Source organism: Synechococcus sp. BIOS-E4-1 (assembly GCF_014279995.1).
GTDB lineage: Bacteria > Cyanobacteriota > Cyanobacteriia > PCC-6307 > Cyanobiaceae > Synechococcus_C.
Genome location: NZ_CP047935.1, coordinates 1814288 through 1867785, shown reverse-complemented (window position 1 = coordinate 1867785; position 53498 = coordinate 1814288). Strand labels below are relative to the sequence as shown.

At 55.4% G+C, this 53498-nt stretch carries 68 protein-coding genes (2 of these 68 running past the window's edge); 21 read left to right on the top strand and 47 right to left on the bottom strand.

Annotated features, from left to right (window positions below):
* From SynBIOSE41_RS10095 to SynBIOSE41_RS10075, 5 genes are all read left to right on the top strand, one after another.
* Positions 1 to 929, top strand: the 3' portion of a protein-coding gene (locus tag SynBIOSE41_RS10095; protein ID WP_186537726.1) for a glutamyl-tRNA reductase. It extends 385 nt beyond the left edge of the window; 929 of the gene's 1314 nt are visible here — the last part of the coding sequence; the start codon falls outside the window, past its left edge; it ends in the stop codon at positions 927 to 929.
* 131 nt (positions 930 to 1060) lie between these two features.
* Complete coding sequence (locus SynBIOSE41_RS10090) at positions 1061 to 2356, top strand: glucose-1-phosphate adenylyltransferase (RefSeq protein WP_066905437.1); 1296 nt, start codon at positions 1061 to 1063, stop codon at positions 2354 to 2356.
* A gap of 87 nt (positions 2357 to 2443) precedes the next feature.
* Positions 2444 to 3862 carry an NADP-dependent phosphogluconate dehydrogenase gene (gene gndA, locus SynBIOSE41_RS10085; RefSeq protein ID WP_066905622.1) on the top strand — a complete coding sequence of 473 codons (1419 nt, stop codon included), beginning with the start codon at positions 2444 to 2446 and terminating at the stop codon, positions 3860 to 3862.
* A gap of 10 nt (positions 3863 to 3872) precedes the next feature.
* The gene (pgl, locus tag SynBIOSE41_RS10080) at positions 3873 to 4589 is read left to right on the top strand and encodes a 6-phosphogluconolactonase (protein ID WP_186537725.1); all 717 of its coding nucleotides are present in this window, start codon (positions 3873 to 3875) and stop codon (positions 4587 to 4589) included.
* A complete protein-coding gene (locus SynBIOSE41_RS10075) occupies positions 4586 to 5158 on the top strand; it encodes a CIA30 family protein (RefSeq protein ID WP_186537724.1) in 573 nt (190 codons plus the stop codon). Before pgl ends, SynBIOSE41_RS10075 begins: the two co-directional genes overlap by 4 nt.
* A 301-nt stretch (positions 5159 to 5459) precedes the next feature.
* On the opposite strand, the gene SynBIOSE41_RS18090 is transcribed toward SynBIOSE41_RS10075, so the two are convergent.
* Positions 5460 to 5606: a hypothetical protein gene (locus tag SynBIOSE41_RS18090; RefSeq protein WP_255476084.1), complete on the bottom strand. Its 147-nt coding sequence runs from the start codon at positions 5604 to 5606 to the stop codon at positions 5460 to 5462.
* On the opposite strand from SynBIOSE41_RS18090, the gene SynBIOSE41_RS10070 reads away from it, so the two are divergent.
* Complete coding sequence (locus tag SynBIOSE41_RS10070; RefSeq protein ID WP_255476046.1) at positions 5561 to 6439, top strand: dienelactone hydrolase family protein; 879 nt, start codon at positions 5561 to 5563, stop codon at positions 6437 to 6439. The two genes, SynBIOSE41_RS18090 and SynBIOSE41_RS10070, sit on opposite strands and share 46 nt — an antisense overlap.
* On the opposite strand, the gene SynBIOSE41_RS18085 is transcribed toward SynBIOSE41_RS10070, so the two are convergent.
* Complete coding sequence (locus tag SynBIOSE41_RS18085; protein ID WP_255476083.1) at positions 6436 to 6786, bottom strand: hypothetical protein; 351 nt, start codon at positions 6784 to 6786, stop codon at positions 6436 to 6438. The genes SynBIOSE41_RS10070 and SynBIOSE41_RS18085 overlap by 4 nt on opposite strands.
* Positions 6787 to 6885: 99 nt before the next feature.
* Between SynBIOSE41_RS18085 and SynBIOSE41_RS18375 the strand changes: the two genes are divergently transcribed.
* Entirely contained in the window at positions 6886 to 7029 is a 144-nt protein-coding gene (locus SynBIOSE41_RS18375) for a hypothetical protein (protein WP_369818613.1), read from the top strand.
* On the opposite strand, the gene ilvD is transcribed toward SynBIOSE41_RS18375, so the two are convergent.
* The 3 genes from ilvD to SynBIOSE41_RS10050 are packed head-to-tail and all read right to left on the bottom strand — an operon-like array spanning position 7030 to position 9691.
* Positions 7030 to 8700, bottom strand: a complete 1671-nt coding sequence (gene ilvD / locus SynBIOSE41_RS10060) for a dihydroxy-acid dehydratase (protein ID WP_066905445.1) — start codon at positions 8698 to 8700, stop codon at positions 7030 to 7032. It abuts the gene before it with no gap.
* Between the two features lie 52 nt (positions 8701 to 8752).
* A complete protein-coding gene (locus tag SynBIOSE41_RS10055) occupies positions 8753 to 9049 on the bottom strand; it encodes a hypothetical protein (RefSeq protein WP_066905447.1) in 297 nt (98 codons plus the stop codon).
* Between the two features lie 24 nt (positions 9050 to 9073).
* The gene (locus SynBIOSE41_RS10050) at positions 9074 to 9691 is read right to left on the bottom strand and encodes a uracil phosphoribosyltransferase (protein ID WP_186537722.1); all 618 of its coding nucleotides are present in this window, start codon (positions 9689 to 9691) and stop codon (positions 9074 to 9076) included.
* Positions 9692 to 9859: 168 nt separating this feature from the next.
* On the opposite strand from SynBIOSE41_RS10050, the gene SynBIOSE41_RS10045 reads away from it, so the two are divergent.
* The 3 genes from SynBIOSE41_RS10045 to SynBIOSE41_RS10035 are packed head-to-tail and all read left to right on the top strand — an operon-like array spanning position 9860 to position 11762.
* Positions 9860 to 10309, top strand: a complete 450-nt coding sequence (locus tag SynBIOSE41_RS10045) for a pentapeptide repeat-containing protein (RefSeq protein WP_255476044.1) — start codon at positions 9860 to 9862, stop codon at positions 10307 to 10309.
* Entirely contained in the window at positions 10309 to 11400 is a 1092-nt protein-coding gene (gene cobW, locus SynBIOSE41_RS10040) for a cobalamin biosynthesis protein CobW (RefSeq protein WP_186537720.1), read from the top strand. Before SynBIOSE41_RS10045 ends, cobW begins: the two co-directional genes overlap by 1 nt.
* Positions 11367 to 11762 carry an MliC family protein gene (locus SynBIOSE41_RS10035; protein WP_255475701.1) on the top strand — a complete coding sequence of 132 codons (396 nt, stop codon included), beginning with the start codon at positions 11367 to 11369 and terminating at the stop codon, positions 11760 to 11762. The genes cobW and SynBIOSE41_RS10035 overlap by 34 nt, the downstream gene beginning before the upstream one ends.
* Positions 11763 to 11804: 42 nt before the next feature.
* Here SynBIOSE41_RS10035 and SynBIOSE41_RS10030 read toward each other — a convergent pair whose 3' ends face one another.
* Positions 11805 to 12413: a hypothetical protein gene (locus SynBIOSE41_RS10030; protein WP_370594119.1), complete on the bottom strand. Its 609-nt coding sequence runs from the start codon at positions 12411 to 12413 to the stop codon at positions 11805 to 11807.
* A 69-nt stretch (positions 12414 to 12482) separates the two neighbouring features.
* Positions 12483 to 13031 carry an isoprenylcysteine carboxylmethyltransferase family protein gene (locus SynBIOSE41_RS10025; protein WP_186537719.1) on the bottom strand — a complete coding sequence of 183 codons (549 nt, stop codon included), beginning with the start codon at positions 13029 to 13031 and terminating at the stop codon, positions 12483 to 12485.
* A 74-nt stretch (positions 13032 to 13105) separates the two neighbouring features.
* Here SynBIOSE41_RS10025 and SynBIOSE41_RS10020 point away from each other — a divergent pair, with 74 nt between their 5' ends.
* Positions 13106 to 13810, top strand: coding sequence for an SDR family NAD(P)-dependent oxidoreductase (locus tag SynBIOSE41_RS10020; RefSeq protein WP_186537718.1), 705 nt, complete (start codon positions 13106 to 13108; stop codon positions 13808 to 13810).
* On the opposite strand, the gene SynBIOSE41_RS10015 is transcribed toward SynBIOSE41_RS10020, so the two are convergent.
* Positions 13811 to 14194: a hypothetical protein gene (locus tag SynBIOSE41_RS10015; protein WP_186537717.1), complete on the bottom strand. Its 384-nt coding sequence runs from the start codon at positions 14192 to 14194 to the stop codon at positions 13811 to 13813. It abuts the gene before it with no gap.
* 67 nt (positions 14195 to 14261) lie between these two features.
* On the opposite strand from SynBIOSE41_RS10015, the gene purS reads away from it, so the two are divergent.
* From purS to SynBIOSE41_RS10000, 3 genes are read left to right on the top strand one after another with little or no spacing between them, the layout of a single operon-like run.
* Positions 14262 to 14516, top strand: a complete 255-nt coding sequence (gene purS, locus SynBIOSE41_RS10010; RefSeq protein WP_066905461.1) for a phosphoribosylformylglycinamidine synthase subunit PurS — start codon at positions 14262 to 14264, stop codon at positions 14514 to 14516.
* Positions 14513 to 15166 carry a phosphoribosylformylglycinamidine synthase subunit PurQ gene (purQ, locus tag SynBIOSE41_RS10005; protein WP_186537716.1) on the top strand — a complete coding sequence of 218 codons (654 nt, stop codon included), beginning with the start codon at positions 14513 to 14515 and terminating at the stop codon, positions 15164 to 15166. The genes purS and purQ overlap by 4 nt, the downstream gene beginning before the upstream one ends.
* Before the next feature lie 3 nt (positions 15167 to 15169).
* Entirely contained in the window at positions 15170 to 16144 is a 975-nt protein-coding gene (locus SynBIOSE41_RS10000; RefSeq protein WP_186537715.1) for an LD-carboxypeptidase, read from the top strand.
* 10 nt (positions 16145 to 16154) lie between these two features.
* Here the strand turns inward: SynBIOSE41_RS10000 and SynBIOSE41_RS09995 are convergent, their stop codons facing one another.
* The 7 genes from SynBIOSE41_RS09995 to accD all read right to left on the bottom strand — a co-directional run bounded on the left by SynBIOSE41_RS09995 (position 16155) and on the right by accD (position 22992).
* Entirely contained in the window at positions 16155 to 16835 is a 681-nt protein-coding gene (locus SynBIOSE41_RS09995) for a TMEM175 family protein (RefSeq protein ID WP_186537714.1), read from the bottom strand.
* A 323-nt stretch (positions 16836 to 17158) separates the two neighbouring features.
* Complete coding sequence (fba, locus tag SynBIOSE41_RS09990) at positions 17159 to 18232, bottom strand: class II fructose-bisphosphate aldolase (RefSeq protein ID WP_186537713.1); 1074 nt, start codon at positions 18230 to 18232, stop codon at positions 17159 to 17161.
* Positions 18233 to 18359: 127 nt separating this feature from the next.
* Positions 18360 to 19427: a class I fructose-bisphosphate aldolase gene (locus tag SynBIOSE41_RS09985; RefSeq protein WP_186537712.1), complete on the bottom strand. Its 1068-nt coding sequence runs from the start codon at positions 19425 to 19427 to the stop codon at positions 18360 to 18362.
* 310 nt (positions 19428 to 19737) lie between these two features.
* Complete coding sequence (locus SynBIOSE41_RS09980) at positions 19738 to 20454, bottom strand: histidine phosphatase family protein (protein ID WP_186541072.1); 717 nt, start codon at positions 20452 to 20454, stop codon at positions 19738 to 19740.
* 153 nt (positions 20455 to 20607) lie between these two features.
* A complete protein-coding gene (locus tag SynBIOSE41_RS09975; protein ID WP_186537711.1) occupies positions 20608 to 21687 on the bottom strand; it encodes a Gfo/Idh/MocA family protein in 1080 nt (359 codons plus the stop codon).
* A gap of 31 nt (positions 21688 to 21718) precedes the next feature.
* Positions 21719 to 22114 carry a hypothetical protein gene (locus SynBIOSE41_RS09970; RefSeq protein ID WP_255475700.1) on the bottom strand — a complete coding sequence of 132 codons (396 nt, stop codon included), beginning with the start codon at positions 22112 to 22114 and terminating at the stop codon, positions 21719 to 21721.
* A complete protein-coding gene (accD, locus tag SynBIOSE41_RS09965; protein WP_186537710.1) occupies positions 22111 to 22992 on the bottom strand; it encodes an acetyl-CoA carboxylase, carboxyltransferase subunit beta in 882 nt (293 codons plus the stop codon). Before accD ends, SynBIOSE41_RS09970 begins: the two co-directional genes overlap by 4 nt.
* 275 nt (positions 22993 to 23267) lie before the next feature.
* Here accD and SynBIOSE41_RS09960 point away from each other — a divergent pair, with 275 nt between their 5' ends.
* A complete protein-coding gene (locus SynBIOSE41_RS09960) occupies positions 23268 to 23816 on the top strand; it encodes a ferritin (protein ID WP_186537709.1) in 549 nt (182 codons plus the stop codon).
* Between the two features lie 83 nt (positions 23817 to 23899).
* Here the strand turns inward: SynBIOSE41_RS09960 and SynBIOSE41_RS09955 are convergent, their stop codons facing one another.
* The 15 genes from SynBIOSE41_RS09955 to hisA form a co-directional block, all read right to left on the bottom strand.
* Positions 23900 to 24733: an A24 family peptidase gene (locus SynBIOSE41_RS09955; protein WP_186537708.1), complete on the bottom strand. Its 834-nt coding sequence runs from the start codon at positions 24731 to 24733 to the stop codon at positions 23900 to 23902.
* Entirely contained in the window at positions 24730 to 25074 is a 345-nt protein-coding gene (locus tag SynBIOSE41_RS09950; protein WP_186537707.1) for a hypothetical protein, read from the bottom strand. Before SynBIOSE41_RS09950 ends, SynBIOSE41_RS09955 begins: the two co-directional genes overlap by 4 nt.
* A 34-nt stretch (positions 25075 to 25108) precedes the next feature.
* Positions 25109 to 26011 (bottom strand): phosphoribulokinase, encoded by a 903-nt coding sequence (locus SynBIOSE41_RS09945; protein WP_186537706.1) that lies wholly within the window; start codon positions 26009 to 26011, stop codon positions 25109 to 25111.
* Positions 26012 to 26086: 75 nt separating this feature from the next.
* Positions 26087 to 27160 carry a 3-isopropylmalate dehydrogenase gene (gene leuB, locus SynBIOSE41_RS09940; RefSeq protein ID WP_186537705.1) on the bottom strand — a complete coding sequence of 358 codons (1074 nt, stop codon included), beginning with the start codon at positions 27158 to 27160 and terminating at the stop codon, positions 26087 to 26089.
* 31 nt (positions 27161 to 27191) lie between these two features.
* Positions 27192 to 28271 (bottom strand): UDP-3-O-(3-hydroxymyristoyl)glucosamine N-acyltransferase, encoded by a 1080-nt coding sequence (lpxD, locus tag SynBIOSE41_RS09935; RefSeq protein ID WP_186537704.1) that lies wholly within the window; start codon positions 28269 to 28271, stop codon positions 27192 to 27194.
* A 1095-nt stretch (positions 28272 to 29366) separates the two neighbouring features.
* Positions 29367 to 30485: a glutamate 5-kinase gene (gene proB, locus SynBIOSE41_RS09930; RefSeq protein WP_186537703.1), complete on the bottom strand. Its 1119-nt coding sequence runs from the start codon at positions 30483 to 30485 to the stop codon at positions 29367 to 29369.
* The gene (locus tag SynBIOSE41_RS09925; RefSeq protein ID WP_186537702.1) at positions 30482 to 30991 is read right to left on the bottom strand and encodes a YqeG family HAD IIIA-type phosphatase; all 510 of its coding nucleotides are present in this window, start codon (positions 30989 to 30991) and stop codon (positions 30482 to 30484) included. The genes proB and SynBIOSE41_RS09925 overlap by 4 nt, the downstream gene beginning before the upstream one ends.
* Positions 30991 to 31533, bottom strand: coding sequence for a DUF3727 domain-containing protein (locus SynBIOSE41_RS09920; RefSeq protein ID WP_186537701.1), 543 nt, complete (start codon positions 31531 to 31533; stop codon positions 30991 to 30993). Before SynBIOSE41_RS09920 ends, SynBIOSE41_RS09925 begins: the two co-directional genes overlap by 1 nt.
* Positions 31530 to 32036, bottom strand: coding sequence for a Holliday junction resolvase RuvX (ruvX, locus tag SynBIOSE41_RS09915; protein ID WP_186537700.1), 507 nt, complete (start codon positions 32034 to 32036; stop codon positions 31530 to 31532). Before ruvX ends, SynBIOSE41_RS09920 begins: the two co-directional genes overlap by 4 nt.
* 1 nt (position 32037) lies before the next feature.
* Complete coding sequence (locus SynBIOSE41_RS09910) at positions 32038 to 33111, bottom strand: hypothetical protein (RefSeq protein WP_186537699.1); 1074 nt, start codon at positions 33109 to 33111, stop codon at positions 32038 to 32040.
* A 51-nt stretch (positions 33112 to 33162) separates the two neighbouring features.
* A complete protein-coding gene (locus SynBIOSE41_RS09905) occupies positions 33163 to 34329 on the bottom strand; it encodes a F420-0:Gamma-glutamyl ligase (RefSeq protein ID WP_186537698.1) in 1167 nt (388 codons plus the stop codon).
* Between the two features lie 60 nt (positions 34330 to 34389).
* The gene (locus tag SynBIOSE41_RS09900; RefSeq protein ID WP_186537697.1) at positions 34390 to 34926 is read right to left on the bottom strand and encodes a thylakoid membrane photosystem I accumulation factor; all 537 of its coding nucleotides are present in this window, start codon (positions 34924 to 34926) and stop codon (positions 34390 to 34392) included.
* A gap of 55 nt (positions 34927 to 34981) precedes the next feature.
* On the bottom strand, positions 34982 to 36598 hold the full coding sequence (locus SynBIOSE41_RS09895) for a DUF3685 domain-containing protein (RefSeq protein WP_186537696.1): 1617 nt from the start codon (positions 36596 to 36598) through the stop codon (positions 34982 to 34984).
* A gap of 27 nt (positions 36599 to 36625) precedes the next feature.
* Positions 36626 to 37021 carry a Fur family transcriptional regulator gene (locus tag SynBIOSE41_RS09890; protein ID WP_082823282.1) on the bottom strand — a complete coding sequence of 132 codons (396 nt, stop codon included), beginning with the start codon at positions 37019 to 37021 and terminating at the stop codon, positions 36626 to 36628.
* 150 nt (positions 37022 to 37171) lie between these two features.
* Complete coding sequence (gene hisA, locus SynBIOSE41_RS09885) at positions 37172 to 37942, bottom strand: 1-(5-phosphoribosyl)-5-[(5-phosphoribosylamino)methylideneamino]imidazole-4-carboxamide isomerase (protein ID WP_186537695.1); 771 nt, start codon at positions 37940 to 37942, stop codon at positions 37172 to 37174.
* An 80-nt stretch (positions 37943 to 38022) separates the two neighbouring features.
* On the opposite strand from hisA, the gene SynBIOSE41_RS09880 reads away from it, so the two are divergent.
* Positions 38023 to 38943, top strand: coding sequence for an NAD-dependent epimerase/dehydratase family protein (locus SynBIOSE41_RS09880; protein ID WP_255476043.1), 921 nt, complete (start codon positions 38023 to 38025; stop codon positions 38941 to 38943).
* On the opposite strand, the gene pgsA is transcribed toward SynBIOSE41_RS09880, so the two are convergent.
* Complete coding sequence (pgsA, locus tag SynBIOSE41_RS09875; protein ID WP_186537694.1) at positions 38912 to 39457, bottom strand: CDP-diacylglycerol--glycerol-3-phosphate 3-phosphatidyltransferase; 546 nt, start codon at positions 39455 to 39457, stop codon at positions 38912 to 38914. The two genes, SynBIOSE41_RS09880 and pgsA, sit on opposite strands and share 32 nt — an antisense overlap.
* Positions 39458 to 39488: 31 nt before the next feature.
* On the opposite strand from pgsA, the gene SynBIOSE41_RS09870 reads away from it, so the two are divergent.
* On the top strand, positions 39489 to 39959 hold the full coding sequence (locus SynBIOSE41_RS09870) for a CBS domain-containing protein (protein ID WP_186537693.1): 471 nt from the start codon (positions 39489 to 39491) through the stop codon (positions 39957 to 39959).
* On the opposite strand, the gene SynBIOSE41_RS09865 is transcribed toward SynBIOSE41_RS09870, so the two are convergent.
* The gene (locus SynBIOSE41_RS09865; RefSeq protein WP_186537692.1) at positions 39950 to 41158 is read right to left on the bottom strand and encodes a hypothetical protein; all 1209 of its coding nucleotides are present in this window, start codon (positions 41156 to 41158) and stop codon (positions 39950 to 39952) included. The two genes, SynBIOSE41_RS09870 and SynBIOSE41_RS09865, sit on opposite strands and share 10 nt — an antisense overlap.
* A gap of 77 nt (positions 41159 to 41235) precedes the next feature.
* On the opposite strand from SynBIOSE41_RS09865, the gene SynBIOSE41_RS09860 reads away from it, so the two are divergent.
* Together SynBIOSE41_RS09860 and SynBIOSE41_RS09855 are read left to right on the top strand one after the other, a co-directional pair.
* Positions 41236 to 41709: a L,D-transpeptidase gene (locus SynBIOSE41_RS09860; protein WP_186537691.1), complete on the top strand. Its 474-nt coding sequence runs from the start codon at positions 41236 to 41238 to the stop codon at positions 41707 to 41709.
* A gap of 36 nt (positions 41710 to 41745) precedes the next feature.
* The gene (locus SynBIOSE41_RS09855; RefSeq protein WP_186537690.1) at positions 41746 to 42027 is read left to right on the top strand and encodes a hypothetical protein; all 282 of its coding nucleotides are present in this window, start codon (positions 41746 to 41748) and stop codon (positions 42025 to 42027) included.
* Positions 42028 to 42631: 604 nt separating this feature from the next.
* Here the strand turns inward: SynBIOSE41_RS09855 and SynBIOSE41_RS09850 are convergent.
* Positions 42632 to 44134, bottom strand: coding sequence for a hypothetical protein (locus SynBIOSE41_RS09850; RefSeq protein ID WP_255475698.1), 1503 nt, complete (start codon positions 44132 to 44134; stop codon positions 42632 to 42634).
* Positions 44128 to 44847, bottom strand: a complete 720-nt coding sequence (gene pdeM, locus SynBIOSE41_RS09845) for a ligase-associated DNA damage response endonuclease PdeM (RefSeq protein WP_255476042.1) — start codon at positions 44845 to 44847, stop codon at positions 44128 to 44130. Before pdeM ends, SynBIOSE41_RS09850 begins: the two co-directional genes overlap by 7 nt.
* Positions 44848 to 45119: 272 nt before the next feature.
* Between pdeM and SynBIOSE41_RS09840 the strand changes: the two genes are divergently transcribed.
* Positions 45120 to 46196 carry a transporter substrate-binding domain-containing protein gene (locus SynBIOSE41_RS09840; protein WP_186541066.1) on the top strand — a complete coding sequence of 359 codons (1077 nt, stop codon included), beginning with the start codon at positions 45120 to 45122 and terminating at the stop codon, positions 46194 to 46196.
* Between the two features lie 26 nt (positions 46197 to 46222).
* Here SynBIOSE41_RS09840 and SynBIOSE41_RS09835 read toward each other — a convergent pair whose 3' ends face one another.
* Positions 46223 to 46459 (bottom strand): CopG family transcriptional regulator, encoded by a 237-nt coding sequence (locus SynBIOSE41_RS09835; protein ID WP_066905514.1) that lies wholly within the window; start codon positions 46457 to 46459, stop codon positions 46223 to 46225.
* Positions 46460 to 46546: 87 nt separating this feature from the next.
* On the opposite strand from SynBIOSE41_RS09835, the gene SynBIOSE41_RS09830 reads away from it, so the two are divergent.
* A complete protein-coding gene (locus SynBIOSE41_RS09830) occupies positions 46547 to 47185 on the top strand; it encodes a PCC domain-containing protein (RefSeq protein WP_186537688.1) in 639 nt (212 codons plus the stop codon).
* Between the two features lie 752 nt (positions 47186 to 47937).
* On the opposite strand, the gene SynBIOSE41_RS18370 is transcribed toward SynBIOSE41_RS09830, so the two are convergent.
* From SynBIOSE41_RS18370 to SynBIOSE41_RS09770, 12 genes are all read right to left on the bottom strand, one after another.
* Entirely contained in the window at positions 47938 to 48009 is a 72-nt protein-coding gene (locus SynBIOSE41_RS18370) for a hypothetical protein (RefSeq protein WP_370594235.1), read from the bottom strand.
* 198 nt (positions 48010 to 48207) lie between these two features.
* Positions 48208 to 48453 (bottom strand): Nif11-like leader peptide family natural product precursor, encoded by a 246-nt coding sequence (locus SynBIOSE41_RS09820; protein WP_186537687.1) that lies wholly within the window; start codon positions 48451 to 48453, stop codon positions 48208 to 48210.
* A gap of 175 nt (positions 48454 to 48628) precedes the next feature.
* Positions 48629 to 48901: a Nif11-like leader peptide family natural product precursor gene (locus tag SynBIOSE41_RS09815; protein ID WP_186537686.1), complete on the bottom strand. Its 273-nt coding sequence runs from the start codon at positions 48899 to 48901 to the stop codon at positions 48629 to 48631.
* Between the two features lie 174 nt (positions 48902 to 49075).
* Positions 49076 to 49342 carry a Nif11-like leader peptide family natural product precursor gene (locus tag SynBIOSE41_RS09810; RefSeq protein WP_186537685.1) on the bottom strand — a complete coding sequence of 89 codons (267 nt, stop codon included), beginning with the start codon at positions 49340 to 49342 and terminating at the stop codon, positions 49076 to 49078.
* 248 nt (positions 49343 to 49590) lie between these two features.
* A complete protein-coding gene (locus SynBIOSE41_RS09805; RefSeq protein WP_186537684.1) occupies positions 49591 to 49854 on the bottom strand; it encodes a Nif11-like leader peptide family natural product precursor in 264 nt (87 codons plus the stop codon).
* A 190-nt stretch (positions 49855 to 50044) separates the two neighbouring features.
* Positions 50045 to 50308, bottom strand: a complete 264-nt coding sequence (locus SynBIOSE41_RS09800; protein WP_186537683.1) for a Nif11-like leader peptide family natural product precursor — start codon at positions 50306 to 50308, stop codon at positions 50045 to 50047.
* A gap of 240 nt (positions 50309 to 50548) precedes the next feature.
* Positions 50549 to 50848: a Nif11-like leader peptide family RiPP precursor gene (locus SynBIOSE41_RS09795; protein WP_186537682.1), complete on the bottom strand. Its 300-nt coding sequence runs from the start codon at positions 50846 to 50848 to the stop codon at positions 50549 to 50551.
* A 197-nt stretch (positions 50849 to 51045) separates the two neighbouring features.
* A complete protein-coding gene (locus tag SynBIOSE41_RS09790; protein WP_186537681.1) occupies positions 51046 to 51330 on the bottom strand; it encodes a Nif11-like leader peptide family natural product precursor in 285 nt (94 codons plus the stop codon).
* Positions 51331 to 52074: 744 nt separating this feature from the next.
* On the bottom strand, positions 52075 to 52305 hold the full coding sequence (locus SynBIOSE41_RS09785) for a Nif11-like leader peptide family natural product precursor (RefSeq protein ID WP_186537680.1): 231 nt from the start codon (positions 52303 to 52305) through the stop codon (positions 52075 to 52077).
* Between the two features lie 201 nt (positions 52306 to 52506).
* A complete protein-coding gene (locus tag SynBIOSE41_RS09780) occupies positions 52507 to 52746 on the bottom strand; it encodes a Nif11-like leader peptide family natural product precursor (RefSeq protein WP_186537679.1) in 240 nt (79 codons plus the stop codon).
* A gap of 183 nt (positions 52747 to 52929) precedes the next feature.
* Positions 52930 to 53175 carry a Nif11-like leader peptide family natural product precursor gene (locus SynBIOSE41_RS09775; protein ID WP_186537678.1) on the bottom strand — a complete coding sequence of 82 codons (246 nt, stop codon included), beginning with the start codon at positions 53173 to 53175 and terminating at the stop codon, positions 52930 to 52932.
* 239 nt (positions 53176 to 53414) lie between these two features.
* Positions 53415 to 53498: the final stretch of a hypothetical protein gene (locus SynBIOSE41_RS09770; protein ID WP_186537677.1), read on the bottom strand. Its footprint extends 321 nt past the window's final position; only the last 84 of its 405 coding nucleotides appear in the window; its start codon lies off the right edge, out of view; its stop codon occupies positions 53415 to 53417.

The window sequence follows — 53498 nt, the reverse complement described above, 5'->3', positions numbered from 1 at the left end:
AGGAGCACAAATCGCTCGGCCCGATCCTTAATCGCCTGCTCACGCAAGCTGTGAGCACGGGGAAAAGGGTTCGCAGCGAAACCAATCTGGGTACCGGTGCCGTCTCCATCAGCTCTGCAGCTGTTGAACTCGCCCAGTTGAAGCTGGGGCAGAGCCGTGCTGTGGACGATCTGGTCACCCTTGAGGATGAACAGGTGGCCGTTGTCGGTGCCGGACGGATGAGCCGTCTTTTGCTTCAGCATCTGAAAGCGAAGGGTGCTTCAGGTGTGGTTGTTTTGAACCGCACCGTGAGCCGGGCACAGGCCCTCGCTGCCGACTTCCCTGATCTTCCAGTGCAGTGTCGTTCATTGGACGATCTTGATCACTGCCTGAGTACCTGTTCGCTGGTCTTCACCAGCACGGCTGCAGATGATCCAATCATTGATGCCAATCGATTGCAGCAGTTGAATCGTCGCAGCTCACTGCGGCTGGTGGATATCGGTGTCCCTCGCAACATTGATGCTGATGTGGAAGGGATCACCGGGGTTGAGGCTTTCGACGTCGATGATCTCAAGGAAGTTGTCGAACGCAATCAGGAAGCCCGTCAGCAGGTGGCTCGAGAAGCACAGGGACTCCTCGATGAAGAAGCGCGGCTTTTTCTGGAATGGTGGGACAGCCTGGAGGCAGTCCCAACCATCAATCGACTGCGTTCTTCTCTGGAGTCGATCCGGTCAGAGGAGCTGCAAAAGGCGCTCAGTCGCATGGGACCGGATTTTTCTGCTCGTGAGCGCAAGGTTGTGGAAGCTCTCAGCAAGGGCATCATCAACAAAATCCTGCACACCCCTGTGACTTCACTGCGTGCACCTCAGCAGCGCAGCGAAAGACAAAATGCGCTGATTGTGGTCGAGCGCTTGTTCGATCTGGTTCAGGATGATGAGCAGGAGCGCTGAGTCATTTCCGGCACTGAATTTCCCTGTCTAAATCTGATTCCCAGCATTCTTGTCGGATCTGGCCCATGCATCGGTTGGGAGCCCCAAAAGTCCGGTAGGTTTGCCCGGCAAAGCCGATCTGCGGGGGCGGCATGAAGCGTGTTCTGGCCATCATTCTGGGGGGAGGAGCGGGAACGCGTCTATACCCCCTTACCAAGATGCGGGCCAAGCCCGCTGTTCCTCTGGCCGGCAAGTACCGACTGATCGATATTCCGATCAGCAACTGCATCAACTCCGACATCAACAAGATGTACGTGATGACGCAGTTCAACAGTGCTTCCCTGAATCGTCACCTAAGCCAGACGTTTAATCTCAGTAATTCCTTCGGTGGCGGATTCGTCGAGGTCCTTGCCGCTCAGCAGACTCCCGACAGTCCTTCCTGGTTCGAAGGTACCGCTGATGCAGTGCGCAAATATCAGTGGCTGTTTCAGGAATGGGATGTTGACGAATATCTGATCCTGTCCGGGGATCAGCTGTACCGCATGGACTACAGCCGTTTCATTGAGCATCACCGACGCACTGGAGCCGATCTGACTGTTGCGGCACTGCCAGTTGATGCCAAACAGGCTGAATCCTTCGGTCTGATGAGAACGGATAACGACGGCAATATTCAGGAATTCCGCGAAAAGCCGAAGGGTGACTCCCTGCTTGAGATGGCCGTGGACACAGCCCGCTTCGGGCTCAGTCCCGAATCCGCTAAGGAACGTCCCTATCTGGCTTCGATGGGGATCTACGTGTTCAGTCGTCAGACACTCTTCGATCTTCTCGATGGCAACACCAACCACAAGGATTTCGGCAAGGAAGTGATTCCTGAATCGCTTGCTCAAGGTGACAAGCTCCAGAGCTATGTCTTCGATGACTACTGGGAAGACATCGGCACGATTGGTGCGTTCTATGAGGCCAACCTTGCTCTGACGCAACAACCAAAACCCCCATTCAGCTTCTACGACGAGAAATTCCCGATCTACACACGGCCGCGTTATCTGCCTCCGAGCAAACTTGTTGATGCTCAGATCACCAATTCAATTATCGGCGAGGGGTCGATTCTGAAGTCGTGCAGTGTTCATCACTGCGTTCTTGGTGTCCGCAGCAGGCTTGAGTCTGATGTGGTGCTTCAAGACACCCTCGTCATGGGTGCTGATTTCTTTGAGTCCAGCGAAGAGCGTGCAGTGCTCAGAGAGCGTGGTGGTATCCCCCTCGGGGTGGGCCAGGGCACCACGGTCAAGCGTGCCATTCTCGACAAAAACGCGCGCATTGGTTCCAATGTCACGATCGTGAACAAGGACAATGTTGAAGAAGCCGATCGCGCCGAGCTGGGCTTCTACATCCGTAATGGGATCGTGGTCGTTGTAAAAAATGCATCGATTCCTGATGGAAGTGTGATCTGATCGTTCATTCCTGACAGAGGTTGACCATCTTGCAGCCGACTTCGGTTGCTGTGGTCACACTGTCATTAGTGAATGGTCCAGCTGAGCATGTCCAAGGCCCACTTCGGTCTGATTGGTCTAGGCGTGATGGGGGAAAACCTTGTCCTCAACGCTGAGCGCAATGGTTTCTCGAGCGTCGTCTACAACCGCACTTATTCCAAGACGGAAGAATTCATGTCCGGCCGTGGGGCGGGCAAAAACATTCAGGGAGCCACTGACCTCCAGGATTTCGTCAACAAACTGGAACGTCCACGACGCATCTTGATGATGGTCAAGGCTGGAGGACCTGTAGACGCAGTCATCGAGCAGATTTCCCCCTATTTGGATGAGGGAGATCTATTGATTGATGGTGGTAATTCGGAATATCACGACACCGAACGACGCGTTGCTGAACTGGAAAGTAAAAGGTTTGGATTCATCGGGATGGGCGTCTCGGGTGGAGCCAAAGGTGCTCTGGAGGGGCCGAGCATGATGCCAGGAGGGACCAAGTCCTCCTATGACGCCATCGAAAGTCTGGTCTGCAAGATGGCGGCCCAGGTTGAGGATGGTCCTTGTGTCACCTACATCGGCCCGGGAGGCTCAGGTCACTTCGTCAAGACCGTGCACAACGGAATTGAATACGGCATTGAGCAAATTCTGGCCGAGGGGTACGACCTGATGAAGCGGGTCGGTGGCATGAGCAGCCTCGAGATGGCGGATGTGTTTGCGCACTGGAACAGCACCGAGGAGCTGTCGTCCTATCTCGTTGAAATCACCGAGGTGTGTCTGCGCACCATGGATCCGGATGATGGCACTCCGCTCGTGGACAAGATTCAGGACAAGGCTGGGCAGAAGGGAACGGGGCTCTGGACTGTTGTCAGTGCTCTGCAGATGGGCGCCTCGGTGCCCACGATCTACGCCGCCCTCAATGGACGGGTGATGAGCTCCATGAAGGAGCAGCGCATCAAGGCTGAGCCGATTCTGAAGGGGCCGGCCATTCAGGCGTTCGACATGGGCACAACGGCTGATGGCATGTCTCCGTTGATGGATGCCATGGTTCTGGCCTGCATGGCCAGCTACGCCCAGGGAATGGAGCTGCTGCGGATTGCATCCGCTGAGCACAACTACAACCTGAACATGCCGTCGATTGCCCAGATCTGGAAAGGTGGCTGCATCATCCGTGCCCGCTTGCTGAAGCGGATTCAGGATGCGTTCAACGCCAACCCCCAACTGGAGAACCTGTTGATCGATCCGTGGTTCGCCGATCAGGTGAACCGTCGTCTGCCCGGACTGGCGAAAGTGGTCGCCGGTGCAGCCGCTGCCGGCGTTCCAGTGCCCTGCCTAAGCAGCACTCTCGATTACATCAACAGCTACCGCACGGCACGCCTCCCCCAGAACCTTGTGCAGGCCATGCGTGACTGCTTCGGTTCCCATACGTACGAGCGCGTGGACAAAGACGGCATCTTCCACACCGAGTGGCTCAAGTGAGGGCCGCGCGATGAGCTCTTATCGCATCGAGCAGGTTCAATCAGCCCAGGATCTTGCTCGGCGAGCCGCCGAGCACATTGGATCCGCGATCGACCTGGCGCTTGACCAAAGGGACCGGGCGCAGATCGCCTTGTCCGGTGGCAACACCCCTGCTCTGGCCTATGCATTGCTGGGGCAGGAACACCTGCCCTGGGACAGAGTCGATGTCTTCCTGGGCGATGAGCGCTGGGTGGCTGCTGATGATGAATCAAGCAACGCACGCATGTTGCGCAACACCCTGCTCAAGCAGGATCAGCCAGGAGCCCGCGCCTGTTTCCATCCCGTTCCAACTGTTGAACTGCCCTCTCCAGAAGCCAGTGCCGAGGCCTTTGCTGAGCTGGTGGTCAAGGTCTGCCTGGGCGAACCACCCGTGTTCGATCTGATGTTGCTCGGCCTTGGGGATGACGGTCATACGGCGTCTCTGTTTCCTGGAACGGAGGCCCCCGGAGTTTGTGATCGCTGGACCACCATTGGCCGGGGCAAAGGGCTTGAGCGGATTACTCTCACGGCTCCCGTTCTCAGTGCTGCACGCCAGGTGGTGTTTCTGGTGAGCGGAGAGGCCAAGCGCCAGGCTCTGTCACGGCTGATGGATGCTGAGGAGTCCCCGGAGCGCACACCTGCCAAGCTGGTGCAGCCAGCCTCTGAGATTCTCGTGCTCGCTGATCAGGCTGCTGCTGAAGGTCTTTGACAACACCTCCCTACCAACAGCCACCGCAAATTCGAGTGATCGCTGCCGGTGACTCCTTTCGCGACTGGGCCAGTCTCAATGACACGATCATGGGTGGGTCCAGCCGTGCGGGCTGCCGATTCAGTGATCAGGGTCTAGTTCTTGAAGGCGAGGTGGTGAGTGAAGGCGGTGGTTTCGTGAGCTGCCGTTCTCCGGTGTTTCGACCGCCCCTGGATCTCAGTTCCTACAGAGGCCTGCGGCTGAGATTGGATGGGCAAGGACGCAGTTTCAAGTTCGCAGTTGCGTGCCGTGATGGCGTGTTCGGACTCACCGAGTTAATTCCTGGTGGATTGCGTTGGGTCACAACGGTTGCCACCGAGTTAACGGATACCACGATCGTAGATCTTCCCTTTGACCTTCTCCGGCCTGTTGTGCGAGCGAAACCTGTCAGTATTCCAGTTCGCTTTGACCCATCGTGTATTACGCGTCTTCAGTTGTTGCACTCACGATTCGGTGACGATGGTGAGCCCAATCCCGGCTATCGAGCGGGTGAGATCAAGCTCTTGATTCGCTCGATCGAAGCATTCTGACGGCAATATTCCCGCGTCCAAGAAGTTCTGTTGCTTGCCTTTATGCCATGATTAAAGTAACAACCTCTTCGAATTATTCAGTGCTGACTAGTGCATTGGTGGTTTGTTGAGTCGGGGGGCAACCCGTGTTCATCTGGAACTTGCGCCTTGATTTGTCCGAGTCTATTGTTTTGATAGTAATCGATTGAAGTGACAATGAGATCACCCCTTTTAAGTAAAATTCTTCTGCGTTTTTGCGCATTGCCTTTGGCTCTTCTGTCCACGCAATTGTGTTCTTCGGCTCTAGCAAAGCAGGATGGTTTCAAAGGTCCTGGGCCGTACGCCGTTTCAGTGTCATCAGTTGAAGGCCAGGGGTTGTTGTTTGCTCCCACAGGTTCTGCTCCTGAAGGTTCGTGGCCTGCTGTGGTCTTTGCTCACGGATTGTGTGGTCCTGCAGAAAAGTATTCATCCACTCTGTCTCGTCTCGCTTCCTGGGGTTTCATGGTGATTGCAAGCCAGCAGCAAGGTGATTGTGGAGTGATGAATGTTGATCATCCGTTCGCTACTCTGGGCAACCTCTTTCAGCTTCCGATCAAATTCAGTAATGCTGTCGATTTTTTTGGTATGGCAGATGACATTCGCTCGAATTTGAGATATTTAAAGAGTCGCTCAGATGTTGATTCCAATCGACTTGCCCTCATGGGTCACAGCATGGGAGGCGGGATGGTTGTCGATGTGGCATCTGGTCTCGGTGCGGATGGATCTGATTTGGTTAAAGCCGTTGTTGCGATCGCTCCATGGAACGGAGTTCAGCCGACCCCTAGTTCCGTTGTTAGAAGCGTTTCGGCGCCTATTCTGATTTTCTGTTCAATGTCTGATGCTCTTTGCCCATGCTCCGGTGAGGTTCAGTTGAGTGATACGCAAGGTGTCCTGACTGGCAGCGTATCTCCTGAAATCCCACTGCTGTTTGGACCTTCGGCTGATCCCACATGGCGCGGTGGGGCTATGGCGATCTTTGATAATGCTCAGAACGCTGTCTTAATTGATATCAACCGTGTTAGCCATTTCACGATTGCCGGCATTGATGATGGTGGCGATATGCAGAATTTTGCGGATTGGGCTCGTGGTGAATCAGGTTTAAACTTTAATAGGCCAAGTCGCCCTTATGTGGATATTCCTACAATGGAATATGCTGTTGCATTTTTGAATAAGAGTCTAAATCTTGATGCCAAATCGGGTCAGTCTTTCCTCGACCAATCTGCCTCGGATTCGCGCATTGTTGACATTCGCCGTTCTCGTTAAATTTCCGCAGTTGTCAGTGGTTGGTTTAAAGCTGATTGATATTTCTGCTTGGACCGCTGGGAATACCATGCCCACCATTGGCAATTGTCTGAGTGTTCTGTCTGGGGTTGAGCGATGAGATTTCGGCTGAATTCTCTGCACGCAATTCCTGATTGTTGGAGGGCTTCTGGGATCAAGGCATGGACGATTTGAAGCCTTCTCTGGCGGCGTTGATTTGTTCGGCTGCCGATCTTTGCCGAAAGCCGCTGATTCATGCGCTTGTTCCATTCGATCAGCAGTTTTCCCCTGATCAGGCTCCGATATCCAATGCCGATTCTTTGAAGACGATGATTGATTTGAGCGCTCATCTTGAATGTCGAGACCCAGAGGGCAGCCGTTGTAGTGAGCAGGATCTCGAACTCGAGATTTACCAAAGTGGCGAGGATTTGAATTTAATGCTGAGTTGGGTGAATCAGACAGACAGACCACTTCTTTGGCATGGACAGCACCCGGTTTGGATGGATGGTGATACGGGCAAGCGCTGTTCGGCTCCTAACGACGGGGCACCGCTGGAAGCCCTTGCTCGACGCCTCAGGGCCCTGCTGGTCTGATCAGGGCTGATCGGTGACCGCTCCCCTGCTGCTGGAACTGACAAGACGGGCATATTTGCCGAGGATGCCGGTGCGATAGCGGGGAGTCGGACTGCTCCAGGCAGCACGTCTGCGCTCCAGTTCGGCTTCGTCCACGTTGAGTTGCAGCAAGAGTTCATTGGCGTCAACGGTGATGCTGTCGCCCTCCTGTACCAGTCCGATGGTGCCGCCAACAGCGGCTTCAGGCGCAACATGCCCCACGACCAGTCCGTAGGAACCACCACTGAAGCGGCCGTCGGTGATCAGGGCCACTTTCTCTCCCAGCCCCTGTCCGACAATGGCTGCAGTGGGTGAGAGCATCTCGCGCATACCTGGTCCGCCCACTGGCCCCTCATAGCGGACGACCACCACATCTCCAGCCTTGATCTTGCGATCAAGAATGGCTTCAAGGCAGGTCTCTTCACTTTCAAAGACCCTCGCAGGGCCGGTCAAGACAGGAGATTTGACCCCGCTGATCTTGGCGACGCTTCCCTCGAGCGCAAGGTTGCCCTTGAGAATGGCCAGGTGTCCTTTCTGATAGATAGGTTTGCTGATCGGACGGATCACATCCTGATCAGCAGGAGGTTCTGACGGCACATCTTCGAGCAGCTGCTTCAGCGTCTTGCCTTCAATCGTTCGGCAATCTCCATGCAGGAGGCCTGCATTCAGCAGCAGTTTCATCACTTGGGGGATGCCGCCGGCTCTGTGCAGATCAACGGTGACGTAACGACCGCTCGGCTTCAGGTCGCAGAAGACCGGAACCCGCTGGCGAATCTGTTCAAAGTCATCGATGTTCAGGTCGACTCCCGCTGTTCTCGCAATGGCGAGCAGGTGCAGGACCGAGTTGGTTGAGCCGCCAACGGCCATGATCACGCTGATCGCGTTTTCAAACGCTTCCCTGGTCAGCAGATCCAGGGGTCTGATGTTCGCTTTCACCGCTTCGACAAGGACCTCGGCCGACCGGGCAGCACTGTCGGCCTTCTCGGCATCCTCCGCCGCCATCGTGGAACTACACGGAAGACTCAGCCCCATTGTTTCGATGGCGGCGCTCATCGTGTTGGCAGTAAACATGCCGCCACAGCTTCCGGCTCCAGGACAGGCGTTCTTTTCGACGGCGATCAGCTGATCCATATCGATTTTGCCGTTCGTGATCTGTCCTACGGCTTCGAAGGCACTCACTACGGTGAGATCGCATCCACCGAGTTTTCCCGGCTTGATCGTGCCGCCGTAGACAAAGATCGCCGGGATGTTCATCCGGGCCATCGCCAGCATGGCGCCGGGCATGTTCTTGTCGCATCCACCCACGGCAAGAACACCGTCCATGCTCTGGCCGTTGCAGGCTGTCTCGATTGCATCGGCAATCACTTCACGGCTCACCAGGGAGTACTTCATCCCCTCAGTTCCCATGGAGATGCCATCGCTGACGGTGATCGTTCCGAACATCTGCGGCATGCCTCCCGCCTGCCGAGCGGCTGCTTCCGCCCGTTTCGACAAATCGTTCAGGCCCACATTGCAGGGCGTGATCGTGCTGTAGCCGTTGGCAATGCCAATGATGGGCTTGCCGAAATCCTGGTCTCCGAATCCCACGGCTCGCAACATCGCCCTGTTAGGGGAACGCTGGATCCCCTTGGTGACGGCATCGGAGCGGAGCATGGACTGTCTCGCGTTGCGGCGGATCACTCCGGTCAACCTACCGGCCGCTCTGTCACTGCCTGGAGCCGAGATCTTCAAGTTGACGGCGCACATCTGCAATCGCCGAATTCAGCTGCTCGACACGGGCTTCAAGGTGACTATCGGAATCAGGCTCAGGTCGGTTCCCGGCGCTGAATGCCTCACTACCGTCCTGCATGCGCGGTGCATAAAGCATCGAGCGCTGGTTGCGAATACGACGACGGCGGTCTGCCTCGGAGAGCAGCCACCAACCGAATCCAGCCGCTCCCAGAACGGCGCCACTGACCAGGGTGGCCAGGGTTCCTGATGCAGAGTCCTGCTGCCGCGCCATGGGCTTCCATTGAATGTGTTCAGCCTAGTTCGGCTGAGCTGTTCTGATTCCCAGTCTTTGCAGGGGATCACCGATTCCTGGAAGGATCCTTTCTTGCTCATCGAGTTCGGCATCGATGCAGCCTGTGTGGATCGTGATCTCCGGGTAGGACTCACCGATTCGCTTCAGTCCAGGGCTGGCGGAGAGTGCTGTGATCACACGCAGTCTCGGCGCTTCAACGCCCAGCTGCTCCAGACGCTGAAGCAGGTCGATCAGCTCATCGCCACGACGGATCTGATCCAGAAACATCACCACGCCTGCCTGGGCCTCAATCGTTTCCGGCAGTCCTCCCAGGCAGAGTTCGGCGCTTGGCAGTACCTGGCGGGCACCTTCCCAGAGGTGGAGGCCTCCAGGAAACATCGGAACCGCCAGCAGTGGAACTGCTGCCTCAATCACGGTTCCCTCCGTGCTCCCCAGTGGGGTTTTCACCAGATCCTTGCGATGAGGCAGCCAGTCACGCATCGCTTCGTAGCTGAGCCAGCGACCGAGCTCCTCCATGGCTGTTCTGAACAAAGCCGGTGGAGTTCCCTCATGCCTGAGCATGGTCAGCCAGTGGGCGATCAGGGGATGGGGCGGTACCACCACCCGGAGAGTCTTGGCCATGACGCGTGGCTGGGCAGTCGTCTGCCATATCGTGACCGCTCAAGTTACGGCAGTTGTTCCCAGGCACCTGTCGAGCGTTCATTCACCATGGTCTTGTCTGCTTTATTCCGCTCTGTTGCCCGCCGCTGCATCGCTTCATTTGTCTGTGGGCTGCTTGTCGTTACCGCAATGGTTTTTGCTGGTGGCGCTGCTGAAGCGATTACGGCTCCGGAGCTGCGCGGGCAACGGGCTGTTCAGGACATCACAGCCGATATGCATGGACGCGATCTCAAAGAGAAGGAATTCCTCAAAGCCGATCTGCGTGAGGTGAATCTCAGCGAGACCGATTTGCGTGGTGCTGTGATCAATACCTCGCAGCTCCAGGGAGCTGATCTTCGGGGAGCTGATCTTGAGGATGTCGTTGCCTTTTCAAGCCGCTTTGACGGAGCTGATTTGCGCGATGCCAATTTCACCAACGCGATGCTGATGCAGAGTCGCTTCACCGATGCTGAAATCGAAGGAACGGATTTCACCAATGCTGTGATCGACCTTCCCCAGCTCAAGGCCTTGTGCGGCAGGGCCACGGGTGTCAACAGTCGCAGTGGTCTCAGCACCCGTGACACCCTGGGGTGTCGCTGATGCCTTCACGACTACCTGTCACCGTGATCACAGGCTTTCTTGGAGCCGGGAAGACAACTCTTCTTCGACATCTACTTGTGAACAGCGGCCAGAGGCTGGCGGTGATGGTCAATGAATTTGGCACGGTCGGGCTCGATGGCGATCTGATTCGAAGCTGTGGCTTCTGTCCTGACGACGAGATTGACGGTCGGTTGGTGGAGCTCAACAACGGCTGTTTGTGCTGCACAGTTCAGGACGACTTCCTGCCGACGATGGAGACATTGCTGCAGCGTTCTGATCAGCTCGATGGAATCGTTGTGGAAACCAGTGGCCTGGCGCTGCCCAGACCGTTGTTACAGGCTCTTGAGTGGCCAGCCATCCGTAAGCGTGTGCACGTGAACGGAGTGGTCACCGTTGTCGATGGGGAAGCCCTCAGTGCAGGAAGCCCTGTTGGCGATCCCGCAGCCCTCGAACGTCAGCGTGAGCAGGACCCCAATCTGGATCACCTCACAGCTATCGACGAGTTGTTTAGTGATCAGCTCGAAGCTGCAGATCTTGTACTGATCAGTCGATCTGATCGTCTCGATGTCCCCCAGATGGAGTCCGTACAACGTCAGCTTGCTGAACGGTTGAGGTCGGGAGCGGTCACCCTGGCCATCACTCGTGGCGTTGTCGATCCAGCGCTCGTGCTGGGGATGGAGATTTCACAGGAGGAATCCACGCCCGTTGACGATGACCATCAACATCAAAGCCATGGCCATAACCACGCTCATCATGGCCATCACGATCACACCCATGTGGAGGCTGTGAGTGGTCAGATTCGACTGGAGGCAGGTTTCAAGCGTGATCAGCTCGAACAGCTGCTCAAAAGTTTCGTGATCGACCACGATGTGATTCGACTCAAGGGACGGCTCTGGATTGAGGGAAAAACCCTGCCTCTTCAGATCCAGATGGTGGGTCCTCGTCTTGAGAGCTGGTTTGAGTCGGCGCCATCAGAGGCCTGGAAACCCGCAGGATCCCAAGGTCTGGAGTTGGTGGTGATCGGTTTGCAGAACGATTCCACTCAGCGACTGGAAAGGTGTCTGCAAAAAAGCTGTCTCCAGGGAGTTTGATCGTGTTGCGTTGTCTTGCAGCAGCAGCTCTTCTCGGGGGATTCTCAAGCTCACTGCTGTGCCTCAAGGCCGAAGAGCTCAGTCTTCAAAAGGCGTCAAGCGCGAGCTACCGCTGCAGCGGTGGTGAGCAGCTTGAGGCGACCTACTACGGGCTTCGCGATGGTTCTCTGGCGTTTGTGCGTCTGCGACTGCCGGATGGTCGTCAGCTCACTTTGCCGCAGATTTCCTCGGCATCAGGAGCCCGATTCAGTGCTGACAGCGAGTTCACCTGGTGGATCAAAGGCAACAGCGGTTTCCTTCAGCAGCGCGACTCTCATGGCAAGTGGAATGTCACGTTGAAGGACTGTGATTCAGTGACCTAGAACCCGGCGGCGCGAACAGCCTGGTTCTAGGCGATAGAGCCTTCAATCACGGACTTCCAGTCGATCGGCGCCGCTGCGTTCAATCAGTTGAGCCAGCTCGAGCATGTCGGACCTATTCACCAGTCCGATGCAGCCGAGAGTGCCGCTGTTGGCATTCTGAAGTCCTGCGCTGGGATCCAGGTGGATCCCCAGCACTCTGCGACCGGTTGTGAAGGTGGGTTCAATACCGATCCAGACAGGACCAAGCTCGGGGTAATCACCATCGATCAGGGGTTCGACGACCCCCACGCTGTAACGGCCGATGGGCAGGGGAGCACGGCTACCGAGCTGGTCACGATTGGCGTTCTGTCGGTTCGCCCGGCCACTGAGGGCATCGAACCGTCGCAGCGGTTCACCCGGAATCTCAATCTTGAGGTCCCAGATGGGGTCTCCGGTCGTCTGCAGTCGCCGATCGGTGCGTTCCAGAACGAGGGTGGGGACAGGATCTGGCTTCGGTGCTACAGGTTCAAGCAAGGCCATCAAGGACTGGCGTTTGAACGGTTTGGCTTCAGCCCTTGCTTCAGGCATCAAACCTGTCCCTGCCAGGACCAGGGCCAGGGTCAGACCTGAGAGCAGGCTGCTGAACAGAAAACGAGTTCTGGCGATTTGCATCCCGTTGGCAGAAAAACGTGCCTTTCCTAAGGGGGATGATTATCGCTTGATGAATGAATAAACGGTTGTTCAGCTGGCCTCGAGTCGGCGCCAGTCCAACCCCGGGCAATGGGCGACGATGGCCGCCGTCGTTTTCATGTAGTCCGCATAGGAGGGAAGCATTCGAAGCAGTGCGCGCTCCTCGCGTCGGGCCTTGCCTGTCAGCACAGAGACCAGAGCGAGAAAGAGCAGAAGATGGAACAGGCTTGCCAAAGCGATCACCACTCCCAGAGAACAGACCAGTACCGCTCGGTAGAGGGGATGCCGGCAGCTTGCATAGACCCCTGTTGTGATCAGAACGGCTCCCGGTTTCGGATCTGGTAAGGGAGAAAGGCTGGGCCCCAGCGTCAGAAATCCCTGGACGGCCAGGCCCAGTCCGATGGCCAGGATGATCAGGCCCGTGAGTTGAGCAGCAAGAGGCCAGCTGATCCCGAAGAACTCAGGCTTGGGCCAGGCGGGCAACAGATGGCAGGTGATCAGGGCCAGCTGCGCCAGCAACCACCACTCACCGCGCCGGTTGTTGATCCATCCGTCCCAGCTCAGTCCCCAGCCTGTGAAAGCGTCTTTCCAGTCGGTCACGGCGGGGTGGCTCCACTACTGCAAAGGCTGTCCCGTCGATGGGACCATGCTCCAATCCTGACCTCCCATGAAAGATGAGAACCGTTGTGATCACAGGTTCCAACCGGGGGATTGGAGCTGCGGTGGCTCGCAGGCTGATCGATCAGGGTCATCAGCTCTGCCTGGCAGTGCGGGATCCCGAGGCCTTGCTGGGAACTGATCTGGATCCAGCGCAAGCTCCAGCCCGCCTCATGTCATGCCCCTATGACGCTCGCGTTCCTGAGAATGCTCAACGGGTCGTCGAGGCAACCCTGAACCGGTTTGGATCCCTGGACACGCTCATCCACTGCGCCGGAATCCTGCGTCGCACGCCCCTGCTGTTCAGTGAGGAGCAACAGTCTGAACCGGATGAACTCTGGAAGGTGAACGTGATGGGTCCCTGGTGGTTGACCCGAGCTGCCTGGTCAGCCCTCGTTGACTCCGGACGGGGTCGGATTCAGGTGCTGGTTTCGATGAGCGGCAAGAGGTCCAAAGGTTCGCTTGCTGGATATACCGCTTCCAAATTCGCATTGATGGGCCTTTGCCAGACCATGCGCAACGAGGGGTGGGAGAACGGCATTCGCGTGACCGCCGTCTGTCCCGGTTGGGTGAATACCCGGATGGCTGCAGGGGTCAAGACGATGCCTCCTGAGCAGATGACCCAGCCCGAGGATCTGGCCAGCCTCTGCGCGCATCTGCTGACGCTCCCATCGGCGGCAGTCCCCTTTGAGTGCGCTGTTAATGCATCGCTTGAGCGCTGATCAATCCAGAGGGATCTCTCCTCGGGCACAAACGTCGTTCCAGCAGAGCGTTCGTTCCGCGATCCAACGGGCCTGAACGCCTGTCCAGTCGCCATTGTCATTCAGCTGCATCTTCATGCGACCGCTGCCGTCATGGTAGAAGCGCACAGTGTTGTTTTCGAACGCCAGCTGCCAGCTCCTTCCAGGTTGATCGCTTTCGTACCGACAGTTCTGCCACTCCTGATGCTGTTGCCTGCATTCAACAGGCACGCTGACGGCTGGTCTGGCAGGTGCTGCCATGCCAAGTCCCGCCGCAACCAGCAGGCTGGTTTGGCTCAGTGAGCGGATAAGGGAAGCCAGTGGATGGGGCACGGACTGGCCGTTGCGGCAAGGGGCTTTCTTCAACCTGCATTTCGTGGAAAGAAAGCGGTCCCCTGGCCTGTCAATATTTAACAATTGCCGCTCGGAGCCCGTGCCGCGTTACCAAGCCCGCGTTCTGGTGCACCTGCGCCCATCGGTTCTCGACCCAGCCGGTGAAGCTGCCAGGGCTGCCGCGTCCCGCCTCGGTGTGGATGGTGTGGAGCGACTGCGCATCGGCAAGGCAGTGGAGCTGGAGTTGGAGGCGTCTGATGAGGCGGAAGCACGTCGCAACCTGGAGCTGCTCAGTGATCGGCTGCTGGCCAATCCCGTGATCGAGAACTGGACTCTTGAGCTGACCCAGCCATGACCATCGGGGTTGTCGTTTTTCCAGGATCGAACTGCGACCGTGATGTTCGCTGGGCCACCGAGGGCTGCCTGGGGATGCCCACGCGTTACCTCTGGCATGAGGAACGGGACCTGAGTGGCCTTGCTGCAGTTGTTCTTCCCGGTGGCTTCAGTTATGGGGACTATCTGCGCTGCGGCGCGATAGCCCGGTTTGCTCCGGTCCTTGAATCGCTGCTCGGTTTCGCCTCATCCGGTGGACGGGTGCTTGGCATCTGCAATGGTTTCCAGGTGTTGACAGAACTGGGACTGCTGCCTGGAGCGCTCACCCGTAACCGTGATCTTCACTTCATCTGTGAAGACACCGCTCTTTCTGTCGTGAGTGATCGCTCTCCATGGCTGTCCTCCCGTGGTCGTGGCAGTCAGTTTTACTTGCCGATTGCCCACGGCGAAGGGCGTTACCAATGCAGCGATGACACGCTCAAGCAGCTTCAAGATGACGATGCCATTGCTCTCCAGTACTGCGTGAATCCCAATGGCTCCGTGGGCGATATCGCCGGTATCACCAATGCATCCGGTTCGGTGCTCGGACTGATGCCTCATCCTGAGCGTGCCTGTGATCAGCAGACGGGAGGAACGGCAGGTCGAGCCATCCTGGAAGCGCTGCTCTCCTGACCCATGCGTCGTCGTTCTCTTCTGGCGCTGGCTCTCTCCGCCGGCTCAGGAGTTGCTGTGTCTTTTGCTGAAGGCCATCTCAAAGCCGCTTCCAGTTCGCGTCAACCTCGGCCAGTGCCTCCACTTCGCCGAGGTTCCCGGCTTAGAGCCATCAATCCAGGCACCTGGATGGATCCTGAGACAGATTTCACGCCATTGCTTCAGCGATGCGCCGCCCAAGGCTGGGCTCTCGAAATTCCAGAAAGCGTTAGAGGCCAGTGGCAATGGTTTTCTGCCACTGATGCGCAACGACGTGCGTCGATCGAAGAGGCCTGGAACGATCCAACTCTCGATGGTGTTGTTTATGTGGGAGGTGGCTGGGGTGCTGCGCGGGTGCTTGAGTCTGGTTTGCGGTTTCCCGAGCGACCTTTCTGGTCTTTGGGTTTCTCTGACAGCAGTGCCCTGCTGCTCGCCCAGTGGCAGGCCGGTCTGCTGGGAGCCATCCATGGCTCTGCCTGGGGCGTTGAGAAACAGTGGCAACGCACGGTTGATCTGCTGAGCGGACGACCGACACAACCCCTCCAAGGACGAGGGTTACGCGGTGGCATGGCACGGGGGCGACTGGTGGTGACCAACCTCACGGTCGCCACCCATTTGATTGGTACCCGCTGGTTCCCCTCGCTCAAGGGAGCGATTCTGGTGCTGGAGGATGTGGGCGAGGCGCCCTATCGAGTGGATCGCATGCTCACCCAATGGCGCAGCGCAGGACTGTTCAAAGGTTTGGCTGGAGTGGCATGTGGTCGCTTTAGTTGGAAGGAAGACGACGTTCTGCCTGGAGATTTCTCCATGGCGGAAATCCTTGAGGAACGCCTGAGTGATCTCGGCGTGCCTCTGGTGATGGATCTTCCTCTTGGCCATGGTTTACCGAACCTGGCACTTCCTCTGGGACGCGAAGCACTGCTGAACGCACAATCAGGACAACTCACACTGCAGGCCTGAAGGGTTTCTTTCAGATGCTGTCGCCTACATCAATCTGTCTGCTTTTGCGTCCTGATCTTTTTCTCAGCAGCAAGTCCATCGGAATAATTCCAATAATCAGATAGGGAGTCAGCTGAGGCGAAAATTCAGCAGCAAGACCAATCAATAGAAAAGCTGCAACGAAGCCTGCACCACGATATTTTTTGAGTCCAGAGTTTTCGCTCCTCTCCAGGAGTACTGACTGCTCTAACAGCTCCGGCTTTTGCCATGCATGGATTGCCACAAGCCATCCAATGCCGCTGATCAGGGCGAGTGTCCACCAGTAAAAAAGACCAATTCCCTGCGATTCAGTTAGCTGGCCATCATTCAAGGAACCGTAAAGTGCTGTAGGCCAGGGTAGAAAGACAATCAATGCCATCCAAATTGAATTCAACCAGAAAATCGTTCCATCAAAAGCCCTCATCGAATTGAAGACCTGATTGTGCTTGAGCCAGAGTACGGAAAGGATTAAAAAGCTAAGCCAAAAAGCAAAAATTTGAGATGAGTTATCGCTGATTAGTTTCCACATTGACTCTCCATCAGTCGCTTTAATGTCAACAAGTGGAAGCAGCTGAAGGGTAATGGCGATTGCAACAACAGCATCCGTGAAATTGATTAATCGATCGAATGATCGTCGCTCGGCAGGCGAGATTGGATTTTGAACGCCGTCCATTCGAAAGTGACCACTGGATTTCCATGGTAGAGCGCGCCTCATGATGAACTCTGCGCCTTATTGGCTATGGATTGCTCTTTTGTTGAGTCGGATTTTGTGAGTATGTTTTTTTAAGCTTCTGCTCCTTTTCTTGAAAGGGGCATTTTGATGGTTATTGAGTGGATGAAATGCGTCGGATTGCTTGTCTTCTTGAATCACTTTTTTTACGCTAATTAATGATGATTGAGCAAGTCAGACCTGTCTGAGGCTTTGAAATGATCGATGAAAGTCCAAAAAAAGGGCCTGATGGCCCCTTTGCGATGCAAATTGTGCAATCAAGTTGATTAGACAGCAACAGCAGCTTTGGGATCCAGTGCACCCTTGGCGTAGAGGCCGGCGTAGTAGGTGATGCTCTGCTGTTGAATTTTGCTGGCATTGCCTGCTGCCCAGAACTGCTGATAGCGGTCAAGGCAGACCTGCTTCATGTATTTGCGAGCAGGCTTGTTGAAATGGCGGGGGTCAAAATTAGCTGGATCAGCGATCGCAGCCTCACGTACTGCGGCTGTGAAAGCAAGGCGATTGTCGGTGTCGATGTTCACTTTGCGAACACCGTTGCGAATCCCTTCCTGGATTTCCTCAACAGGCACTCCATAGGTTTCAGGGATTGAACCGCCATGCTTGTTAATCATCTCCAGCCACTCCTGGGGCACTGAGGAGGATCCGTGCATCACCAGGTGAGTGTTAGGAATGGCCTTGTGAATCTCAGCGATTCGGCTGATGGCCAGCACTTCACCGGTGGGTTTGCGGGTGAATTTGTAAGCTCCATGGCTGGTGCCGATCGCGATGGCCAGAGCATCGCACTTGGTTTTGGCCACGAAATCTGCGGCTTCTGCTGGATCGGTGAGAAGCATGTCCTTGGAGAGTTCACCCTCGAAGCCATGGCCATCTTCGGCTTCGCCTTTTCCGGTCTCCAGTGAACCCAGGCATCCCAGTTCACCTTCGACACTCACGCCAACGGAGTGGGCAAAATCAACAACCTGCTTGGTCACTGAAACGTTGTAGTCGTAACTGGCGGGTGTTTTGGCGTCAGCTTCCAGTGATCCATCCATCATCACGGAAGTGAATCCATTGATGGCCGCCGAGTAGCAGGTATCAGGGGCATTGCCATGGTCCTGATGCATCACCACTGGAATGTGGGGATAGGTTTCAGTTGCGGCCAGGATCAGGTGGCGTAGAAAAATCTCACCCGCATAGCTGCGTGCGCCACGGGAAGCCTGCAGGATGACCGGGCTGTCGGTCTCGTCGGCCGCTTCCATGATTGCCTGCACCTGCTCAAGGTTGTTGACGTTGAATGCAGGGATGCCGTAGCCGTTTTCGGCAGCGTGGTCGAGCAGAAGCCGAAGCGGAACGAGCGCCATAGAAAAAGTCCAAAAAAAAGCCCTATCGGACGTAAAGGTCCGTAGGGCCGAGACTTTACCTGAGCGGCGTTCAATTTGTCACGCAGGTCTGTCGCGGAAGTGGCGACAGGCTGTACGTGATGATGAATCAATAGGTGTAGCCGGCTACGAACAGTTGCTCGTCGGAGGAGGGCTGGGAGCCGGGCACATAGCGGCCGAGTGAGGCCTCAGAGTTGGCTTGTGCACGTGCAAGCAGTGCTTTCTGGCCAGCTTCGAGATTGGTACCTGCCCATCCCTTCAGGCAGGAGTGCTGCAGTGCTCTTCCGTAGGAGAAGCCCAGATTCCACTTCGCCTTGCGCTCAATGGTGTTCATGTTGTTCAGGTAGACCGATGCCGCTTCTTCGCTCAGGCCACCAGAGAGGAAGACGATGCCGGGAACGCTTGCGGGGACGCTGCGTTCCAGAGTGCGCACAGTCATCGCAGCGACTTTGGCTGGATCAGCCTTGCCGGAGCAATCGGCGCCCTGCACGGTCATCGAAGGCTTCAGCAGCGTTCCCTCGAGCAGAACACCGTTGGCCTGACAGGCGTGATAAACCTCCTGGATCACGTGCTCCTGAATTCGGGCCGTGGTTTCGATGGTGTGATCACCATCCATCAGGATTTCTGGCTCCACAATTGGAACAAGGCCGGATTCCTGGACTGAGCGGGCGTAGCGAGCCAGGCCCCAGGCATTCTCCCGAACAGACAATGGTGAGGGGCAGCCGTCTGAAGTGATCTGCAAAACGGCGCGCCATTTGGCGAAACGCGCACCTTGGGCGTAATAGTCGGCTGCACGTTCGACCAGTCCGTCCAGACCAGTGCAAAGGGTTTCGACCGAACCAGCGCCTGCCAGCGGACGCAGGCCCTTGTCGACCTTGATGCCGGGAATAATGCCCAGCTTTCCAAGCTTGCTCACCATCGACTCGCCGTCGGCATGGTTCTGGAAGAGGGTCTCTTCGTAGAGAATGGCGCCGCTGATGAAGTCTCCGAGGCCGGCTGTGGTGAAGAGCATTCCGCGATAAGCCTGGCGATTGGCTTCGGTGTTCTCAACTCCGATGGAGCCCAGGCGCTTGCCAATGGTCTTGGTGGATTCATCCACAGCGAGAATTCCCTTGCCAGGTGAGGCGAGGGATTGCGCGGTTGCAATCAGTTCGGAGGAATAATCAGACAGTGCCATTTGATTCTTCGGAATTGAGAGAGTCTCGGGGTCCAGAAGGACGCCCAGGACACTCTGTTTACACCTTTGAGTGAGATTTGCTACATAATTATTGCAACATTTGATTTTCGCTCCAATGTTGGCTTGCCGCTTGCTAGCAGTTGGGCTAAGGGATTTGATCCACTGACGACTTGCGGCTCCAGCTGATTTCCTGCTCGTGGTTCGCGCGCTTCGGACAAGCTGGTTTTTCACTGCCCTGAGGCGAAAAAAAGCCGGCTCCTTGAGGAGCAGGCTTTTTGCTGTTCGAAGCTTCAATCTGGATCAGGCCAAATCAAAGTTGAGAGAGAGGCTCCCACTGATTGGGAAGGATCTTGGCGACCAACTCGAATTTGTCATCTCCAAGTGGCTTCACAACGTAGGCAACGCCCATGGGTGCTGGATAAATACCATTGGTCGGAACGACAGGCATGGTCACTCCCTGGAAAGGATCATCATGTCCAACGAGGACAGTGTTTTTCCCGGTCTCAGGCAGCGCGGACATCAAAGGAGCGACACGCGTGGCGTATTCCTTGTAATCGTCCGGAGTGCACTCAACACAGGGCAGGAAATTCAGGTTTGAATTCTTGGTGTATCTGCCGAAAGCGAGATCAGCAGTGTTGTAGGCACGGCAGTAGTCGCTTGAGATGACATCTCCGATAGGAATGTTTGCGGCCTTGATGCCTTCACCGATGACTTTGGCATCAGCCTTGCCTTCAGTACTCAGGCGCCGCTGAGTGTTGCAATCGGAAAGATTCAGTGCGGGGCTGACCTGATCACCCCAATCCTTAACGGTTTTCGTGTGCCGGAGGTAGATGACATGGCCGCCATCTCTCAGAGCGCTGACAAGGTCAGTGTCGTCGAGTTTGTTGACGAAATCTTTGTTGTTCTGTTCTCCCGAAAGGGTGGTGTCGTTCTGCTCGTAGGCTTCGACCTCACTTCTATCGGCTGAGATTTTTTCCTTGTCCTTGGATGAGTCGTCGCTGACCGATCCAGATGAGCATGCCGCCATCAAGAGCAGCGCTGCAAAACAAGTTGTTTTTTTGAGCATTGATCAAAAAATTTATTTTTATTAAAGCGATTTAAAAAATGCGTGGCTTTTTTAAAGACACGCCAAGCAGTTGCCGTTGATACGGAGTTGGACGCGCGTTATGTGCTTAGGCAATCAGCGTGACGACAAAGTCCTCTCACAGGCTTGCTGACTCGCCAGGCCCTCAGCGAGGCCGGGCACCATCGGATGGCCGCTGTGGATGCTTTCTGCCCACCAGCGCTGCAGACGAGCGACAGGGGCCACGCGTCCATCACTCCATGTTGTGCCGAAGCGCAGATCCTCATCCGGCTGGACGTTGCGAGGAGCTTCTCCATCTCTCTGCAGGGTGAGGGAAAAACCATGCACATAATCCTTCTGGTTTTCACTTCCGAGAACCAGACTGCCTTCGGATCCGTAGATCTCAATCCAGCAGCCACGACCATTGCGGGCAACCGACGACAGTGCCATCTGTGCGGCTACAGCCCCGCCCTGATGAGTCACTAATTCGACATTGATCAGGGCAATGTCGTCAGCGTCGACGGCTCGCATGCTGCCTTCGGAATCAGGTCGCCGTTCAATGGCGGTGCGTGTCATGGCCTGTGGTTCTCCCACAGAACCGATCAACCAGGCCAATGTGTCAAAGGCATGGGTCCCTAGAGCTCCGAGAACGCCTCCCCCCTTTTGTGCCTGCGAATACCAGTTCCAGGCTCGTTGCGGATTGGCCCTGCTGCTCATCAACCAGTCCAGTTTCACGAGCCAGGGAGTTCCCACGGCTCCCTGCTGGAGAAGGCGTGCTGCCTGTTGAAACAATGGAACTGCTCTGTATTCGAAGTCAACGGCAACGCTGAGACCTCTGCCGATGGCTTCGCGCTGCAGATCCGCCACCTCCCCCGCGTTCAGGGCGACCGGTTTCTCAAGCAGCAGATGCTTGCCTGCTTTCAGAGCTCGTTTCGCCAGCTCATAACGCGGGGCCGGTGGTGTGGCAATGATGACTGCATCGACTTGGGAATCCTCGAGGAGTGAGTCCCAGTGGCTGTAGCCAGTCAGCCCGAAGTTGCTGCAGGCCTGATCCAGCCGATCCTGACGAGGATGCCAGAGAGCGACAGGTTCCAGCTCGGAAACGTTCTGCAGAGCGGGCAGATGCACCGCTTCGCCGAATCCGAGACCGGCGATGGCAACACCAATCGGGAGTTGAGGTGTCGGATTGGGAGCCATGGTGAACCGGGCGACGGGTGAAAGGAAGCAGTCAGGTCAGTTCGGAACTGCAGACAGCGTTGATGACTTCGGTGATCAGATCATCTTTGGACGGTGCTTCCCATTCAGCTCTAAATCGAGGCAGGCCGTTCTTCTGAGTGTCACGGTAAAGCGACTGATCACAATCGATCTCCATCACCACAAGCGTCCCCAGGGCAGGCGACTCATCTTCTGTTTTCAGGCTGTACCGACTGAGAACAGACACATTGCCCTCCTTCGTTCTGCGGACGCTTCCGGCATCCCACCACTGCTGCCCTTCGCTGGTGGATGGCACTTCACGCCAATCAACAGGACCGGCGACAACAGGCTGGGCCAGCACAACGATCAGCATCGCCAACAGTGCTGATATCAGACACTGTTCGACTCGTTTGAACAGATTTCCATTCATGTCTGGACGGTGACCGCGGGACGACAGCCATGCAGGCTTAGGAGTGTTGCCAAGGTGTTTTTCAGCTGCGTTCGCGGAACGATTGTGTCAACGAAGCCATGGTCTTGAAGGTATTCGGCCGTCTGGAAGTTGTCGGGAAGCTTCTCCCGCAGGGTTTGTTCAATGACTCTTCGACCTGCAAAGCCGATCAGAGCCTTCGGTTCGGCGAGGATCAAATCGCCGAGCATTGCGAAACTCGCTGTTACGCCTCCCGTTGTGGGGTGCGTTAGCAGTGGCATGTAAAGCACACCGGCTTCCCGATGGCGTTCCAGAGCACCGGAAATCTTGGCCATCTGCATCAGGCTCAGCATGCCTTCCTGCATGCGTGCACCTCCTGAGGCACAGACGATCAGCAGCGGCAGGCGCTTGGCTGTGGCCGCCTCAATCAGACGGGTGATTTTCTCCCCCACCACGGAACCCATGGATCCCCCCATGAAGCGGAAATCCATCACGGCGAGGGCCATGGGTATGTCGTCCACCCGGCAGAGCCCTGTAATGACGCCATCGCGAAGTCCTGTACTGGCTTGGGTTTCACGCAGGCGATCGGCATAGGCACGTCGATCCTTGAACCCCAGTGGGTCGGTGGGAGTCAGGTCATCATCGAGCGGCTCAAAGCTGCCCTCGTCGGCAATGATCGCGATTCGTTCAGCACTAAAGATGCGGTGGTGATAACTGCAGTTACCGCAGACGCTTGCATTGGCCAGAAGGTCTTTGCGATAGACCACCTGGGAGCATTCAGGACATTTGCTCCAGAGACCATCCCCCTCCTCCGGTTCCTGCGCGACCTTGACCACGGACTGACCCTTGCGGCGATCAGCGAACCAGTCGAAAAGAGACACGGGGACGTTCCAGACCGGTCTATTTAAAGACGGACCAGGTCAAGAACCATGCCATCGCGGCTTCTTGTCGCGCTGAGGAGCGTTTTTCAAGTTGATGCTGATCGACTTTTTCACCTGAGTTCTGAGCACGGCCAGTCCCAAAATCGAGCGCCAAAACAGACGATGCTGACGCGTAGCATTTGTTACTCATGCTGCATGATGGAAGCGGTTTTTAATCTTTGCTCTAGGGCTCGCTGGGAATGGCATGTCTATAAAAAATTATCAGCTTTCTTTTTATGGCATCGCATACTTCGGCAATTAATGAACATCTTGCGCTTGAATTTCAAGCTAGTCATACATATCTTGCGATGTCGATTTGGCTGCGCGAAAGAGATCTGATTGGTTTTTCCAGTTATATGCTCAATAAGAGTACCGAGGAGCGAGGTCACGCTTCAAGATTCATTTCCTATCTTGTGGATAGTGAAAGTGAGGTTCAGCTGCCTACCATTGACTCGCCCGAAAGGGAGTGGCAATCCGTTAAAGCACTTTTTGACAAGGTGTATGAAATGGAGAAAACTGTAACTAAGTCGATCAGTAATATTTACACGTTATGTGAGAAGGAGAATGACAGAGCTGCCACAGCCATGCTCGATTGGTTTGTGGGCGAGCAGTTGCAGGAAGAGGCAGAAGCCCGATTTGTTCTGAAGCGTTTGCGCCTTGCTGATTCCAGTGCCTCTGCATTAATTCTGCTCGACCAGCAGTTCCTCGACGGAACTCTGCTTGCCAATGTCAAAGCAGGAGGAGCCTTTGACATTGCCGGTGCTGGCGGCGGCGGTGCTGCCTGACTGAAAGTGCAATCAGAAGATTCCATGCTTCTTAACTGAATAACTGAGCCCGTTGTCTGCCCGATCCGGTTCAACGGGCTTTTTCATGGTCCAATCAACGCCAGCCACTGAGTCCACCACCATTGGGGGCCCATTAACCAGACCAGCCAGATCCCCACACCAATGAAAGGACCGAATGGAAAAGGTTCTCTGGGTTTCAGGCGGCCTGTGATCCTGCCAATGATCCCGAACAATGCTCCTGAAATCACAGCGATGCCCATCGCCACGCCCAGTCCAGCCAGTCCCAGCCATGCCCCGGCCATGGCTGCCAGTTTGGCGTCACCCAACCCCAGTGCAGGCTGACCCACCAAGCGTTCGGCCAAAGCGCTGAGTGCTTCCAGCACCAATAACCCCGCTGCTGACGCCAGCAGATGATTGAACAGAAGGCTTCCCTCCGTCTGCTGCTCTGCAAAGGCTGCAACAAGTCCAGTGGCCAGCAGACCTGCAATCACTCCTCCGCGGCAGATCGGTTCCGGCAGCCAGAGGTGATCGATGTCGATCAGCACCAGCGGCATCAACAGGCTGATCAGCACGAATCCGCCCACCAGCGTGACCAGAGTCGTTATGGGGTCTGTTGAAAACGTGCCAGAGCTGAAGCCGATAGCCCACGTCGCACTCAGCCACAAGCCTGCTGTGAGCGCCTCAACCAGGGGGTAACGCGCTGAAATGGGTTGATAGCAGTTGCGGCAGCGTCCTCGCAGAGCCAGCCAGCCAAGCACGGGGATGTTGTCGTGCCATTGCACGGAATGGCCGCAGTGAGGGCAGCGACTGCCGGGCCATACAACGGACTCTCCTCTCGGAAGCCGCCAGACGACTACGTTGATGAAGCTGCCAACACAGGCTCCTGTCAGCAGCACGATCAACAGGAGTGGGTTCAAGACCCCTGCCCTCTGAGCCGTTCTTTTGGATTGCGTGGTCGCCTGAGCCTGCGACTGATCAGTTCTGCACTGATGAATTGTTCGTCGGGCAACAGTGTTGGGGCATTGAGAACCACACGTCCCTCTGTGAGATGGATATTCACCACCACTCCGTAGGGTTCGAGTGAATGGGTTGATTCGCTCAGATGCTGGAAATAAATGCTTCGTGCCAGAGCGATCAGACGTCTGCTGTCCACTCGGTCCCAGCGTGGAGTGAGGCTGGCGTTTCCGCCGGCTCCCGCGATCACGAAGGATGGAGGAGAAACAGAAATAGGCCCACCTGAAGCATCAGATGAGCCCACGATAGGACTGATTGGAGCTACTGCTGAGAAGAAATCAGTTCAGCTTTTTCTTCTCTTCAATCATGCGATGAATGATTGGAGTGAGGATCAGTTCCATGGCGAATCCCATCTTGCCTCCGTTCACCACAATGCTGGTGGGACTTGACATGAAGGAGTCGTGGATCATGTTCAGAAGTTCGTTGAAATCAATACCCCATTTCTCTCGAGCACCCTTGCGGAAGTGAATGATCACGAAGCTTTCGTCCGGGCTGGGAATGTTCCTGCAGATGAAGGGGTTGGATGTATCGACTGTGGGGACTCGCTGGAAATTGATATCGGTACGGCTGAACTGGGGACAGATGTGATTGATGTAGTCAGGCATCCTGCGAAGGATGGTGTCCACAATTGCTTCAGCTGAATAGCCACGCTCGGCATTGTCACGGTGAATCTTCTGAATCCATTCGAGATTGGTGATTGGCACCACACCGACCAGGAGATCAGCGAGTGATGCCACGTCGTAGGCATCACCTTTCACGCCACCGTGAAGACCTTCGTAAAACAGCAGGTCAGTGCCTGTGGGAATGTCTTCCCAGGGTGTGAACTGGCCCGGGTTCAGATCGACTCCCAGACGTGAATTGTGTTCAGCGGCTTCTTCAGGACTGTGCAGGTAGTAGCGCTTCTGGCCCCCTCCTGTTTCGCCGTAGACGCGGAACAGTTCCTCAAGATTGTCGAACAGGTTGGCTTCAGGGCCGAAGTGGGAGAAGTTCTCACCCTTGGCCAGTGCATCAGCCATGGCATCTCTCATGGCCATGCGCTCGAAGCGGTGATAGCTGTCACCTTCAACGACAGCCGGTGTGATGCTTTCACGGGCGAAGATGTGCTCGAAGGCACGCTTCACGGTGCTGGTGCCGGCACCTGAGGAACCGGTGACAGCCACGACGGGGTGACGCTTCGACATCGACGGAGGCAGATCTGGCCCGAAGAGTTTGGCAGGTCAACGGACCGATTTCGAATTTTGCTTGATCAAATCTGTTCAGAGTGCCCTGAGCAGCTCTTCACCCATCGCCTTGCACCCCAGTGGTGTGCAACCTTCCGCCATCAGATCGCCGGTGCGGAAGCCCTTGGCCAGCACCTGATCCACAGCCTTTTCCAGTGCGTCAGCAGCGCTGGGCTGCTTCAACCCTGTCCTCAGCATCATCGCTGCGGAGAGAACCATGGCCATGGGGTTGGCCTTGTCTTGTCCGGCAATGTCCGGAGCTGATCCATGCACCGGCTCAAAGAGCCCCGGCCCTTCACTTCCGAGAGACGCTGAGGGCAACATGCCGATGGATCCCGTGAGCATGGCGGCCTCATCGCTGAGAATGTCGCCGAAAAGATTGCCTGTGAGTAAGACATCGAACTGACGTGGAGCCCGCACCAGCTGCATGGCGGCGTTGTCCACGTACATGTGACTCACCTCCACCCCGCTGTAGTTGCTGGACAAGGCATTCACTCGGTCTCTCCACAGCTGGCTGACATCAAGAACGTTGGCCTTGTCGACCGAGCAGAGTTGACCTCTGCGCTCAGCCGCCAGCTCGAACGCCACTCTGGCGATTCGATCCACCTCTGAATTCGAGTAGGTCATGGTGTTGAAGCCCCGTTCCTCTCCGTCTGCTTCGATTCGACCCTTTGGTTGGCCGAAGTAAATGCCGCCGGTGAGTTCACGGACGACCATCAGATCGACTCCTTCAATCACTTCTGGCCGGAGACTGCTGGCATCGATCAAGGCAGGCACAATCTTCACCGGACGGAGATTGGCGAACAGCTCCATGCCTGAACGCAGAGCCAGCAGTCCGCTTTCCGGTCGCTTGTCTCTTGGCAATGCATCGAAACGTGGACTGCCGATCGCGGCAAGCAAGACGGCATCTGCTGCACGGCATGTCTCCAGCGTGCTTGCCGGCAACGGTTCTCCGGTTGCGTCGATGGCGGCTCCACCGATCAGTTGCTCATCGAACGTCAGGCTGAGGTCGAAACGTGCGGCGACGACTTCAAGAAGCTGACGGGCCACGGCCGTGATTTCCGGACCAATGCCGTCACCGGGCAGAAGAACGACACGATGCTGATCCATGTTGCCGAGCCCGGACAGTGCTGGGGGGAGATTACTGAGCGGTCTCTGATCCTTCAGGCCGGGAGGCTGCTGGCGCCACCTGGCGCTGGAGCTGACGGAGCTGTTTGGTCATTTCCGGCAATTTGCTGAAGGCCGCAGAGCAGCGCAGCCAGAGCCTGTTGGGAATGGCTGGATAACCACTCACCACTTCCCCTGAGGCGATCTCGCCATGGATGCCGCTTTTGGAGCTCGCAATGGCTCTGTCGCCGATCACGGCACGATTGGCGACGCCGACCTGTCCGGCAAGAATCACCCCATGACCGAGACGCGCTCCGCCGGCGATACCCACCTGTGAGGCCAGGGCGCAGCCCCGTCCTGTCACCACGCCGTGGCCGATCTGGACCAGATTGTCGACTTTGCTGCCGGCTCCAATCCGCGTTTCACCGACGGAAGGACGATCAATCGTGCTCCCGCAGCCGATCTCGACTCCATCTTCGAGAACCACCAATCCGGTCTGGGGCATCTTGCGCCAACCCTTGGCCGTTGGAACAAAGCCAAACCCCTCGGATCCCACCACTGCATTGGAATGCACAACGCAACCCTTGCCAATGCGGCATCCGGGGTGGAGAACGGCATTTGCGTGCAATTCGCAGCCTTCCCCGATCTCCACGTTGCCGTAGATCACCACGCCTGGATGGATCACGGTTTGAGCTCCGATCCTGGTGTCATCGCCGATCGTCACGTTGGCGCAGACGCTGACACCAGCGCCAATCTGCACGCGATCGGAGATCACGGCGCTGGGATGAATGCCGGCGTTCTGAACAGGACGGGGATGCAGTTGTTCCAGTGCCTCAGCGAAAGCAAGTCTTGGATCGCGACAGATGGCCCAGGCCAGTTTTCTTTGCTCGGCAATTGTCTTCAGCTCCTCCTGATCAGGGAGAAGTAGTGCACCCACTGCACTGGTTTCCAGGCTGGTGATCAGGGCGTTGCCCTGTTCAAGGAAACTGAGCTGATCGGATTGTGCGCACTCCAGAGAGGCCGCCCCACGCAGGTCCGGATCTTGGCCTGTGGACACCTTCAGAACACCGGATTCGCCCTGCTCAAGAATGGCGATCAACTCGCTGAAGCGCATGGAGACGTACCGATTGACTGAACATCGTTTTCACAGCTGACATTCTCAGGCTGGTTCGCAACACATTCGTTACTGGCAGCCTTGGAGAATCCAGTGAGAAGTTCCAGTTAATTTAGCTGGCAAAGAGGTTGATGATGCACGCTCAACTGTTGCGAAATCAGGACTTTTCGAGAGCGTAAGTAGGCGGTTCTGGCTGACTGCGTTTGCCGAACAGCTCGAGCCGATGATGGTTCATGAAAGAATTTGTCGACTTCTTGACTCTTCCTGATTGTGTCAATGCCTCCAAGGAAGTGCGTCAGCATTTTTGTGCTTGATTTTTTGAGATTAAGTCCATGAGTGCTGGGCTTTTTGGCCTGAATTTTTGGAGTAATTGTTTTGATAAATTGATTTCAATGTTTGTTTTTGCGGCGTCTCTTTCTTGTTTGCGTGTTGTCTTCGTCCGATTTTGCTTTATCTGGAAAAGGGTTGGGTGGTCTGTTGGCTATGCTGGATCATCTCATCAATCAGTTATGTCAAAGTGGGTTCTGATTCTTGGCGGTTTATATTCGTTCCTTCTTCTTTATATCTATGTGATTTTGCCTGCTATAAAGTAGTTCTTCTCTGCTGGTTCGATGCCAAGGCTTTCATCTGTTTGAAAGAATCAATTCTTTCAGGTTTTGCTGAACTATTCTTGTTGGAGTGAATGGATTCTTGTGCGGCGGAGGGAGGTCTGGTTGAACGATGGTTGGTTTCCGGCGTTGTTTGTTGTAGTAGAAGCTGATACCGCCACATGGCCAATCTCTCGCTAAAATAAAGTGGAATGTTTACTATGTTATGTCGGCGAAACAGGACCCGATTGTCAGTTTATTTGCTGCTGCCTCTGTTGGGGCGTTTCTTTTGACGTCTTGGCTAGCCCACGATTACGCCAATATCATTATTCCCTTTCTCTTTCTCAGCATGATCTGTGCCAATGGATTTGGATACTATATGGGACTTTCTGCGAACAAGTAGTCTTTTTGCTGAATTAATGTTTGAATTAGTGCTGAGTCATTGAGTGGGCTTGATGGATTTAGCAAGTTCATCCGCGTTTAAGTTCTAATTTTGACTCACTGTTTGTTAATCAGGGCTCTGGCGTGTAGTGGGCATCGTCAAAACCATGGCGTCGCGATGAACCACAACTGGTGAACCGCCAGTGGTTGTCTGATTGGGTGACTGCCTGGTGAGCAGATCTTTCAACTTCTCGCTACTCATTGTCGCAAGACCTCGAGCCACCTCCTGGCCGTCCTCATCAAGCAGGAGCACAGCCTGATTGGCGTCGAACTGGCCATCGAGCTCGGTGACACCAACAAGCAGAAGCGAAGCTCCCTTGTTCAGCAGTGCCCTACAGGCCCCTGGATCAAGGTGCAACGAACCTGTTGGCTTCAGTGCATGGGCTAGCCAACTCTTGCGATTGCCAAGCGGTTGAGGATGGGGATGGAAAACAGTGCCGCCTCGCCCTCCTCGCAGAATGTTCTGCAAGGCCTCAGACTTTCTGCCATCGCCCAGATGCACTGTGACGCCGCTTGCGGTAGCGATTCGAGCAGCCGCAAGCTTTGTGGCCATTCCCCCGGTCCCCCACTTGCCGCCGTTGCCTGCACCTTCTTCAAGCGCTCCGATCTGTTCAGCATCATGCACATCCTTGATTGGAGTTGCATTGAAATCACTACGAGGATCCGCTGAATAAAGACTGTCCACATCAGTGAGCAGAATCAGTTCATCCGCTTTAAGTGCAGCAGCCACGAGTGCTGAGAGGGTGTCGTTATCGCCGAATTTCAGCTCGTCCGATGACACCGTGTCATTTTCATTCACCACGGGGAGCACTCCCCACTCCAGCAGCTGATTCAGTGTGGCGGATGCGTTGTGGTAGCTCAGGCGGTCTTCCAGGTCCGCGCGAGTGAGAAGCACCTGCGCTACGGGAATGGAGTGGAGGGAGAAGGCCATTTCATAAAGGCTCATCAGATATCCCTGGCCCACTGATGCGGCAGCCTGCAGGCCTTGAAGGCTGAGGGGACGCTGCTTCATTCCGAGTCGTTGGCAGCCGAGACCAACGGCTCCAGATGACACCAACACCGTTCGATCACCGCTGTCCATGCTTTCCGCCAGTGTGCTGGACAACCCTGCAATCGCCTCAGCTGTGGACGTCTCTTGGCGTTGTCTCAGCAGGCTGGTGCCCACTTTCACAACCCTGAGCGTCATGGCCCCACGGCTCCGAAAACTCTGGCGAGATGTCGTTCCAGCCTTTGAACCCGATCGTGACTGCAGGGTGTGCCGTCGAAGCGAGGTGGTTTCACCAGCACGGTGTATAGCCCCAGTCTGTTGCCGGCAAGCACATCAGTGAACACGCGATCTCCCACCATGGCGATCTCGGCGGGCACATTGGGAAGCTTGCTGATCACACGGCGAATCGCTCCTCCTCGAGGCTTGGCTGCCGAGCAGGTGTATGTCACTTTGAGCTGATCCGCCACTGCCTGGATTCTCTGACGCGAGGGGTTGTTGCTGATCAGATGGATGTGCAGCAAACGCGATGCTTCGTCAGCCCAGCGACGCATTGGAGCGGGAAGTTCCACATCACGCCCTGGGAGCAGGGTGCGGTCAACATCGAGCAGCAGAACCCTGATTCCCCTCCCAATCAGGGGTTCAAGGGGCAAGTGGGCCAGGGTCAGGCCTGGATCCCAATCCGGTGTCAGCCAGTGACGCTGCATCACTCAGGCAGTCCCTGTTCATCCAGCTCGGCTTCAATCCTTGGTTGAACGCGGTCGAACTCCTCGCCTTCGACCAGCAAGGCTGCACCGTCGTCCATCCTTGCCACCACGAAGAAGGGATCCAGAGGGATGTACAGGCCGTATTCCTGTTCATCCACCAGAAAACTCACCAACAGTTCATAGGTTTCGGATTCATCATCAACGTCCTCTTCGTCGAGTTCCTCAGGATCTGGTTCATCAAGCTCACCGTTCACGGTCAGAGTCACCGCTGAACGAACCAGGGTTAGATCGTGTTCCTGAAGCACGACGTCAGCGACTGAAAGGATCGGTTCACTGCTGGTGATGCTCTCAATCAGCTCTGGATCATCCCTGTCTCGCAGCCGGAACAGACACACAGGCGTGTCAACCGGAGTGAGCAGGGCGTAATCCGTGTCATCGAGTGGAATGAGCTGCTCCAGAAAGCAGAGCAGGTCGTGTCCGTCACGGTCCTTGACGAGAACGGTGGGCACCTCGCCGCTGGAAGCAGGTCCGCTTGAACTCATGGCGCTGGAGGAATTGAAATACAGGATCTTGCATCAGCATCCGTTTCGCCACGATCGACAGGCGCCATCTGGACTGGTTGTGGCTCAGGCCCATCGGCCAGCCACTGTTCAAGCAGCAGTGCTGCAGCGGCGCTATCCAGTCGCCCAGTGCGATCACCATGCAGTTGATGGCGTTCTCCAGCTGCCCAGCTGCTGCTGTGCTCGTTCACAAGGGCCATCGGAAGTGACAAGGCGCGGGCCAGACGGACTCCGTAGCGATAACAGTGTTTGGCTTGCGTGGTCGGGTTGCCGATCTCATCCAGGGGGAGCCCCACGACCAGAGCCTCAACCCGGCGTTCAACGCAGAGTTTTTTGATTTGACTGACATCGTCGCCGAAGTCGCCACGTTTCAACGCTTGGAGTGGTGTGACCGTCAAGCCAAGGCCATCACAGCCTGCCAGTCCGATTCTTCGGCGGCCTACATCAAGGCTGAGAGCCGATCGCGCGCGGGGACGTGAGCTCAACTCATCGCCTCGGGGCCAGGCTCGGGGTTGGCAGTGGAGGTTGTTGAGGCTGCAGGCGACCGAGCATGGATTCAAGTGGCCTGAGCCCACCCAGGCTGCGCTGGTGCACACGCCTCCAGATGCTTCGCCCCAGCATCATTTCCAGTGGTCCTTCCTGCCATCCCTGGCTTGCGAGTATGGACCTCAGCTGATGGTCCTCCTCCGCTATGAGGAGTGTTGGGGAAACCTGCTGACTGAGCAGTTGAGACAACGCTGCGGGTAACCCAATGCCGATGCGTTCATCCCACGCCGGTCCACGCAGCACTTCCAGACGGGGTGAATCCATCCCCCAGGGACGTCTGATCAGCCCTGCAATCACCTGACTGCTTCCATCTCTCTCAACGGTCAGAACCGTTGACCCGCCGCCGCGCAGGTCGAGCAGATCGCACCACTGGCGATCGAGGATCTGTCTGTGCTGTGGGCTGATGCTGGCCTGCTCCAGGGCCAACAGCTGTCGTGCATTGTCCTGGTTGAGAGGATTCCAGGAGAGTCCATCCGAAAGCTGCAGGCTGCGCTGCGCTTCAGGGGGTGATGGCGAAACCGGGATCGGCGGATTCCAGATGCGCGCCTGCCGCAGAGGCTGGAAGCCAAGCTCTCGCAACAGATCCAGTTGCGGTCGGTCCGTTGGGTCGCAGCGTACGAGCCAGCTGCGACAGCGAGCGATGTCATCGTTCAGCGCCTGCTGGATCAGCAATCGCAGGCCTTGCTGGCGACTGAAGTGACGAGGTGAAGCAAGGGTGAGAACATCGAGATGCCAGCAACTGTTGCGACGGTTGCTGGAGCGCATCAGAAGCAGAGATTCAATTTGGTCCGCTGATTCTGAGGACGACTCGATCAGAGCGAGCACCCGCGTGAGTCGCGCATTGAGAGGGTCAGGAAGAAACTGTTCGAGACGGCTAAACCATGACTGAACCAGCAGGCTCTGCAGAGCGCTGTTTTCAATATTGGAACAGGGATCGGGAACCGATGCGATCTGGCCCAAATGCCCAGCTTTCAAGGGCTCGACCCGGAGCCGGAATCCCGCTGACGTTGCCACGGCAGGCCTCCACCACCTTTTTAATCTATCGCCGCCTTTCGTTGTCTGAGGTCAAGCCGGCCTGACCAGCACCAGTGGAGTGCGCTCGTTGGCATTCCCCGCCGGGTTGGGGCGCAGAGCGCGATGGAGCAGCGCTTCATCACAGCCGCTGCTGGAGGCCAGGACCTTCACCCGTCCAAGATCGTTGACATCAACGATTGCAACGCCAACGCCGAGGGTGTCTGCAGCATCTTGGCAAAGCCGGACCGGGTCCTCGGGGCCAAGCACGATGGTTTGGTCGTAAGGGGGTGTTGTTCCTGTGATGTCATCAATCAGGCGCGCTTGATCGCCGGCGAGTCGATAGAACCAGCCTTTGAATCCAATCATTTTCAGCGCCAGGCCGATCGACCACGCGAGCAGGACTCGGGTTGGTCCGACCTGATCGATCAGTGTTTGCAAGCCGCAGGCCGTGGCGAGGCTGCTGGTGGGGTGGAACACGCGGCAGAGCAACCGAGCGATCCAGGACGGTTCGACCATGGATGGATGGGTGTATCTCCCCTGAATCACCGCGACAGGGGTTTCCCCGATCGTGAGAATGTCCCCTGGTTGCACCAGCTCGCCCGCATAGTCACGAAGCACCTCAATGGTGCTGTCAAGAGGGCCAAGCAGGTGTGTCTTCAGAGGAAGCACTTTGCAGTTCTCCCCTGAGCGGAATTCAGCTTCGCTGGGCTGTCGCACAGCGGGTCTGCGCAGAGGAACCACCACGCCCTGGCGACGATTGAGACGTCCGAAGGGGCCGTAGTTCGTCCAGTGGACATCCATCCAGACCGTATCGACCCGATCGGCAACCGCAGCATCTGTCAGACCGCTGAGGCTGACACTGACCTCGATGCGAGTGCTTTTGTGTCCTTTCACGATGTAGGCCGGCCAGTACCCGTCGGCCCGGGTGTCCTCGTCAGGATGGTGGGGTGTGATCCGGGTTCTGACCATCACATCGCTGAGGTCCGAGCTGCCGATCAGCACCGGTTTGACCTGCAGCTCAGGCACCATCACCTCCATGCGCGCATGAGGATTGGTGATTTCGATCCATCCCTCCAGTTCAAGGTCATGGCCTTTGATCGCGACACTCCAGTCCAGTTGACGGAGTTTCAGCGGCGATGCGGGCCTCAGGCGGTGCCGCGCTTCGATCCAGAACACTCCCAGTCCGATCAGGAGCAGGATCACAAGCAGAACACACATGTCAGCGTCGGCTGTCGGCCGGTCTCAATGGCGCGCAGCGTAAGGCGTCCGCGTGAACGTTCAACGTGAGATCACTTCCGTGTTGAGCTCGTTGAAACTGAGGCTCATGCTTTCACCCTGTGGAGCGGGAAGTCCGGTTGCCTGACTGATGGCGGCGTTGATCTGCTCCAGAGGAACTTGCCCCTCCTCATCGAGCAACAGCTGGCCATCTCCATCGATCACCACCACCTGCGGAACAATGCCGTGCCAGTAATACGCCGGATCACCGTGGTCGCTGGTGGTTGTCCCCTGCAGTGCATCAGTGGTCAAAGGCAGGAGATCCACGCTGTTTCCCCAGAGCCTCTGAAGTTCCGACACAGCTGGAGAGAAGGCTTTGCTTGTGCTGCTGTCATCAAGGTAGAAGACGATGACGCTCGTGCGCCCTGCTTGCTGGGACTCAGCCAAGGTGACGGCCGGAGGAACCAGAGATCCGTTACCGGCATAAAGCGCGAAGATATTGCCGTCGTAGCTGTCGGTTTCCCGGATGGCCTTAGCCGGTAACGCCATCAGCATCAAGGCCAGCACCGCGACGATGGAACGGATCAGCAACGCGGTCATAGCAGCGGAACAGTCCGTGCATTCTGAGCCCTGGTCAACCCTGGCCGCTGACAAGTCAGCTGCGCCCGAGACTTCGACCCATCCCTTGAGCAATGCCACGTCCGATCAGACCGATGGCCCGACCCACCACCTGGGTCAGCACCACCACCATCAGGTCACCAAGACGTTTCACCAGGGCCTGAACCTGCGGAGCGATGGCATCACGGGCTTCCACGATCAGTGCGACCTGCTGTTGCCACCATCGCAGTCGCCTGAGCTCCTCATCTCTCGGCTCTGTCAACAGCAACGGTTCGATGCGTCCTGTCTTGAGGCTGAACAGCAATCGTCGACTTTCATACAAGCGGATCGGACGTTCAATCCAGTCCTGCCAGCGCGACTGACTGTTGAGTTGGTTGCGCAGACGTTCGAGTTCGCGCGTTGAGATCAGATCCTGCTGCAGGAGATAACGGCGCAGTTCGGGCCATTCGCCGCAGATGCCGAGCAGTTCGGAACCAATCAGCTCAGCGGTGCGCACAAGCCAGTTGCTGATCAGGGTCTCCAGCTGCAGCAGAGCCCTGGGATCGTCCGAGGGAAGCAGCTGACCATCGACGAGGACCGGTTGATCCAGAACCAGCGACGCCAGCATGGTCTGTGGATCTGGCAGCTCATCATCCGATTGCCGGAGATCCGTCCGATCCACCAGCTGGTCGGCCACGGCAACAAGATTTTCGCCCTGCGGAAGCCTCACATAATTGCCTGCAACGCTGCGCAAAGCCTGTTGCTTCACTTCCGTCTGCAAGGACTGCCAGCGAGCACTCAGTGCTTTCTGGTCGCGTGTGCTGACGAGCTCATCGCCACGCAGACGTAAGAGAACCTCATGCAATTGCTGCAGAAGAGCCAACAAAAGGTCACGGCGGCGTTCCGGATGAAGCCCTTCAATCGCCAGCAACTGACCTGTGCCGTTTCCCAGTCCACTGCTCACAGCTCCTTCGAGTCGTTGCTGAATGGCATGCCAGACGGCCGTCGGTTGCCGGTTGCTCAGAGTCAGTTCTAAGGATTGGCTCTGATCACGCAGCGGCACCACCTCAGCAAGGCCGGTGTGAAGAGGTCCCCAGAGCCAAAGAAGCAGGTTCCTGGCACTGCGCAGTTCACGACAACGACCTTCCAGCATCAGTCGCATCACAAGATGCTCAGGCGGGAGATCGAGCAGCGCTTCGATGACCTGGAGATCTCGACCGATCTGCTGAAGACCACTGACCAGAAGCCACTGCGCCATGCTCAGGTCCTGCTCGCTGGTTGAGGCGTGAGCTGAATGGGGCTTGATCTTCAGCACCCTGCCTCCGTTAAGAAGGGTCTGAACCGCCTCCCTGAGGGCTGCTAGGTCAGGGTCCTGAAGGATGCCGTCGCAGTTCAACGAGAGCAGTGCCTGGGGATCACGTCTGTAGTCGGCGGGTAACAGCAGCAATGTTGGTGCAGGAGTCCAGCGTTGTTGCAGCTGAAGGATCTCCCGCTTCAGGATCAGAGGCTGCGTCTCCGACGGCAGAGACCAGATCACCAGTGACGGATGACCCTGAAGTTGATCAGCCGAACGTCTGACCCGAAGTGTCAGCTCGTCAGTGGAGAGTTCCGCAGCAAGGCTTTCACCGAGAAGATCGGGAGCGAAAAGCAGAATCTCCCGGTCCTGGTCGATCACGATGCCCTGAAACTGTGCTGATGAGCGTCAAGGTAACGGCACTGGCGAGGATGCTCCAGTGGCAATTCTTGGACGACCGTTCAACTGCAGGGTGTACGACTCGATGTTGAATCCGGTCCGGCGTTCGATTTCTCTAAGAAGCTCGTCTGGAAGTTTCACATCCAGGTCTTCGATCACACCTGTCTCCAGGCAGGTGAGATGGCTGTGTGGATCATTGCGATACCCGTACAGGCGACCACTGGCTCGATCGAGACACTCGATCACACCTGCACTTTGAAGTGCTTCAAGGTTCTGATAAACGGAGGTATGGCCGATTCGCCGACCTTGCTGGTTGAGTTTCTCAAAAATGTCTCTGGCGCTGAGGTGACTGGCTTCTCGCCACAGCAGGTCGAGCACCATTCGCCGCTGTCGGCTGAGTCGCATGCCTTGATGGCGGCAATGATCGAAGGCATCCTCAAGGGTGCGCTTGTCGCTGGATCCCTGTGGCAGAAATGACTCGACCAGCGACTCCACGGCAGTCGTCGTAATAAATTCAGGTTAGACCCGTGAAACCGACCCGACGGGATGATGCTTTCAGGCCATGTCGTTCAACAGTCCTGTTGATGGGTCCTGAAGTCGTCCATCGCCAAGCCCCATGAGCGCCTCTCGCAGATCGATGCGGCCGTCGTAGAGGGCTCGTCCAACAATCACCCCCTCAACACCCAGCGGTTCAAGGGCCAACAGGGCAAGCAAGTCAGCCATGCAGCCCACTCCGCCTGAAGCGATCACAGGCACGGAGCTGGCAGCCGCCATTTGCCTCAGGGCCTTGAGGTTGGGTCCCGCAAGGGTTCCATCGGTGCTGATGTCGGTGCTGATAATGGCTGCAATCGCAGATTCACTGAACCGTGCGGCCAGTTCAGTGGCTTCCGTATCGCTGTTTTCCAGCCATCCCCTTGTGGCGACCTTGCCGTGCCTGGCATCAATGCCAACGATGATCCTGCCGGGGTGGCGGTTGGCCAGTTCCACAACAAGTTCCGGTTGCTCCAACGCGACCGTCCCAAGAATGACGCGTTCGAGACCGCATTCCAGAAGTGCTTCAGCGCGATCTGCCGAACGCACGCCGCCGCCGAGCTGAACAGGGATCGAAAGCGACTCGGTGATGGCACGAACGGCAGCATCGTTGATTGGCTGACCGCTGCGGGCACCATCGAGATCCACGAGGTGCAGACGGCGAGCCCCTTGGTCTTGCCAGCTCAAGGCCTGGGACACCGGATCATCGCTGAAGCGGGTGACCTGGTCGTAGTCCCCTTGGTGTAAGCGGACGCAGGCCCCTCCCAGCAGGTCGATGGCTGGAATGATCTGCATGGCCGTTGCAATGGACAGACTCCCATCCTGCACCGGTGGGTTGGGCACGCTTCAATAACCGCTGGTCTGTCTGGGCGCTCGTGCAAATCCTGTTGATGGGGGGAACCCGCTTTGTCGGCAAGCCCCTGGTGATCCGTCTGCTTCAGCAGGGTCACAGGCTCACCCTCTTCACTCGCGGCCGTCAGCCCGTTCCTGAGGGGGTTGAGGCGGTGAATGGAGATCGTGGAGATGATCAGGCCCTGGATCAGCTCAAGGGCCGCGCTTTTGATGTGATTGTCGATAGTTCCGGGCGCACGTTGTCGGACAGTCAGCGGGTGTTGGAGCGCACCGGTGCACCAAGCCATCGTTTTCTCTACGTGAGTTCAGCGGGTGTCTATGCAGGCAGCCACACCTGGCCACTCGATGAGGACAGCCCCCTTGATCCGGCAAGTCGTCATGTCGGCAAGGGTGAAACGGAGCAATGGCTCCTGCGTGAAGGGATTGCTTTCACCAGTTTCAGACCCACTTACATCGTCGGACCTGGGAACTACAACCCAGTGGAGCGTTGGTTCTTCGATCGCATCGTCAATGACCGTCCCATCCCTTTGCCTGGAGACGGAACGACCATCACCCAGATCGGCCATGTTGAGGATCTGGCTGAAGCCATGGCCCGCAGCCTTGAGGTGGATGCTTCCTGCAATCGCATCTACAACTGCTCCGCCAAGAAGGGGATCACATTCCGAGGCCTGATCGAGGCGGCAGCTCTGGCCTGCGGTCGTGAGCCCGGCAGTCTTGACCTGCGCAGTTTCGACCCTGCCGGGCTCGATCCAAAGGCGCGCAAGGCGTTTCCCCTGAGACTGAGTCATTTCCTCACGGATATCAGCCGGGTCGAACGCGAGCTGGCCTGGAACCCACGCTTCGACGCCCATGGCTGCATGGCAGACAGCTACAAGCGCGACTATTCGCTGACTCCAACATCGGCACCGGACTTCAGTGCCGATCAGGCGCTGATCGGGGGCTGAGGTAGGCGATCGCTGACCAGAGGGCAAGCACCAGGCCTGGCCAGAACAGCCCCCACCCCAGTGCATGCAGGACCTCAGTGATCTGGACGGATGTCCAGCTCGGGGGCCAGAGCATCAGAAACAGGCTCAGGAACTGAAAGGTGGTTTTCCATTTCCCCAGCCAGGAGGCTGGAGCGCCTCCATTGCTGCCTGACCTCCATCCGGAGATCAGCAGTTCCCTGGCCAACAGCAGCCATACAGCCCACAGCGGCAGTTGTCGCTCGGCTGCCAACCAGATCAATGGAGCGCTGATCAACAACTTGTCAGCGAGGGGATCGAGCTTTGCGCCCCAGCTGCTACCTCCGTCAGCCCTGCGGGCCATCCATCCGTCAGCCCAGTCGCTCCATGCTCCAATCAGCAGCAGCAGCCAAGCCCAGCTTTGCTGTCCGCAAGCCAGCAACAGCAGCAACGGTGCTCCAAGCACGGCGCGCAGCAGGGTGAGTCGATCGGCCCACAATCGCCAGGGAGAGATCAAGGCTCAGAATGCGTGCAGTTGATCAGGTCCCATGGTGCTCCAGCAGACAGTCGGGGAGGTGATGTCCGCTCCGGTGCTGACGGTGACGGCGGAGACACCTCTTCAGGATGCAGTCAGCCTGCTCAACGATCACCACGTGAGTGGCCTGCCAGTGGTTGACGTGGACGGCGTTCTGATCGGAGAACTGACCGAACAGGATCTGATGGTCCGTGAGAGCGGTGTGGATGTCGGGCCTTACGTGATGCTGCTCGACAGCGTGATTTACCTGCGCAATCCGTTGAACTGGGATCGCCAGGTGCATCAGGTGCTGGGCAACACTGTTGGTGATCTGATGCACCGCGACAGCCACAGCTGTGATGTCAGCCTTCCTTTGCCGAAGGCTGCTTCGATGCTGCATGAAAAGGGCACCCAACGTCTGATCGTCGTTGATGCCAATCGCCGTCCTGTCGGGGTTCTCACCCGCGGTGATGTGGTTAGGGCCCTGGCGTCAGCTCAGAGCTGACGCTGAGCGACTGGCTGGATACGGATGGCAATGGGTTTGATCAGACGGAAATCGACCATGTCACCAACACTCAAATCGGCAAAAACCTCATCTTCCAGCTCAGGGCGGATGTCGAGCTTGTGAATCTTGCCCAGTGGGCCTCTGAGAGTCACCTTGTGATCGGTGCGAGAGAGTCGCACAACTTCTGCTGTTCCACTGGCCATGGCCACCCGGGCTCCAGCAGGCACCGGTCCGAAATCACGACCCAGCTCGCGGTCCTCTCTCTGGAGAGTGAGCTGATTCTGCTGAGAGCTGCGCAGATCCACCACCAGTCCTTGCAGCATTTCAATGTTCACTTGATCTCCGACCTTGAGCCCAGCTGCGGTCGGGTCGATCGCTGAAGTGATCAGCATGCTGTGGCCTCGAGCTCCCTTCACCCTGAGCAGCTTTTGACCAGGAACCAGCTGTTCGATGCTGGCTGTGAGCTGAGCGAGCTCAAAGGCTTCAAGCAGCTCGCTTTTCAGGCTGACCTCCTGGGCAGCCAGAGGGCTCACCAGCAGTGGCTCTCCATGGCCTCGATAGCCCTTGAGGACCTGGCCTTTGGTCGAGTCGGGCAATTTGCGCACATTCACAGCCAGGGGCTGGATCAGTCGAAAATCAACGGTGTCACCAACTTGAATGCGATCAAAGGGGTTGGCTCCATCGGTGATCACCACATCCAGGTTGTTAATGCCACCGAGGGGCCCCAGCAGATCGATGCTGTTGTCTTGCCGATCGATGCTGATGACCTGAGCTGTCCCAGAGGCCAGCGCCACACGCATGCCTTTTTTCAGCTTGCCCATGTCCTCGGGAAGAATGATGTCTTCGCGGTTGAAACTCAGGTCCTGGTTGGTACTGGCTTCCAGCTCGACCACGAGGCCATCAAGAATGGAAAGTGAAACCTCGTCGCCTTGCTCCAGACCAAGGGGTTCGAGATCGATCCCCACGGTGAGGATTTCCTTGTGACCATGTGGATCGATCACCTCGATCACCTTCTGTTCCGGAAGGGCTGTGGTCACGGTGGCTTTCATTTCCGTGATCTCAAAAGCCGCCAGTTCTTGCGGAGAGAACCCTGCTTCAGCTCTATGGGTCATCCCGCAAGACACACCGAGAACGGCAGCGGCAATCCCCCTGGCGGGAAGACTTCTGAGTGCGGAACGGAACGCCTGGAAGTGAGTCACAGGTCAGAGCAGCAGTTGTGAGACGGTAGCCGCATCCGTTCTTGGGTCACAATGTCGCGGAATGTGAGTCCCGAGGCATGGTTTTTCGATTGAGGCGGATTGCTGGATCTGCAGGGTTGGCTTTGCTGACTCTCGCTCTGCTCCAAATGCCTGCAAGGGCAGAGAAGGCCATTGAAATCAGCCTCAAGGATCGTTACCTCACCCTGTTCGATAATGGAAAGGTGGTGGAGCGTTTCCCCGTTGCGATCGGTGCTCCTGAATCTCCAACCCCTGCAGGCAGTTATGCCATCACACGCAAGGAAGAGGCACCGGTCTATCACAAGGGAGGCAAGGTGATTGCACCGGGTCCCAAGAATCCGGTGGGTGTTCGCTACATGGCCTATTTCCAGGTTGGATCAGGCGAATACGCGATTCATGGAACGGCCTGGCCCAATTGGGTGAAGCTGCGTTCGGCAGTCAGCCTGGGATGTATTCGCATGCTGAACAAGGATGTGGTCACACTGTTTCAACAGGTTGATGTCGGGACTCCCGTGGTCGTCACCGTTAACTGATTCCTGTCCTGTTTGCTCTATTACCGCAGCTGAATGATGTCCGTACGCACCGCTTGTTCCGTGTTCTTCGGTTCTGTGCTCGCGCTGATTGCCAGTCCGGTATCAGCCTCTCCCCAAAAGGAGATGGCTGAGCAGGCATTCCTCGATCAGGTGGAAGCGCCGGGCCATGTGCTGGTGACCGCCCGTGGTGTTGAAGCAGTCAATGCAGAAGCTCGTCGCCAGGGCCTTCGCTTCCCTGCAGTGGGCTACTGGTCTCCGGAAAACATTTGCTTCAAGACACCCGCTACTGGTGATTGCAATGGACTCTTTCAGCGGTAAATCATTGCCAATGACTCAGGGAGTTCAAAGTATCTGTTGATCTGAATCAATCATGAGTTCAAGTCTTCGCTGCTGTTTCACGAACGCTGAATAGGGACGATGATCCATTTGATGTGTTGCTCAGCTTGAATACATCGCTCAAGTTTCTCTTTGTGCTCTGATTGAGTTGTCCTCCTGAGTTTTGCGTTATTGAATGGCTGCCCATCGACTGATCTTGCTGCTTGCGACGACATTCAATGTGATGGCGTGCTGAACAGTTATGGGAGTGCAGTGAAAAAATAAAAAATCATTCAGCGTTCCATGCCGTTCAGGAGGATTCAGCATGTCTTCTTTTCAGTAATGGCAGCGGTGAATCAGTCCCTGTTTCAGGCCATAGGCTCTACGGGTTTGGCGGCCGAAATAAGATCAAGAAGAGTGAAAAAGAATCCAAATAATTAGCTTCCAGTGGAGGATCAGATGCCTTTTTGTTCATCCATGATGTAAGTAAGGACTTGATAGAAATCAAGTTTTGAGAACTAGTATTGAATTTCCACTGATTTTATTGTCTCGGCTCTTCGCTGGCTTTCATTCACTCGTTGAAAGTCGTTTCACGCTTGATGCTGATCTAAGGCACTGGCGGTGGAAGCAAGGGCGGTGGTGGTGCCCCTATCAAGGGATCAGTCTGAGACAGACTTGGCTTCTGATCTTCAACAGGCTCTGAATCTGCATTTGATTCAGTGATTGTCTCTGGTTGATCGAATGCAGGGGATGTGAGCACCGGGGAGTCTTCACTGGGCAACGGTTCCGGTGTGAGCAGAACGGGTGGCGGGAGATCAGGAGGAAGATCGCGTTCATAGGGAGGAAACGCTGATTCCGGTCCCTCAGCGTCCGATTCTTCTCTTGGCCGCGGCTGTTCAAGCAGAACGAGTGGATCAGCGGTGATGGGCGGTTCGGGTAACGGTGAACGTTCCGCCTTGCCCTCTTGTTCGTCCTGCGAAACGCCCGGCTTCAGGGGCTGGCGTTTCGGTTTCCAGATCAGTCGAGCAACGGGCTCCACCCCTTGCTCCATGACGCGATTCAGCCCTGCAAGGGCTCGGTCCATCAGGTGATGACCAGCACTCTGGGCACAGTTCAGTGGACCCTGACACTCCACCTTTGAGCGCAGGCTTTCGGCGAGGTTTCCAACCAAGCCACCTTGCAGATGGAAGCGGCGTTCACTCAGCCGCAGCAAGTAGGGCACATGCACAAAACTGGTTGCGCCACCACTGATCCAGTTGGCGTCTTCCTCTGTGAATCCCTTCACTCCCGGGATGATCAGGCGACTCTTGGAGGCATGGTCCGGCATATATGCGGCCACTAAACCTCGGCGACGGGCCAGCTCCCTTGTCTGCTCCAGAGTGAGGCCGTCTCTGCTCATCAGCATCTCCATGCGGCCATCGCTGCGCAGTCCGTAGACCATGCGGATCCTGGGCAGGTAGTAACGGATGCGCTGGCCCATGCTGATGCTGTAAGCACCCTTGTAGCTGTCGGGCGGTTCGTTCAGATCGTTGTAGACACTGTGTAATCCACCCACGAACATGTCGTAGATCTCGGCACGTTCTGGAGTGAGTTCCCCGTAGCCGAAGTCCACTCCTCCATTCCGCTTGATGCCGACGAATGCTCTCTGTCGAGATGCTGTGCGGTTTCTGCCCTGCCAGACCTTCTGTCCGAATTTCAGATCCCCCAGAGGAACAGTGATCTCCTGTCCACCGTTGTCGATGTGACGTTCGTACATCGGGCCTGAGACGTAAGCCAGAGCTGCGGAATCCTCAAAGGCGTCCTGTTCCCGATCCCAGCCCTCGAGCAGCCCCAAACGCACCTTTCTTGGATCGAAATCGAGTGCGTAGACCTCGTCGTCGGACTGATAGCGGAAGGCTCCGAGAGCATCACCACTGGCTGCCTGCTCCAGTGGTGCGATGGCATCAGGTTGTGGAGTTCCTGGGGCCAGTGCGACAAGGGTTGCAAAGACACCCAGGGGCACACCCAGAACCAGCCAGCGTTTACGCAGTCGTTTCGGACGGGGACGACGGCGCCGAATACGTTTCTGGCGTGGGGGCGCCGCAGTGGTGGAACGGGTCCGCGTCACCATTGCAGCTTGGACCCTTTGGATGCCTGTGCGCTGTCGAGCCAAGGAACAATGGTGCCCTCGGCCACCAGCCATTTGCGGTAACGGTGACGGCAGTCGTGCCCTCCCGTCAACTCTCCGAATGCAGGAATGAGCATTCGCTGTTCCACGTTGTCGTAGGCGAAGCAGGGAAGCCTGAGTCGATCCGATCCCTGGCGCAGGATGGTTGTGGGGTGAATATGTCCGCAGAGATTGAGACCAGCACGCCCATCCAGGGGCTGTTCCGGTTCGTGGCTGAGCCAGAGCTCTCCCAGCCTGAAGGCAGGGTGCTGGGGAAAAGCACCCGGATGCAGATGGCGGTCGTGGTTGCCTCCGATCAGGAGTACCTCAGCCTCCAAGCGTTTGTGCAGGGTTCTGAGATCTGCCCTTAGGCGCTCTGTAAGTCCGAGTGGACCGTGGATCAAATCTCCGAGGATGATCACACGTTTTGGCTTCCACCGCTGACAGAGCTTCTCGAGCCGCAGCAATGTGCCCCTGTCGTCATCACTTGGAAGTGGGATTCCGCAGGCTTGGAAGACCTCCGCCTTCCCAAGATGCAGATCGGCAACAAAGAGTTCCTCGCTGGACGGTCGCCAGATGGCTTTCTCAGCCAGTAAAACCAGCTCTTCGTCTCGCCATTGCCAGCGACAATGTGCAACGTCCGTCTGTGCAGGGGCTGCTGGCTCGCCATCAGCCACACTTCTGCTGTTTTCAGCGTTGATGGCAGCCAACAGTGGAATGGACAGCTGAGATTTGCACCATTTTGCTTGCAAATCACGGAAGTGTTTCAAAAGCATGTTTTGCCCTTCATCGGGCATCCGGGAATGGCCACTCCTCTTCTGGGATGGCAATCTCAGAATGCACGAGTCGATTGACTTCTGATGACCCTCGCTTTGTTGCTTGCCCTGCTGGGATCACTCGTCGCCATGGGCGTGATCGTTAAGCGTCTTGAGAACAACGGATGAAACGCATGATCAGAGTTCCCAGGATTTCCCTGCTGCTCGCCGGTTTGTTCAGCGTTGCTGTTCCATCTCCTGCCTGGGCTGAGGTGCTGAGAGTTGGCGTCAGTGGTGCACCACCTTTCGTGATGCCAAAGGGTGAACCGATTCAGGGGATCAGCATTCAGATCTGGGAAGAGGTGGCGGACCGTCTTAATCAGCCCTACGAATTGATCTTTCAGCCGAATACGGAGGCCAATCTGTCGGCTCTGGAAAAGGGCGATCTGGATCTTGCGGTCGGTCCGATCAGCATCACCCCCGACCGACTGGCGAACCCCAGGATTGATTTCACCCAGCCCTACTTTCATGGCAGGGAGGGACTGATGATTCCCGTGAAACCTCCTGGGTTGTGGGCGAGATTCAGACCCTTTTTCGGCTGGGCGGCCCTGTCATCGCTCGGTGGTTTGATGATCCTTCTGTTCCTGGTGGGCAATCTCATCTGGCTTGCTGAGCGCCGCCGCAATACTGAGCACTTCCCACGTCAGTACCTGCATGGCGTGGGAAATGGCATGTGGTTCGCCCTGGTGACGCTCACAACAGTCGGTTATGGGGATCGATCTCCCACGACCAGAACCGGTCGCACCATTGCTGGCATCTGGATGCTGATGTCGCTGCTGGCGCTGTCCTCGATCACGGCAGGCCTGGCTTCGGCATTCACAGTGTCGTTGTCGAGGCTGGAGCCCTCTGCCATTCAGGACCGTTCCGATCTGCGCGGCAAGACCGTGTCTGTGGTGGCCGGGACCACCAGTGGAACCTGGGCAAAAATCTACGGAGCCAAGGCGCGGGAATCCGTAAGTCTTGAGAAGGCCATTGAGCTGTTGTCGCAAGGCGAGGTGGCGGCCGTGCTGTTTGATGAGGCCCCTCTGCGTTATTACCTTCAGCAGAAACCGGAAGCACCGTTCAAGATGGCGCCGTTTGCACTGGCGAATCAGACCTATGGATTCGTGATTCCCATGAACAGTGCCTTGCGAACACCCATTGATGTTGAGCTTTTGCAGATGCAGCGAAGCGGGGATGTCAAGTCGATCACTGATCGTCTGCTGCAGTGATGGCGAACGCTTGGTGATGCATGGCTTCACCTGAGAGTTCTGTGTCGGCGTAATCCGTCTTCGATCAGAAAGTTGGCCAGGCTGCTGCAGCTGCGCCCCTCGGCAAGCGCTTGCTGCTTGAGGCGTTGCATGACTCCTCCGGCAAGAGTCACATTGAGTCGTTCCGACTCTGCAGCCTCAGCGACCTGGGCGGCTGTGACCTCAGCGGACTCGAGCTGCAGCTGCTCCTGCAGCTCTTGCAGCAATCCTTCCAAGAATGACACGATTTCGTGCTTGTATCGTATCTAAAACGTACCGTATTGGCGCCTGGCTCTGTGGCGTAACCTGACCCGGATTCTTGTTCTGTCTGGATGGAGACCCTGCCCCTTGAGCTGGAGCCCGGTCAGGACCTCCATCTGGTCCTGTCTGAGCTGGCGATGCAGCAACAGCTCAGTGGATTTGTTCTCGGGGTGGTCGGCAATCTGTCCCAGGCCACGTTTCGCTGTCCTGGCCAACAACAGCCCACACGGATGAGCGGGGAACTCGAGGTCATCACACTGAATGGAACCTTCTCTCCATCAGGTGTTCATCTTCATCTCAGCCTTTCGGACGGCGCCTGTCAGGTGTGGGGAGGACATCTTGAGCCAGGCACTGTTGTTCTTAAGGGTGCCCAGCTGCTTCTCGGTCTCAGCGGTCTTCCCACTGCTCAGATCATTCAGCAGCCTGTTCAGGAGCCTGCCCAGTTGGCTGAGCGTGTCGAGCTGGCGGTGCTTCCAGGATGCCCATGGAGTCTTCGGGCCAGGCAGCTTTTGGAGAGGCTTTCCATCCCCCATCGCCTGGAAACCATCGAAACTGACGAACGCTTCGAGGCCTTCCGGCAACGCAGCGGCATGAACACCTTTCCCCAGATCTTCATTGATGGAGAGGTTGTTGGGGGGTATGACGATCTCGCTGAACTCTCATTGCAGCCTGAGTTTCGGGCGTTAGGGCAAGGGGCATCAGCCCGATAGTGAATCGTTTGCTCAGCTGCGCAGACTGAGGGCAGCCCCAGCGACCCGCTTGATTCAGAGCTTTCGAAACCGCCTGTTCGGATGGTTGATGACTATCGCCGACCGAATCCATCACAGCCTCCTGAAATTGAGTCTGGACATTGATCCAGAGGACGACTGGCTGCTGGATGTTGAGACCTCTGACCTGCCAGACAGCTGGATTTGATCTCTGCCGTTACGTGAAGGCGGTTGATCGAATCGTGTTGAATGATCGTGACATCTGCCAGTCCATGGCCAATTACTGGGTCATCTACCTGCAGCACTGGGGCATTAACGCCAGCGCGTCGGCGTTGATAGCTTCCGTTGAAAGAGGATTGCTCCAAGTACCTCATAGATGGCAGGTTTGGATGATTGATTAAGCTTTGGTTGTCTCTGCTCAACTACGTTCAATCGCGGCAATAAATGAAACCTTCTTCTCGGCTTTTTGGCAATTGAAGAGGTGAAGAACTTCTGTTATTGCCAAGACTGTTTGTGTTTGATTGACTCTTGGCAGTTGTTCCATTGATAGCAATTAACTGACACCCACTGCTCTACGTTTTCGAGGCCGTATCGGGTAACTGTTATAATCTTAATGTGTTGTGCACTCTGCATGACATTCACATGAATAAATGCATATCCCTTTGTATTCCTGTAGTAGCAGTCAGTATGTGTCTCTCCGGATATTTCTTCAAGTTCATTCACTGCAAGATCATTCCAAAAGTCATCTGAAGAAATCATAAATCCAGCCGCTTCGCAATCGCTAGAACTGCATCGAAGTCGGCCGCAGCTTTGAGGCTTTCTTGCAGGCTGGAGTCGTCTTTGACTTTTTCCAGGGAGGCTTTGAGTCGTTCTTCTGTGATTAATGGTCAGGCACCATAAGGAGTCATTGCATCAGTCTGTTGCGGAGTCTTTTGCTGATTCTCAATGTGCTTCATCGTAACTGAAATCAGAGGCAAATTTGTTGGTATTTGGGTTTACAAGCTATAAATTAACATGCGGCATTTCTAGTGGCAATTGTCTGTAAAACACCAAATGCAGCCAGTGTTGTTGCGAGTATCAAAACCACCAGCCACGCTCTCTAGCTCCTCGTTACTCAGTCGCTGAGTCAACTTGTCAGCAGTGAATTCATAGCCCTCTTTTTTAGCAATACACACGACTTCTTCAGAGGACTTAGCTGATTTTAGTTTTGCTTGAAGCGTGGAATCATCTTTGACCTTCTCTAGAAAGGCTTTGAGTTGTTCCTCTGACATGGCTATCGGGAGTCTTTAACGGTTATAGCAACAATAATTTGAAGTGTCTTTGGTTGGCATTTAATCCGCCTAATCGTGCCAGCTATTGAATGCTGATTCGTAGGCTTTTGGGGTAATTGAACAAATAAAATACCTTTTGGGACTTTGCAATATGTAGGCTTTCTCTATCAGTCGGTTATATATCGGTAAGCACAACACATGGCACATAAGTCACAGAACAAGCAGATCTATGATTGCATCTTTGGCAGTTCCCACCAGCCGCGCCTTCCAGCTCTTCTTCTGAAAGCTCTGATTGAGCTCTCTTCAAGTCATCAGCAGAAATACTAAACCCAGCATCTTTGGCAATCGCAAGAACTGCGTCAACATCGGCAGCAGCTTTAAGCTTCTCTTGCAGGTTGTCGTCTCCTTGCACTTTCCCAATAAAGGCTTTCAACTGCTCTTCTGACAAAGCTTTCAGGAGTCTTTAATGGTTATAGCAATAATGTCTTGAAGTGTCTTTGGCTAATATTTACTGCGCTTAATCGTTCCAGATATTGGAGGCTAATTTGTGGCTGTTTGGGGTGATTGAAGAAATAAAAAACCCTTGAGGTTTTGCAATGAGTAGGCTTAAGCTCTAAATAAACTAGCACACGACGCAGCAGTCATCTTTCTTGATTAGGCTTAAAGAAGTACACGTTTCCATTGTCTTAAAACCCCCAGCCACATTTTCAAGCTCTTCTTCAGAAATCTCTGGTTGAGCGTTCTTCAAATCATCAGCAGAAAACACAAAACCAGCCTCTTTCGCAATTGCAAGAGCTGCGTCAACATCAGCGGTTATTTTGAGCTTTTCCTGAAGGCTGATGTCTACTTTGACCTTTTCTAGGAAGGCTTTGAGTTGTTCTTCTGACATGGTTATCGGGTCGGTGAAGCATTTATAGCAATGGTCTGCTGCAGTGTCTTTGATTAATACTTACTGCGCTCAATTGTGCCAGGTATTGAAGGCTGATTGTTGGTCTTTTTAGATGTGATTGAAGCAATAAAAAAATAACTTACGTCAGCAAAAGGCTTGATAAGTAGTATCACAAAACTGGAGGAGTCAACATACGCCGACCCCGTAACCATGCAGGCTTGAAAAGCTCCTTGGCAAGATTTCCAGAGTTACAGGGCTTGACCTATCCCAGATAAAAGCTCAAATACCAGACCAGTAGCTCCCAGACAGCAGCCGGCTGCAGCCAGGCCTTCCAGCTCCTCTTCAGAAATCTCTGATTGGGCCTTCTTAAATTCCTCAGCTGAAATCATAAATCCAGCTTCTTTTGCAATCGCAGTAATAGCATCGGCATCTACAGCTGCTTTGAGCTTCTCCTGCAGGCTGGTGTCTGCTTTGACCTTCTCTAAAAAGGCTTTGAGTTGTTTTTCTGACATAGGTATCAGGAGTCTTTAACGGTTATAGCAATGGTCTGCTGCAGCGTCTTTAGCTAATACTTACTGCGCTCAATCGTGCCAGGTATTGGAGGCTGATTGATGGTGGGTATGGGGTGATTGAAGAAATAAAAACCCCTGCCGTTGCAGGGGCTTTGATGAGTAGGCTCAGAATCCATCACCAAATACAGAATCAGCAACATCCATTAGAACACCACCCCGTGACAACAGTAAGGGCAATCAAACAGCCACCACCAGCCGCGCCTTCCAGCTCCCCGTCAGAAATCTCTGATTGCTTAAACCCAGCCTCTTTCAAGTCGTCAACAGAAACACTAAACCCAGCCTCTTTCGCAATCGCAAGAACTGCATCAGCATCCGAAGCGGCTTTCAGCTTCTCCTGAAGGCTGGTGTCTGCTTTGACCTTCTCCAGGAAGGCTTTGAGTTGCTCTTCTGACATTGCTTGCATCAAGTCTGTTGAGTAGTTGTAGCAACGGTCTTCTGCAGCAACTTTGGTTAATGCTTACTCCGCTCAATCGTGCCAGATATTGATGGACGGTATGGGCGGTTATTAGAGCTAATAAAGAAATAAAAAGCCCGTGCTATTGAAGGAGCTCTGGTGAATCAGGCTTATAATATCCAGTTATCTGGGATTCGGATCCAGTTTTCGCGCCCTTTTACTCGCATTCGGATCATCCATTCACAACTCGTCAGTAGCATAGTGACCGAGTAGTTTTCCGGTGATTTTCCGGACAGTGACCGGATTGTTTTCGACCGGATTGTGGTTTTTATTCCCCCCCCCAGTAACCGACGCTAATTCGTCTTCAGACAAATCGACTATTTTTGATTTGTAGGCTTCTAGCAACTCCTGTGAGGTTACTTTGTATCCCGCATCAGCGGCGGCTTTTACTGCATTTTCTGGAGTTGTGGCGCTAGTCATAGCCTGCCACAATTCTGGATTGCTACTAAGAGCAACCATCAGCTCATCAATCGCAGCCATTGCACGAGAAGGTATGGGTCTGTTCAGCAGTCATAGCAACGGTCTCCTGCAGTGTCTTTGACTGACAATTACTGCGCACAATCGTGCCAGGTATCGGATGCTATTTGGGTCTGATTGATGGTGGGTATGGGGTGATTGAAGAAATAAAAACCCCTGCGGCGGCAGGGGCTTTGGAATGAGTAGGCTTTTAGGCTTTTTCAGCGGGTCTGAACGTGGCAGAACCGACGGCACCAGGCAGAACAGCCCTCCCGCCCCGTAAACCCGTGGCACCAGCCCCAGGAATTCCCTCCAGCCGCGCCTTCTAACTCCTCCTCAGAAATCTCTGATTGAGCCTTCTTCAAATCGTGAGCAGAAATACTAAACCCAGCTTCTTTTGCGATCGCAGCAACAGCATCATTATCAGCCGCTGCTTTTAATCTTTCCTGAAGACTGGTGTCTGCTTTGACCTTCTCTAGGAATGCCTTGAGTTGTTCTTCTGACATGGGTGATTGGCCAGTACAAAAGTCATAGCACTGATCTGAATCACCACATAGGCGGGCAACGCTGCCAGCCGCCTGACTCCCCCGTTCGGGTAGACCACATCAACGCAATAAAAACCCCGCACTTGGCGGGGAAATTGATGATTAGCGGTTTAAAAAAACATCTATCGCATACCTTGGATTCGTGGAATCGCATACCTTGGATCCGTGAAGCGGTCGATCAAATAAGGCTCTCCTGGCTCTGGTTCCACTTCGTCAAAACCTCCACAGATTTTTTCAAGAACGTCGTCCGTCAGGTCGATGGTTTCAAATTGAGTGTTTTGTGCTGTCATGATTTAACAAGTGAGTTTGGTGTGAGACATGTGGTGGGGTGTTTCCCCTCGACTCCTTCAAGGTCACAGCCCTTCTGGTGAACCCCACTATGCAGCTCTGGTGCAGACCCCAATAGGTTCTGGTGAGCAACTGGTGAATCGCTTAGAACTCAGCCACCACCTTTTGGAGATTGTTTTCATCTGTCTGATAACTGCTCAACTGCGCTCAATCGTGCCAGGCATTGAATGCCTTCTATGAGCTTATAGAATAATTAATTAAATCAAGACCCTTAACGTTTGCATTTGCTTTGGTGTGCAGGCTTGTCACTCTCACAGCTTAGGGTGTCTAATATCTTCATCTACACTACGTCCGACCAAAGAATTGAAATGCATGTCAATCACTCTGACTTTTCTATAACTCCAGAGTCACGCTCTTCTAATCAACGCACGGACCACACATTACTGTTTTAGTCCATAACCCTCCAACAGCCAGGCCTTCTAGCTCATCTTCGCTGAGCTGACTTAGCTTATCAGCGCTAAATTTGTGCCCATATTTTTTAGCGATAGACACAACTTCGTCAGGTGACTTAGCTGCTTTTAGTTTTTCTTGAAGGATTGAGTCGCCTTTGACTTTGGCAAGGAAAGCTTTGAGTTGCTTTTCTGGCATGGGTGGCAGGTCTGTTCAGTAGTCATAGCAACGATGTGCCACAGAGGCTTTAGTTTACAATTACTGAGCTCAATCGTGTTAGGGATTGCGGGCTGCTTTGTGAGATTTTAGTTGAAACTGAAGTAATAAAAAGCTCCTGTCATTGCAGGAGTTGGTGTTTAAGCTGAAAAATCTTCTAGCAAAGGTTGTCAGCTTAAGGTATCAGCAGATATCACAAGCAGATGTATACCATGTATGATTTATACCCCCAGCCGCGCCTTCCAGTTCCTCATCAGAACGCTTTGATTGAGCGTTCTTCAAATCATCAGCAGAAAATACAAAACCAGCCTCTTTCGCAATTGCAAGAGCTGCGTCAACATCAGCGGCTGTTTTGAGCTTTTCCTGAAGGCTGGTGTCTGCTTTGACCTTTTCTAGGAAGGCTTTGAGTTGTTCTTCTGACACGAGTGGCAGGTCTTTACAGCAGTCATAGCAACGATTTGCTGCAGTGACTTTGGCTAATATTTACTGCGCTCAATCGTGCTAGGTATTGAAGGCTGAATGATGGGCTCTTTGGGGTGATTGAAAGAGTAAAAGCCCCCGCAGTGACATAGGCTCTTATGAGTTAACTTCTATAACCATCTCAACTCATCTACAACCCTGTCTGCATGTAAACGCCCCAGGTATCAGTGATCCCCCACCAGCCGCACCTTCCAGATCTTTTTCTGAAAGTTTTGATTGAGCCTTATTGAGGCCATCAACATAGATGACAAATCCTGCTTCTTTAGCAATTGTAGCAACAGCATTGACACCAGCTGCGGCTTTGAGCCTTTCCTGAAGGCTGTTGTTGCCTTTGGCGTTAGTCAGGAAAACTGTGAGTTGTTGTTGTGTCATGGTTCTAAGCCGTGAGTGCTTGGGGGTGAAGCCCCCTGGACTCCTTCAAGGTCACAGCCCTTCTGGTGAGCCCAACTACACAGCGCTGGTGGAGAAACTCAAAGGTTCTAGTGAATCTCTGGTGATCCGCATTGATGCAGGTAGCCAGACAGCAAAAACCCCGCTCGTGGCGGGGTGTGATTGGTGTGAGTTTGTTTTGTCAGGCGTATGTGCCAACGACGATTTTCGTCGGAAGTAGGTTATTTGAAGTAAGGCATCATCACTCTTGCAAACTGCTCATCAGAAATAGAAACCCCATCGCAATCAGGTGTTAAGAATGGAAC

Coding starts and splice junctions, on each gene's coding strand:
- SynBIOSE41_RS10090 (WP_066905437.1), top strand. CDS start 1,061: ATGAAGCGTGTTCTGGCCATCATTCTGGGGGGAGGAGCGGGAACGCGT.
- gndA (WP_066905622.1), top strand. CDS start 2,444: ATGTCCAAGGCCCACTTCGGTCTGATTGGTCTAGGCGTGATGGGGGAA.
- pgl (WP_186537725.1), top strand. CDS start 3,873: ATGAGCTCTTATCGCATCGAGCAGGTTCAATCAGCCCAGGATCTTGCT.
- SynBIOSE41_RS18090 (WP_255476084.1), bottom strand. CDS start 5,606: ATGAATACTTTTCTGCAGGACCACACAATCCGTGAGCAAAGACCACAG.
- SynBIOSE41_RS18085 (WP_255476083.1), bottom strand. CDS start 6,786: ATGAGCGCTCAAATCAATCATCGTCTTCAAAGAATCGGCATTGGATAT.
- ilvD (WP_066905445.1), bottom strand. CDS start 8,700: ATGCTCCGCTCCGATGCCGTCACCAAGGGGATCCAGCGTTCCCCTAAC.
- SynBIOSE41_RS10055 (WP_066905447.1), bottom strand. CDS start 9,049: ATGGCGCGGCAGCAGGACTCTGCATCAGGAACCCTGGCCACCCTGGTC.
- SynBIOSE41_RS10050 (WP_186537722.1), bottom strand. CDS start 9,691: ATGGCCAAGACTCTCCGGGTGGTGGTACCGCCCCATCCCCTGATCGCC.
- SynBIOSE41_RS10045 (WP_255476044.1), top strand. CDS start 9,860: ATGGTTTTTGCTGGTGGCGCTGCTGAAGCGATTACGGCTCCGGAGCTG.
- cobW (WP_186537720.1), top strand. CDS start 10,309: ATGCCTTCACGACTACCTGTCACCGTGATCACAGGCTTTCTTGGAGCC.
- SynBIOSE41_RS10030 (WP_370594119.1), bottom strand. CDS start 12,413: ATGCAAATCGCCAGAACTCGTTTTCTGTTCAGCAGCCTGCTCTCAGGT.
- SynBIOSE41_RS10020 (WP_186537718.1), top strand. CDS start 13,106: ATGAGAACCGTTGTGATCACAGGTTCCAACCGGGGGATTGGAGCTGCG.
- purQ (WP_186537716.1), top strand. CDS start 14,513: ATGACCATCGGGGTTGTCGTTTTTCCAGGATCGAACTGCGACCGTGAT.
- SynBIOSE41_RS10000 (WP_186537715.1), top strand. CDS start 15,170: ATGCGTCGTCGTTCTCTTCTGGCGCTGGCTCTCTCCGCCGGCTCAGGA.
- SynBIOSE41_RS09995 (WP_186537714.1), bottom strand. CDS start 16,835: ATGGACGGCGTTCAAAATCCAATCTCGCCTGCCGAGCGACGATCATTC.
- fba (WP_186537713.1), bottom strand. CDS start 18,232: ATGGCGCTCGTTCCGCTTCGGCTTCTGCTCGACCACGCTGCCGAAAAC.
- SynBIOSE41_RS09985 (WP_186537712.1), bottom strand. CDS start 19,427: ATGGCACTGTCTGATTATTCCTCCGAACTGATTGCAACCGCGCAATCC.
- SynBIOSE41_RS09980 (WP_186541072.1), bottom strand. CDS start 20,454: ATGGCGGCATGCTCATCTGGATCGGTCAGCGACGACTCATCCAAGGAC.
- SynBIOSE41_RS09975 (WP_186537711.1), bottom strand. CDS start 21,687: ATGGCTCCCAATCCGACACCTCAACTCCCGATTGGTGTTGCCATCGCC.
- SynBIOSE41_RS09970 (WP_255475700.1), bottom strand. CDS start 22,114: ATGAATGGAAATCTGTTCAAACGAGTCGAACAGTGTCTGATATCAGCA.
- SynBIOSE41_RS09960 (WP_186537709.1), top strand. CDS start 23,268: ATGGCATCGCATACTTCGGCAATTAATGAACATCTTGCGCTTGAATTT.
- SynBIOSE41_RS09945 (WP_186537706.1), bottom strand. CDS start 26,011: ATGTCGAAGCGTCACCCCGTCGTGGCTGTCACCGGTTCCTCAGGTGCC.
- leuB (WP_186537705.1), bottom strand. CDS start 27,160: ATGGATCAGCATCGTGTCGTTCTTCTGCCCGGTGACGGCATTGGTCCG.
- lpxD (WP_186537704.1), bottom strand. CDS start 28,271: ATGCGCTTCAGCGAGTTGATCGCCATTCTTGAGCAGGGCGAATCCGGT.
- proB (WP_186537703.1), bottom strand. CDS start 30,485: ATGACGCTCAGGGTTGTGAAAGTGGGCACCAGCCTGCTGAGACAACGC.
- SynBIOSE41_RS09925 (WP_186537702.1), bottom strand. CDS start 30,991: ATGCAGCGTCACTGGCTGACACCGGATTGGGATCCAGGCCTGACCCTG.
- SynBIOSE41_RS09920 (WP_186537701.1), bottom strand. CDS start 31,533: ATGAGTTCAAGCGGACCTGCTTCCAGCGGCGAGGTGCCCACCGTTCTC.
- SynBIOSE41_RS09905 (WP_186537698.1), bottom strand. CDS start 34,329: ATGTGTGTTCTGCTTGTGATCCTGCTCCTGATCGGACTGGGAGTGTTC.
- SynBIOSE41_RS09900 (WP_186537697.1), bottom strand. CDS start 34,926: ATGACCGCGTTGCTGATCCGTTCCATCGTCGCGGTGCTGGCCTTGATG.
- SynBIOSE41_RS09890 (WP_082823282.1), bottom strand. CDS start 37,021: ATGCGACTCAGCCGACAGCGGCGAATGGTGCTCGACCTGCTGTGGCGA.
- hisA (WP_186537695.1), bottom strand. CDS start 37,942: ATGCAGATCATTCCAGCCATCGACCTGCTGGGAGGGGCCTGCGTCCGC.
- SynBIOSE41_RS09870 (WP_186537693.1), top strand. CDS start 39,489: ATGGTGCTCCAGCAGACAGTCGGGGAGGTGATGTCCGCTCCGGTGCTG.
- SynBIOSE41_RS09860 (WP_186537691.1), top strand. CDS start 41,236: ATGGTTTTTCGATTGAGGCGGATTGCTGGATCTGCAGGGTTGGCTTTG.
- SynBIOSE41_RS09855 (WP_186537690.1), top strand. CDS start 41,746: ATGTCCGTACGCACCGCTTGTTCCGTGTTCTTCGGTTCTGTGCTCGCG.
- SynBIOSE41_RS09850 (WP_255475698.1), bottom strand. CDS start 44,134: ATGGTGACGCGGACCCGTTCCACCACTGCGGCGCCCCCACGCCAGAAA.
- SynBIOSE41_RS09840 (WP_186541066.1), top strand. CDS start 45,120: ATGATCAGAGTTCCCAGGATTTCCCTGCTGCTCGCCGGTTTGTTCAGC.
- SynBIOSE41_RS09830 (WP_186537688.1), top strand. CDS start 46,547: ATGGAGACCCTGCCCCTTGAGCTGGAGCCCGGTCAGGACCTCCATCTG.
- SynBIOSE41_RS09820 (WP_186537687.1), bottom strand. CDS start 48,453: ATGTCAGAGGAACAACTCAAAGCCTTTCTAGAGAAGGTCAAAGATGAT.
- SynBIOSE41_RS09810 (WP_186537685.1), bottom strand. CDS start 49,342: ATGTCAGAAGAACAACTCAAAGCCTTCCTAGAAAAGGTCAAAGTAGAC.
- SynBIOSE41_RS09805 (WP_186537684.1), bottom strand. CDS start 49,854: ATGTCAGAAAAACAACTCAAAGCCTTTTTAGAGAAGGTCAAAGCAGAC.
- SynBIOSE41_RS09800 (WP_186537683.1), bottom strand. CDS start 50,308: ATGTCAGAAGAGCAACTCAAAGCCTTCCTGGAGAAGGTCAAAGCAGAC.
- SynBIOSE41_RS09795 (WP_186537682.1), bottom strand. CDS start 50,848: ATGGCTGCGATTGATGAGCTGATGGTTGCTCTTAGTAGCAATCCAGAA.
- SynBIOSE41_RS09790 (WP_186537681.1), bottom strand. CDS start 51,330: ATGTCAGAAGAACAACTCAAGGCATTCCTAGAGAAGGTCAAAGCAGAC.
- SynBIOSE41_RS09785 (WP_186537680.1), bottom strand. CDS start 52,305: ATGCCAGAAAAGCAACTCAAAGCTTTCCTTGCCAAAGTCAAAGGCGAC.
- SynBIOSE41_RS09775 (WP_186537678.1), bottom strand. CDS start 53,175: ATGACACAACAACAACTCACAGTTTTCCTGACTAACGCCAAAGGCAAC.